The sequence below is a fragment of the Roseateles flavus genome (assembly GCF_039872765.1).
GTDB classification, from domain to species: Bacteria; Pseudomonadota; Gammaproteobacteria; order Burkholderiales; family Burkholderiaceae_C; genus Roseateles_B; species Roseateles_B flavus.
On the sequence record NZ_JBDPZC010000013.1, the window covers coordinates 1 to 54,074 of the forward strand.

General features: G+C 70.7%; 56 protein-coding genes (1 of these 56 running past the window's edge). 28 read left to right on the forward strand and 28 right to left on the reverse strand.

The features are described 5' to 3' along the window. The 6 genes from ABDJ40_RS21150 to ABDJ40_RS21175 all read left to right on the forward strand — a co-directional run. On the forward strand, nt 1-330 hold a 330-nt coding region (locus ABDJ40_RS21150), incomplete at its 5' end, for a hypothetical protein (RefSeq protein ID WP_347612633.1). A gap of 129 nt (nt 331-459) precedes the next feature. Beyond that, the gene (locus tag ABDJ40_RS21155; RefSeq protein WP_347612634.1) at nt 460-2,913 is read left to right on the forward strand and encodes a TonB-dependent receptor; all 2,454 of its coding nucleotides are present in this window, start codon (nt 460-462) and stop codon (nt 2,911-2,913) included. Further along, nucleotides 2,913-3,278, forward strand: coding sequence for a c-type cytochrome (locus ABDJ40_RS21160; protein ID WP_347612636.1), 366 nt, complete (start codon nt 2,913-2,915; stop codon nt 3,276-3,278). The genes ABDJ40_RS21155 and ABDJ40_RS21160 overlap by 1 nt, the downstream gene beginning before the upstream one ends. Continuing rightward, the gene (locus tag ABDJ40_RS21165) at nt 3,275-4,765 is read left to right on the forward strand and encodes a D-arabinono-1,4-lactone oxidase (RefSeq protein ID WP_347612638.1); all 1,491 of its coding nucleotides are present in this window, start codon (nt 3,275-3,277) and stop codon (nt 4,763-4,765) included. Before ABDJ40_RS21160 ends, ABDJ40_RS21165 begins: the two co-directional genes overlap by 4 nt. After that, nucleotides 4,758-6,053, forward strand: a complete 1,296-nt coding sequence (locus ABDJ40_RS21170; protein WP_347612639.1) for an alanine racemase — start codon at nt 4,758-4,760, stop codon at nt 6,051-6,053. Before ABDJ40_RS21165 ends, ABDJ40_RS21170 begins: the two co-directional genes overlap by 8 nt. Nucleotides 6,054-6,222: 169 nt before the next feature. Beyond that, nucleotides 6,223-6,753 (forward strand): outer membrane beta-barrel protein, encoded by a 531-nt coding sequence (locus ABDJ40_RS21175; RefSeq protein ID WP_347612642.1) that lies wholly within the window; start codon nt 6,223-6,225, stop codon nt 6,751-6,753. A gap of 52 nt (nt 6,754-6,805) precedes the next feature. Here the strand turns inward: ABDJ40_RS21175 and ABDJ40_RS21180 are convergent, their stop codons facing one another. Next, complete coding sequence (locus ABDJ40_RS21180) at nt 6,806-7,240, reverse strand: universal stress protein (protein WP_347612643.1); 435 nt, start codon at nt 7,238-7,240, stop codon at nt 6,806-6,808. 131 nt (nt 7,241-7,371) lie between these two features. Further along, the gene (locus ABDJ40_RS21185) at nt 7,372-7,875 is read right to left on the reverse strand and encodes a 3'-5' exonuclease (RefSeq protein ID WP_347612646.1); all 504 of its coding nucleotides are present in this window, start codon (nt 7,873-7,875) and stop codon (nt 7,372-7,374) included. 170 nt (nt 7,876-8,045) lie between these two features. On the opposite strand from ABDJ40_RS21185, the gene ABDJ40_RS21190 reads away from it, so the two are divergent. Then, nucleotides 8,046-9,287 (forward strand): patatin-like phospholipase family protein, encoded by a 1,242-nt coding sequence (locus tag ABDJ40_RS21190; protein WP_347612647.1) that lies wholly within the window; start codon nt 8,046-8,048, stop codon nt 9,285-9,287. Between the two features lies 1 nt (nt 9,288). On the opposite strand, the gene ABDJ40_RS21195 is transcribed toward ABDJ40_RS21190, so the two are convergent. Further along, complete coding sequence (locus ABDJ40_RS21195; protein WP_269630328.1) at nt 9,289-9,861, reverse strand: EcsC family protein; 573 nt, start codon at nt 9,859-9,861, stop codon at nt 9,289-9,291. Nucleotides 9,862-10,044: 183 nt separating this feature from the next. Here ABDJ40_RS21195 and ABDJ40_RS21200 point away from each other — a divergent pair, with 183 nt between their 5' ends. The 6 genes from ABDJ40_RS21200 (at nt 10,045) to ABDJ40_RS21225 (ending at nt 18,224) form a co-directional block, all read left to right on the forward strand. After that, nucleotides 10,045-10,569: a hypothetical protein gene (locus ABDJ40_RS21200; RefSeq protein WP_347612650.1), complete on the forward strand. Its 525-nt coding sequence runs from the start codon at nt 10,045-10,047 to the stop codon at nt 10,567-10,569. A 10-nt stretch (nt 10,570-10,579) separates the two neighbouring features. Beyond that, a complete protein-coding gene (locus tag ABDJ40_RS21205) occupies nt 10,580-12,199 on the forward strand; it encodes a GMC family oxidoreductase N-terminal domain-containing protein (RefSeq protein ID WP_347612651.1) in 1,620 nt (539 codons plus the stop codon). A gap of 94 nt (nt 12,200-12,293) precedes the next feature. Beyond that, nucleotides 12,294-13,925 carry an FAD-binding oxidoreductase gene (locus tag ABDJ40_RS21210; RefSeq protein ID WP_347612653.1) on the forward strand — a complete coding sequence of 544 codons (1,632 nt, stop codon included), beginning with the start codon at nt 12,294-12,296 and terminating at the stop codon, nt 13,923-13,925. Next, a complete protein-coding gene (locus ABDJ40_RS21215) occupies nt 13,922-15,514 on the forward strand; it encodes a glycerol-3-phosphate dehydrogenase/oxidase (protein WP_347612654.1) in 1,593 nt (530 codons plus the stop codon). Before ABDJ40_RS21210 ends, ABDJ40_RS21215 begins: the two co-directional genes overlap by 4 nt. Continuing rightward, entirely contained in the window at nt 15,511-17,088 is a 1,578-nt protein-coding gene (locus ABDJ40_RS21220; protein WP_347612656.1) for an FGGY-family carbohydrate kinase, read from the forward strand. Before ABDJ40_RS21215 ends, ABDJ40_RS21220 begins: the two co-directional genes overlap by 4 nt. 47 nt (nt 17,089-17,135) lie before the next feature. Further along, nucleotides 17,136-18,224 carry an AraC family transcriptional regulator gene (locus ABDJ40_RS21225; RefSeq protein ID WP_347612659.1) on the forward strand — a complete coding sequence of 363 codons (1,089 nt, stop codon included), beginning with the start codon at nt 17,136-17,138 and terminating at the stop codon, nt 18,222-18,224. A 9-nt stretch (nt 18,225-18,233) separates the two neighbouring features. On the opposite strand, the gene ABDJ40_RS21230 is transcribed toward ABDJ40_RS21225, so the two are convergent. The 11 genes from ABDJ40_RS21230 to ABDJ40_RS21280 form a co-directional block, all read right to left on the reverse strand. Then, entirely contained in the window at nt 18,234-19,067 is an 834-nt protein-coding gene (locus ABDJ40_RS21230; RefSeq protein WP_347612661.1) for a DUF817 domain-containing protein, read from the reverse strand. Then, on the reverse strand, nt 19,057-19,536 hold the full coding sequence (locus ABDJ40_RS21235) for a hypothetical protein (protein WP_347612663.1): 480 nt from the start codon (nt 19,534-19,536) through the stop codon (nt 19,057-19,059). The genes ABDJ40_RS21230 and ABDJ40_RS21235 overlap by 11 nt, the downstream gene beginning before the upstream one ends. Before the next feature lie 172 nt (nt 19,537-19,708). Then, a complete protein-coding gene (locus tag ABDJ40_RS21240) occupies nt 19,709-19,936 on the reverse strand; it encodes a cysteine-rich CWC family protein (protein ID WP_347612664.1) in 228 nt (75 codons plus the stop codon). Beyond that, on the reverse strand, nt 19,933-20,340 hold the full coding sequence (locus ABDJ40_RS21245) for a GFA family protein (RefSeq protein WP_347612666.1): 408 nt from the start codon (nt 20,338-20,340) through the stop codon (nt 19,933-19,935). The genes ABDJ40_RS21240 and ABDJ40_RS21245 overlap by 4 nt, the downstream gene beginning before the upstream one ends. A gap of 26 nt (nt 20,341-20,366) precedes the next feature. After that, nucleotides 20,367-20,873, reverse strand: coding sequence for a hypothetical protein (locus ABDJ40_RS21250; protein WP_347612667.1), 507 nt, complete (start codon nt 20,871-20,873; stop codon nt 20,367-20,369). Nucleotides 20,874-21,134: 261 nt separating this feature from the next. Beyond that, a complete protein-coding gene (locus ABDJ40_RS21255) occupies nt 21,135-21,671 on the reverse strand; it encodes a DUF924 family protein (RefSeq protein WP_347612668.1) in 537 nt (178 codons plus the stop codon). A 56-nt stretch (nt 21,672-21,727) separates the two neighbouring features. Beyond that, complete coding sequence (locus ABDJ40_RS21260; RefSeq protein ID WP_347612669.1) at nt 21,728-22,204, reverse strand: hypothetical protein; 477 nt, start codon at nt 22,202-22,204, stop codon at nt 21,728-21,730. 23 nt (nt 22,205-22,227) lie between these two features. Beyond that, nucleotides 22,228-22,560 carry a hypothetical protein gene (locus ABDJ40_RS21265; protein WP_347612671.1) on the reverse strand — a complete coding sequence of 111 codons (333 nt, stop codon included), beginning with the start codon at nt 22,558-22,560 and terminating at the stop codon, nt 22,228-22,230. Next, nucleotides 22,560-22,913 carry a heavy metal-binding domain-containing protein gene (locus ABDJ40_RS21270; protein WP_347612673.1) on the reverse strand — a complete coding sequence of 118 codons (354 nt, stop codon included), beginning with the start codon at nt 22,911-22,913 and terminating at the stop codon, nt 22,560-22,562. The genes ABDJ40_RS21265 and ABDJ40_RS21270 overlap by 1 nt, the downstream gene beginning before the upstream one ends. An 81-nt stretch (nt 22,914-22,994) precedes the next feature. Beyond that, nucleotides 22,995-23,375: a cupin domain-containing protein gene (locus ABDJ40_RS21275; protein ID WP_347612674.1), complete on the reverse strand. Its 381-nt coding sequence runs from the start codon at nt 23,373-23,375 to the stop codon at nt 22,995-22,997. Between the two features lie 17 nt (nt 23,376-23,392). Further along, nucleotides 23,393-23,938: a hypothetical protein gene (locus ABDJ40_RS21280; RefSeq protein ID WP_347612675.1), complete on the reverse strand. Its 546-nt coding sequence runs from the start codon at nt 23,936-23,938 to the stop codon at nt 23,393-23,395. 172 nt (nt 23,939-24,110) lie between these two features. Here ABDJ40_RS21280 and ABDJ40_RS21285 point away from each other — a divergent pair, with 172 nt between their 5' ends. The 4 genes from ABDJ40_RS21285 to ABDJ40_RS21300 all read left to right on the forward strand — a co-directional run bounded on the left by ABDJ40_RS21285 (nt 24,111) and on the right by ABDJ40_RS21300 (nt 27,547). Continuing rightward, entirely contained in the window at nt 24,111-25,082 is a 972-nt protein-coding gene (locus ABDJ40_RS21285; protein WP_347612677.1) for a hypothetical protein, read from the forward strand. Between the two features lie 275 nt (nt 25,083-25,357). Further along, nucleotides 25,358-26,152: an SDR family NAD(P)-dependent oxidoreductase gene (locus tag ABDJ40_RS21290; RefSeq protein ID WP_347612679.1), complete on the forward strand. Its 795-nt coding sequence runs from the start codon at nt 25,358-25,360 to the stop codon at nt 26,150-26,152. Nucleotides 26,153-26,219: 67 nt separating this feature from the next. Further along, on the forward strand, nt 26,220-26,858 hold the full coding sequence (locus ABDJ40_RS21295; RefSeq protein ID WP_347612681.1) for a Rossmann-fold NAD(P)-binding domain-containing protein: 639 nt from the start codon (nt 26,220-26,222) through the stop codon (nt 26,856-26,858). Beyond that, complete coding sequence (locus ABDJ40_RS21300; protein ID WP_347612682.1) at nt 26,855-27,547, forward strand: TetR/AcrR family transcriptional regulator; 693 nt, start codon at nt 26,855-26,857, stop codon at nt 27,545-27,547. Before ABDJ40_RS21295 ends, ABDJ40_RS21300 begins: the two co-directional genes overlap by 4 nt. Nucleotides 27,548-27,554: 7 nt before the next feature. On the opposite strand, the gene ABDJ40_RS21305 is transcribed toward ABDJ40_RS21300, so the two are convergent. The 3 genes from ABDJ40_RS21305 to ABDJ40_RS21315 form a co-directional block, all read right to left on the reverse strand. After that, nucleotides 27,555-28,055 carry an LURP-one-related/scramblase family protein gene (locus ABDJ40_RS21305; protein ID WP_347612685.1) on the reverse strand — a complete coding sequence of 167 codons (501 nt, stop codon included), beginning with the start codon at nt 28,053-28,055 and terminating at the stop codon, nt 27,555-27,557. A gap of 119 nt (nt 28,056-28,174) precedes the next feature. Continuing rightward, nucleotides 28,175-28,513, reverse strand: a complete 339-nt coding sequence (locus ABDJ40_RS21310; protein WP_347612830.1) for an alpha/beta hydrolase family protein — start codon at nt 28,511-28,513, stop codon at nt 28,175-28,177. A gap of 4 nt (nt 28,514-28,517) precedes the next feature. Next, on the reverse strand, nt 28,518-29,126 hold the full coding sequence (locus tag ABDJ40_RS21315) for an alpha/beta hydrolase fold domain-containing protein (RefSeq protein ID WP_347612688.1): 609 nt from the start codon (nt 29,124-29,126) through the stop codon (nt 28,518-28,520). 32 nt (nt 29,127-29,158) lie between these two features. On the opposite strand from ABDJ40_RS21315, the gene ABDJ40_RS21320 reads away from it, so the two are divergent. The 3 genes from ABDJ40_RS21320 (at nt 29,159) to ABDJ40_RS21330 (ending at nt 32,749) form a co-directional block, all read left to right on the forward strand. After that, nucleotides 29,159-29,938 carry a dimethylarginine dimethylaminohydrolase family protein gene (locus ABDJ40_RS21320; protein WP_347612690.1) on the forward strand — a complete coding sequence of 260 codons (780 nt, stop codon included), beginning with the start codon at nt 29,159-29,161 and terminating at the stop codon, nt 29,936-29,938. A 125-nt stretch (nt 29,939-30,063) separates the two neighbouring features. Then, a complete protein-coding gene (locus tag ABDJ40_RS21325; RefSeq protein WP_347612692.1) occupies nt 30,064-31,425 on the forward strand; it encodes a TAXI family TRAP transporter solute-binding subunit in 1,362 nt (453 codons plus the stop codon). Nucleotides 31,426-31,615: 190 nt separating this feature from the next. Next, on the forward strand, nt 31,616-32,749 hold the full coding sequence (locus tag ABDJ40_RS21330; RefSeq protein WP_347612695.1) for an ABC transporter substrate-binding protein: 1,134 nt from the start codon (nt 31,616-31,618) through the stop codon (nt 32,747-32,749). Between the two features lie 43 nt (nt 32,750-32,792). Here the strand turns inward: ABDJ40_RS21330 and ABDJ40_RS21335 are convergent, their stop codons facing one another. Next, nucleotides 32,793-33,146 carry a hypothetical protein gene (locus ABDJ40_RS21335; protein ID WP_347612697.1) on the reverse strand — a complete coding sequence of 118 codons (354 nt, stop codon included), beginning with the start codon at nt 33,144-33,146 and terminating at the stop codon, nt 32,793-32,795. A 309-nt stretch (nt 33,147-33,455) separates the two neighbouring features. Next, nucleotides 33,456-34,391 carry a fasciclin domain-containing protein gene (locus ABDJ40_RS21340; protein ID WP_347612698.1) on the reverse strand — a complete coding sequence of 312 codons (936 nt, stop codon included), beginning with the start codon at nt 34,389-34,391 and terminating at the stop codon, nt 33,456-33,458. Nucleotides 34,392-34,599: 208 nt separating this feature from the next. On the opposite strand from ABDJ40_RS21340, the gene ABDJ40_RS21345 reads away from it, so the two are divergent. Then, the gene (locus ABDJ40_RS21345) at nt 34,600-35,202 is read left to right on the forward strand and encodes a TetR/AcrR family transcriptional regulator (protein WP_347612701.1); all 603 of its coding nucleotides are present in this window, start codon (nt 34,600-34,602) and stop codon (nt 35,200-35,202) included. A 57-nt stretch (nt 35,203-35,259) separates the two neighbouring features. On the opposite strand, the gene ABDJ40_RS21350 is transcribed toward ABDJ40_RS21345, so the two are convergent. The 3 genes from ABDJ40_RS21350 to ABDJ40_RS21360 form a co-directional block, all read right to left on the reverse strand. After that, nucleotides 35,260-35,739 carry a DUF4124 domain-containing protein gene (locus tag ABDJ40_RS21350; RefSeq protein WP_347612702.1) on the reverse strand — a complete coding sequence of 160 codons (480 nt, stop codon included), beginning with the start codon at nt 35,737-35,739 and terminating at the stop codon, nt 35,260-35,262. A gap of 167 nt (nt 35,740-35,906) precedes the next feature. Then, nucleotides 35,907-36,755: a hypothetical protein gene (locus ABDJ40_RS21355; RefSeq protein ID WP_347612704.1), complete on the reverse strand. Its 849-nt coding sequence runs from the start codon at nt 36,753-36,755 to the stop codon at nt 35,907-35,909. A 197-nt stretch (nt 36,756-36,952) separates the two neighbouring features. Beyond that, a complete protein-coding gene (locus ABDJ40_RS21360; protein WP_347612706.1) occupies nt 36,953-39,310 on the reverse strand; it encodes an eCIS core domain-containing protein in 2,358 nt (785 codons plus the stop codon). 290 nt (nt 39,311-39,600) lie between these two features. Between ABDJ40_RS21360 and ABDJ40_RS21365 the strand changes: the two genes are divergently transcribed. Beyond that, nucleotides 39,601-40,155: a hypothetical protein gene (locus tag ABDJ40_RS21365; protein ID WP_347612708.1), complete on the forward strand. Its 555-nt coding sequence runs from the start codon at nt 39,601-39,603 to the stop codon at nt 40,153-40,155. Nucleotides 40,156-40,311: 156 nt separating this feature from the next. On the opposite strand, the gene ABDJ40_RS21370 is transcribed toward ABDJ40_RS21365, so the two are convergent. Both ABDJ40_RS21370 and ABDJ40_RS21375 read right to left on the reverse strand, forming a co-directional pair. Continuing rightward, nucleotides 40,312-41,244, reverse strand: a complete 933-nt coding sequence (locus ABDJ40_RS21370) for a diacylglycerol kinase catalytic domain-containing protein (RefSeq protein ID WP_347612709.1) — start codon at nt 41,242-41,244, stop codon at nt 40,312-40,314. After that, nucleotides 41,228-42,280, reverse strand: coding sequence for an SPFH domain-containing protein (locus ABDJ40_RS21375; RefSeq protein WP_347612710.1), 1,053 nt, complete (start codon nt 42,278-42,280; stop codon nt 41,228-41,230). The genes ABDJ40_RS21370 and ABDJ40_RS21375 overlap by 17 nt, the downstream gene beginning before the upstream one ends. A gap of 94 nt (nt 42,281-42,374) precedes the next feature. Here ABDJ40_RS21375 and ABDJ40_RS21380 point away from each other — a divergent pair, with 94 nt between their 5' ends. Then, entirely contained in the window at nt 42,375-43,136 is a 762-nt protein-coding gene (locus ABDJ40_RS21380) for an NUDIX hydrolase (protein WP_347612711.1), read from the forward strand. Nucleotides 43,137-43,184: 48 nt separating this feature from the next. Then, nucleotides 43,185-43,718, forward strand: a complete 534-nt coding sequence (locus ABDJ40_RS21385; RefSeq protein WP_347612712.1) for an O-acetyl-ADP-ribose deacetylase — start codon at nt 43,185-43,187, stop codon at nt 43,716-43,718. Nucleotides 43,719-43,856: 138 nt separating this feature from the next. Here the strand turns inward: ABDJ40_RS21385 and ABDJ40_RS21390 are convergent, their stop codons facing one another. Both ABDJ40_RS21390 and ABDJ40_RS21395 read right to left on the reverse strand, forming a co-directional pair. Then, nucleotides 43,857-46,802, reverse strand: a complete 2,946-nt coding sequence (locus ABDJ40_RS21390; protein ID WP_347612714.1) for an adenosylcobalamin-dependent ribonucleoside-diphosphate reductase — start codon at nt 46,800-46,802, stop codon at nt 43,857-43,859. Nucleotides 46,803-47,208: 406 nt separating this feature from the next. After that, nucleotides 47,209-47,826, reverse strand: a complete 618-nt coding sequence (locus tag ABDJ40_RS21395; RefSeq protein WP_347612717.1) for a DUF1134 domain-containing protein — start codon at nt 47,824-47,826, stop codon at nt 47,209-47,211. 269 nt (nt 47,827-48,095) lie between these two features. Between ABDJ40_RS21395 and ABDJ40_RS21400 the strand changes: the two genes are divergently transcribed. The 3 genes from ABDJ40_RS21400 (at nt 48,096) to ABDJ40_RS21410 (ending at nt 49,430) form a co-directional block, all read left to right on the forward strand. Then, the gene (locus ABDJ40_RS21400; protein ID WP_269630372.1) at nt 48,096-48,530 is read left to right on the forward strand and encodes a hypothetical protein; all 435 of its coding nucleotides are present in this window, start codon (nt 48,096-48,098) and stop codon (nt 48,528-48,530) included. A gap of 73 nt (nt 48,531-48,603) precedes the next feature. Next, nucleotides 48,604-48,972, forward strand: coding sequence for a PilZ domain-containing protein (locus ABDJ40_RS21405; protein ID WP_347612719.1), 369 nt, complete (start codon nt 48,604-48,606; stop codon nt 48,970-48,972). A gap of 14 nt (nt 48,973-48,986) precedes the next feature. Beyond that, nucleotides 48,987-49,430, forward strand: a complete 444-nt coding sequence (locus tag ABDJ40_RS21410; RefSeq protein ID WP_347612720.1) for a GFA family protein — start codon at nt 48,987-48,989, stop codon at nt 49,428-49,430. Between the two features lie 9 nt (nt 49,431-49,439). Here ABDJ40_RS21410 and ABDJ40_RS21415 read toward each other — a convergent pair whose 3' ends face one another. Continuing rightward, nucleotides 49,440-50,288 (reverse strand): alpha/beta fold hydrolase, encoded by an 849-nt coding sequence (locus tag ABDJ40_RS21415; protein WP_347612722.1) that lies wholly within the window; start codon nt 50,286-50,288, stop codon nt 49,440-49,442. Between the two features lie 211 nt (nt 50,289-50,499). Between ABDJ40_RS21415 and ABDJ40_RS21420 the strand changes: the two genes are divergently transcribed. Beyond that, nucleotides 50,500-52,755, forward strand: coding sequence for a molybdopterin-dependent oxidoreductase (locus ABDJ40_RS21420; protein WP_347612723.1), 2,256 nt, complete (start codon nt 50,500-50,502; stop codon nt 52,753-52,755). Nucleotides 52,756-52,841: 86 nt separating this feature from the next. Here ABDJ40_RS21420 and ABDJ40_RS21425 read toward each other — a convergent pair whose 3' ends face one another. Continuing rightward, nucleotides 52,842-54,074: the 3' portion of a TonB-dependent receptor gene (locus ABDJ40_RS21425; RefSeq protein ID WP_347612724.1), read on the reverse strand. The gene runs 999 nt beyond the window's last position; 1,233 of the gene's 2,232 nt are visible here — the last part of the coding sequence; the start codon falls outside the window, past its right edge — the gene reads right to left on this strand; its stop codon occupies nt 52,842-52,844.

Sequence of the window (54,074 nt, forward strand, 5' to 3'; positions counted from 1 at the left end):
CGCCTGGTGCTCACCCAGGCCCAGCTGATGGCGCAAGGCCTGGGGCTCCGCGGCCACCTGGTGCAAGCGGGCAATGATGGCCAAGGCCTGGAGGCACGCATGCGGCGGCGTGACTCCCCCTCCGGTGGAATTCATATCCAGCAAATCCCTCGTTGTGACGGCTGCTCTGATCTGGCGGCGCCGTCTCTTTACTTGATGCGGGCGGCACGGGTGAGCCCCGTGCCGCAAAGCGCTGAATTGTTCCAGCCGCCATTCGCCCGCGCCTCCCACTTTGGGGGGTATCCGGATACAAAACTCAACAAAACCAGCGAAAAGTTGCCAGCCCTTTGATCGAAATCGAGACACCTCTCGACTTCGACGCCTGAACCCATGCGCAATTGCCCCAGAACGAAAGTCTTTGCTCGCCAAATATAGTCATAACTACATTCAAGAGCCACCCCGGCCACCAGGAGACTGCCCATGCCCACGATCCACCGGCGCCTGCAGCGGCGTCAGACCTTGCTGCCTCACGCCCTGTGCCTGGCCATCGGCGCGCTGGCGGCCCAGCAGGCGGGCGCGCAGGCCACCGAGCCGGCCGAGAGCGCGGACAAGGCCAAGCTGGAGGCGGTGGTGGTCTCCGGTCAGGGCCGGGTGCAGCAGTTGCAGAGCGTGCCCATCCCCATCCAGGTGCTGGGGGCCGAGCAGCTCAAGAAGAGCGGCGCGGCCAACCTGGGCGACATCGCCGCCACGGTGCCAGGTCTTGCCATGGACGCCACCCAGGCCACCCAGCCCAGCCTGAGCCTGCGCGGCATCGGCACGCTGGACTTCGGCATCGGCACCGATTCGCCGGTGGGGATGTATGTGGACGGCGTCTATGCCGGCAAGACCGGCGGCGCGCTGCTGAACTTCAACGACGTCAAGCGCATCGAGGTGCTCAAGGGGCCGCAGGGCACGCTCTTCGGCCGCAACAGCGCGGGCGGCGCCATCAGCATCGTGACGAACGAGCCCGAGTTCGAGCGCAAGGGCAGCGCCCTGCTGCGCCTGGGCGAGCGCGGCCAGCGCGATGTGCAGCTGCTGGTGAACGAGCCGCTCAACGCCGACCTCGCCCTGCGCGCCACCCTGGTCAGCCAGCGCAGCGACGGCTTCACGCAGGACGCCGGCACGGGCCAGCACTTTGGCGGTGACCACAGCTGGGGCCTGCGCGCCAGCCTGCTGTGGCAGGGCGAGTCCGCCCGCGCCGTGCTGAGCCTGGAGCAGGAGACGCTGAAGCAGAACGCGCGTCCGGCCATCGGGCTCGTCCCGCTGCAATCGGGCGTGCCGCCCTTCCCTGCCGACCCAACGAGCTATGCCAACCCGCTCAGCACGCCCTGGCGCAACGACGTCGCCGACCAGGTCGAATCGCGCAACTACCAGGGCGCCACCCTGCGCCTGAGCTGGCCCCTGGGCGGCTGGCTGGCGGGCGCGGAGCTGCAGTCGCTCACCGCCTGGCGCCACTTCAACAGCCGCAACCGCCAGGACAACGACGGCACGGCCAACCCCGCCCTCTACCTGGCCACCACCAACCGCGAGGGCAACACCAGCTGGCAGCAGGAGTTCCGCCTCAGCGGCAAGAACAGCCTCGTGGACTGGATGGCCGGCCTGAGCTTCTACCGCGAGCAGGCCCGCCAGGGCGCGGACGTAGACAGCAGCACCACCGCCCTGGACACCCTCTCCGGCAATGTTCTGGGCCTGCCCCTGTTCAGCACGGTCAACGGCCTGATCGACGCCGTGGGCATCCCCGGCCTGAACCTGCGCGAGCAGGCCTGGCACGAGCAGATGGACAACCGCGGTGCCTTCCGCGCCGTGGCCGTCTATGGCGACCTGATCTGGACGCTCGCCCCCGCCACCCGCCTCACCACGGGCCTGCGCCTGACGCAGGATCGCAAGACCTTCAGCTGGTCCAACCCGCTGCGCAGCGCCCCGGGGCTGGATGCGCAGCTGGCGGCGCTGGACGGCGCCGGCTTCTTCCCCGGCCTGGTCGCCGCCGGCGCCCTGAGCGAGGAACAGGCCGCGCAGCTGCAGGGCGCCATGGCCGGCAATGTGCTGATCGCCACCAGCGGTGCCAGCACCGCACCCGTGGAGCGCCGCCAGCGCTGGCATGACGCCAGCCCGCGCCTGGTGCTGGATCACCGCCTGAGCCCTGATCTGATGGTCTACGGATCCTGGAGCAAGGGCTACCAGGCCGGCGGCTTCAACAGCCTGCAGGTCAATTCGGTCTACGAGCCCGAGCATGTGCGCAATATCGAGCTGGGCGCCAAGGGCCGGTGGGCGGACGCGGGCCTGAGCTATGCGGCCTCGCTGTTCCAGTACCGCTTCGACAACCTCCAGACCCTGCAGCTGGTGCCCAACGCCGGCGGAGGCATTCCCGCCTACCAGGTCACGATCAGCGACCAGCAGGCCCGCGGCGCGGACCTGGACCTGCGCTGGCAGCCCGCCCGCAGCTGGCAGCTCTTCGCCACGGTGCAGTGGCTGGACCAGACCTACCGACAAGGCCAGAGCAGCCTGGGCCATGCGCTGGACGGCCAGCCCGCGGGCGCGCCCAAGGTCCAGGCCAGTGCCGGCTTTGAACACGGCTGGGCCATGACCGGCGGCCTCGCGAGCCTGCGCCTGCAGTGGAGCCATCAGAGCGCCACGCGCTGCAGCGAGGAGTCCTATGTGCAGGGCCTGTGCCTGCAGGGCAATGGCTGGCGCGTGGGCGGCAGCCGGCAGCGCCTGGACGGCCGCCTGGCCTGGGAATCGGCCGACGCCCGCTGGGGCCTGGCCCTGGTCGGCCGCAACCTGCTGGACCGGCGCGACATCCAGCGCGTCTGGTACGAGGCCACGCCGCTGGGCGCCGCCTACGCCACCCTCGCCCGGCCCCGCAGCCTGGCCCTGGAAGCGCGGGTGAGCTACTGATGGGCAAGACCTGGCCCCACGGCCTGGCGCTGCTGGCTGCGGTCCTGCTGTGCGCCTGCGGGCAAGCGCCGCAGCCGCCCGGCCCCGCTGACGTCGAGCGTGCCGAAAGGGCCCGCCCCGCCGACGCCCGCCTGGCCCAGCGCTATGAGCAGGCCTGCGTGCTGTGCCATGCGCGGCCCGACAGCGGCGCCCCGCTGAGCCACCATGCGCCCAGCTGGTCCGCCCGCCTGGAGCGCGGCCTGCCCGCGCTGGTACAAAGCGTGCAGGCCGGCAAGGGCGGCATGCCCGCCGGCGGACTCTGCGCCGACTGCAGCCCGCAGGACCTCGAATCCCTGACCCGTTTCATGAGTGGCCCGACGCCATGACTTCACGACGCGATTGCCTCAAGACCGCGGCCGCCCTGGGCGGCGGCCTGGCCCTGCCCGCGCTGGCACAGACGGAGGCGGCTTCCGCGGCCCCTGCAGCCAGCGCCGCTGCTGCGCCCCGCCCCCGTGCGCCCCAGCGCCCGGCCGTGCCGGCGGCCGGCACGGCGGCCGCCGCCGCGCCGGCCGTCCCGCCGCTGGGCGCCCAGCCTGCGCGCGCCTGGCAGAACTGGTCCGGCCTGCAGCGCTGCGAGGCGGCCTGGCTGCTGCCCACGTCCGAGGAGCAGCTGGCCGCCAGCCTGCCTGCGCTCCAGGGCCCGATTCGCTGCGTGGGCGCCGGCCACAGCTTCACCGCCCTGGTGCCCACGCCGGGCACGCTGATCTCCCTGGACCGCCTCAGCGGCATCGTCGAGGTGGACAAGGCCGCGATGACCGTGCGCGTGAAGGCCGGCACCCGGCTGGGCACGCTGGCCCGCGAGCTGGACGCGCAAGGCCTGGCCCTGCACAACCAGCCGGACATCGACGTGCAGACCCTGGCCGGCGCGCTGTCCACCGGCACCCATGGCACCGGCCTCACCCTGCCGGCCCTGCATGCCGAGGTCCAGGCCCTGCGCCTGCTCACGCCCCAGGGCGAGCTGAAGGAGGCCAGCCGGCTCAAGGAGCCCGAGCTCTTCGATGCCGCCCGCGTCTCGCTCGGCGCGCTGGGCGTGATCACCGAGTACACCCTGCGCGTGCGGCCCCGCTACATGCTGCGCCGCAAGGTCTGGCTGGAGCGCACCGAATCCCTGCTGGAGCGCGCGCCGACCCTGGCCCGCGAGAGCCGGCATTTCGAGCTCTATGTGCTGCCCTTCACCGGCTACGCGGCCGGCATCACCCACATCGAGGCGCCGCCAGGCGCGCCCGAGCGCCCGCACAGCGCCGACGAGAACGTGCTGGCCGACCTGCAGAAGCTGCGCGACTGGCTGGGCCGCTGGCCGCAGCTGCGGCGCTGGGCCGCCGCCAAGCTCATCGACCCGGCGCAGACCGAGCACGCGCTGGACTGGTCCCACAAGCTGCTGTCCACCGCGCGCCCCACGCGCTTCAACGAGACGGAGTACCACCTGCCGCGCGAGCAGGGCCTGCCCTGCCTGCGGGCCGTGGTGGCGCAGCTCGAGAAGCGCAACGAGGTCTTCTTCCCGCTGGAGTTCCGCTGGGTGCGGGCCGACCACGCCTGGCTGAGCCCCTTCTTCGAGCGCGACAGCTGCTCGGTGGCCGTGCATGCCAAGGCCGGCGAGGCCCATGACTACCTGCTTGGAGAGATCGGCCCGATCTTCCAGCGCCACGGCGGCCGCCCGCACTGGGGCAAGCTGCACACGCTGGGCGCGCGCGAGCTCGCCGCGCTGTATCCGCGCTTCAAGGACTTCCAGCAGCTGCGCGAGCAGCTGGACCCGCGCGGCCGACTGCTCAACAGCCATCTGCAGCAGATCTTCGCAGGAGCCCCCCGTGCCTGAGACGCCCCCGCCCCAACGCTGGAACCGCCGCCGCTGGCTGGGCGCCGGCGCCCTGCTGGCCGCCGGGAGCGCCTGGCTGGCCCGCCCTGCCGATCGCGGCGGCCCAGCCGAGCCCTACTTCCAGGGCCTGTCCCATGCCCTGCAGGCCGAGGGCCTGGCCCAGGCCCGGCTGGTGGTGGACCTGCCCCGGCTGCGCGCCAACCTCGCTCGCATCGGCGCCCATCAGCAGAAGACCGGCATGGCCCTGCGCGCCGTGCTGAAGTCCCTGCCCTGCCTGCCCCTGATGGATGAGGTCGCCAGCGCCTGGGGCAGCCGCAAGGTCATGGCCTTCAACGCTGCCCAGACCGCCGCCCTGCTGCAGGCCCGCCCGGACGCCCAGGTGCTGCTGGGCAAGCCCTTCCCCGTGGCCGCCGCCGCGCAGCTGCTGGACCAGCTGCCGCCGCCGCGCATCGCCGCCATCGAATGGCTGGTCGACACCGAGGCGCGACTGGCCCAATACCGCCAGCTCGCGCAGGACCGGGGTCAGGTCTTGCGCATCAACCTCGAGATCGACGTGGGCCTGCACCGCGGCGGCTTCGAGGACGAGGCCAGCCTGGGACGCGCCCTGGCAAGTTTCAAGTCCTCTCCCGGCCTGCAGTGGCGCGGCTTCATGGGCTATGACGCCCACGTGGCCGCCCTGCCGGACGTGGCGGGCATGCGCAGCACAGCCTGGGCGACGGCCCGCCAGCGCTACGAGCGCGCCTGGGCGCTGGCGCAGCAGCTGCTGGGCCCGCAGCGCAGGCAAGACCTGACCCTCAACACCGCAGGCTCGCCCACCTTCCGCCTGCATGACGGCCAGGGCGTGCCCAACGAGGTCTCGGTGGGCTCCGCCGCCGTGCTGCCCTCGGATTTCGACAGGCCCTTGCTGTCCGACCTGCAGCCCGCCCTCTTCATCGCCACGCCCGTGCTCAAGGCCTGGCCGCGCTTTCGCCTGCCCGAGGGCGCGACCTGGCTGAGCCGCACGGCCCAGGCCTGGGACCGCAACCAGGCACGCGGCTATGCCATCCACGGCGGCCACTGGCTGGCCGACCCGGTCTCCCCGCCCGGCCTGCAGGCCAGCGGGCTCTACGGCCCCAGCTCCAACCAGCAGGTGATGGTGGCCAGCGACTCGGTGGAGCTGCAGGCCGACCAGCTGGTCTTCTGGCGGCCCCGCCAGAGCGAGGCCCTGCTGCTGCAGTTCGGGGACCTGCTGGTCTTCGATGGCCAGCGCATCACCGGCGCCTGGCCCGTCCTGCCCGCCTCCGCCTGATCCCCCGATGGGGTGTGGCGCCGACGCCGATGACTTCAGTCATGCCTCTCCCGGGCATGCCTAGAATGCGCGCACTTTGCATTCGGCCCCGCCCCGGGGCGGCATGCCAAGACTTGCCGGCGGCACCGCCCGCCGGCAAGACAAGCATTCAACTCAAGAGGGAATACTCATGAAGAAACTGATGGCCCTGGCCATGGCCGCCGCATTCGCCGCTCCCGCCTTCGCGGGTGACTTCTACGCTGGCGCCGACATCGGCCGCGGCAAGATCGACGGCGGCAACGAAGTCATCGGCGGCACGTCCGTCACCATGTCCGACTGGAAGGACACGACCTATTCCATCTTCGGCGGCTACCAGCTCAACGAGACCCTCTCGTTCGAACTGGGCTATCGCAGCATGGGCAAGAACACGGTCTCCGTGGCCAGCAAGTCCGTTGAAGTGAAGGGCTCTGCCATTCAGGCTTCGATGCTGGCTTCGCTGCCCGTGGGCAATGACTTCAGCGTCTTCGGCCGTCTGGGCGTGAGCTCCTTCAAGGCCAAGGCCAGCTACAACGGCAACAGCGACAGCAGCAGCGAGTCCAAGGCCCTGGTGGGCTTCGGCGTCCGCTACGCCGTGAGCAAGGAAGCCAACATCCGCGCCGAATTCCAGAAGCTGGCCTCCGACGCCAGCGCCCTGACCGTGGGCGTGGACTTCAAGTTCTGATCGCCTGAATCAGCGTCGCTGATTTGAAAGCCGGGCCTGGTGCCCGGCTTTTTCATTTGACGATCAGCACCGCCACCGGCGACAGCGTCAGCACCTTCTGCGCCACGCTGCCCAGGATCACCGCATCGAGCCCGCGGCGGCCATGCGAGCCCATGATGATGAGGTCCGCCCCGCTGGCCCGCGCCTGCTCCACCACCGCCACCGCCGGGCCGTGCTCGCGCAGGATCAGGCTCTCGAAGGGCACGCCGGCCGCCTCGGCCTGCTGGCGGGCCAGGGCGATGCCCTCGTTCGCTGCCTGCTCCGCGGCCTCCAGGTAGTAGGCCAGGGCCTCGCCGCCGCCTTCCGGGAAGGCCACGAAGGGCACCGGGTCGATGACGCTGACGACCTGCAGGGTGGCGCCGTAGCGGCGCGCCATGTCCACGGCCACGCCGCAGGCCTTGAGGGCGGTGGAGGAACCGTCGGTCGGGAAGAGGATGCGCTGGAACATGGGGAGCTCCTGGGTCTGTGCAGAGGGTTCGGGGTGCCGGCGGCAGCTGGCACGTGTCAGGCCGAGCTTAGCCCTGCCGCGGCTCGCGCCCAAGCAGGCCAGGGCCGCATGCCCGCTTCGATTGATTCAGCTCAAGCCCGGCCCGGCTGCGGTGCCGAGCGCACGCGCTGCACGCACAGCTGCAGCAGACGGGCATCACTGCTGGCGCGGTGGCGATCAGGGCGCAGCTCCTCGCGCAGGGCGCGCAGGCTGTGGTCCCAGCCGCCCAGTTCCCGCTCGCTGAGCAGGGTGCGCACGTCCTCCAGGCGGAAGGCCGGGTTCAGCTCAGCCTCGTCAAAGAGCCGGGCAACCCAGGGGTAGTCATGGGCCCAGCCGTCGCAGTAGACGATCTGGCCGGCCAGGCGGCGGTTCAGTTCCGCGGCCACCCAGTCCACCGGCCGGCCATGGCGCTGCAGCAGCTCGCGGCTGATGCCGTGAAGGGTCTCGGCGGCAGGGTCCCAGTGCACCCAGCCGGGCGCGGGCCGGACCAGGGTGCAGAACAGGGCGCCGGCGGGCTCCACGAAACCGATCTCGATGGGATAGCTGCCACGGCCGAAGCCGGAGGCTTCCACGTCGAGCACGGTGGGCAGCTGCATGGGCGGGTGGGCAGGAGGGATGGGCGCAGTGTAGGCCGCCTGCCGGGCGCGCACAGCGTGTGGAGTCACCGGATCCGGGGGCGCTCGGGGCAAGCCAGGAGCCCCGGCTGTGGCGCGGCGGTGTCCAATGGCCTTTTCCCAGCAAGGGCTCAGGCAGGCCCGGCAAGACCATGCACGACTTTCCCCTGACCGGACTGGTCCTCAGCGGAGGCGGCGCCCGTGCGGCCTACCAGGTCGGCGTGCTGCAGACCCTCATGCGGCTGCGGCGCGAGACCCAGGGCGAGGGCAGCGGCCGCAGCAACCCCTTCGGCGTGATCGTGGGCACCTCGGCCGGTGCCATCAACGGCACGGCCCTGGCCTGCGGGGCGGACCAGTTCGACGGGGCGGTGGAGCGCCTGGCGCATGTCTGGCGCCACTTCCGCGCCGAGCAGGTCTACCGCAGCGATTCGCTGGGCGTGGCGGGCAGCGGCGCGCGCTGGCTGACCATGATGTCCTTCGGCTGGGCCCTGGCGCGGCTGCGGCCGCAGTCCCTGCTCAACAACGACCCGCTGCAGGACCTGCTGCGCGAGCTCGTGCCCATGGACCGCCTGCCTGCCATCCTGGGGCGGCGCCACCTGCATGCGCTGGCCGTCACCGCGTCCAGCTACAGCAGCGGGGAGCACGTGACCTTCTATCAGAGTGCACGGCCCATCGAGCCCTGGGTGCGATCGCAGCGTCTGGCCGTGCCGGCGCAGCTGAACCACCAGCACCTGCTGGCGAGCTCGGCCATCCCCTTCATCTTCCCGGCCAAGCAGCTGGGCAGCGAGACCGACCGCGGCTGGTTCGGCGACGGCTCCATGCGCCAGAGCGCGCCGCTGTCCCCCGCCATCCACCTGGGCGCCAAGCGCCTGCTGGTGATCGGCGCCGGGCGCATGCACGAGCCGCAGGGCCGCCGGACGCCCGACCAGGGTTATCCCAGCCTGGCCCAGATCGCGGGCCATGCGTTGTCCAGCATCTTCCTGGACGCGCTGGCGGTGGACATCGAACGCATGCAGCGCATCAACCGCACGCTCTCTCTGATGCCCGCCGAGAGCCGCAAGTACAGCCCCCTGCAGCCCATCGAATGCCTGGTGATCTCGCCCAGCCAGCGCCTGGACGACCTCGCCGCGAAGCATGTGGAGGACCTGCCCAAGCCCATCCGCCTGCTGCTGCGGGCCGTGGGCGTGCAGCAGGGCCAGGGACAGGGCGCGGCCCTGGCCAGCTACCTGCTCTTCGAGGCCCCCTACACCCAGGCCCTGATGGCCCTGGGGGAGCAGGACACGCTGGCCCAGAAGGAGCGCGTGCTGGCCTTCTTCGGCTGGGACCAGGCCCCGCAGCGCGCGGGGCAGACGCAGACGCAGACGCAGACCGCGGCGCTGGCCGCCGAGCGCTGAGTCAGTCCGGCAGCGAGGCGAACAGCGCCTGCGCGCTGCGCCCGACCTGGCGGGTGTCCCACCAGGCATAGGCCCCCACACCGGCCGCACCCGCCAGGGGCACCCAGCGCGCCACGGCGCTGCCCAGGCTGCGCTCGCCCAGCTTGACGCCGATGGCCTGCAGCACCCGCTGCAGCACCGCCTGGCCCGCACGCTCGCCGGCCCGCACGGCCAGGTCGCGCACGGCCTGCGCGGCGGTGTGGCGGAAGAGGCAATAGAGCATCTGGTCCCGGCCGAGTTCGGCGCTGTGTCCGTGCAGGGCGGCCACGTCGGCCACCAGCTGGGACTGGATGCGCCAGACGGCCAGCAGCTCGGGCAGGACCGTCAGCCAGCCCAGGGGCCCGGGCGGCAGGGCCAGGCCGGCCGCGGTGGCGGCGGCCTTGCGCGCCGCGGCCTCGGTCAGCGCGCGGGCCCGGGCCTCGCGCTCGGCCAGCGGGCGCTGCGCCTCGTCCGACGCGGGCTTGCGCGCCACCAGCTCCAGCAGGGCATCCGACCAGGCCCGGTGGGCCTCCGGCAGGGCAGGCAGGGTGTTCATGGGGCCATTGTGGCGTCTCCGGCCCAGGCCCGAGGCCTGGCGTGGATTTAGGCGGGAGACTCTATCTACGCGTGCACCCTCTTGGTGTGCCCGGCCTCTTGCGACTAGGCTGCGCCCAACTTGGACACACACGGCCCGTGCCGGCGCGCCAGACCGGTGCGCCGCGGGCCCTCGCCGACCGCCATGCAACGTCGAACCCTCATGAAGCTGGGCCTGGGCAGCGGACTCCTGCTGACCCTGGCCGGCCTCGGCCTGCGCGGCATCGAGCCCGGCCTCCAGACGCCGGCCGACGGCCCCGTCCGCCAGAGCCCCCGCAGCCGCGCGCTGATGGGCGCCATCGCCCTGGCCGTGCTGGACAGCGCCTGGCCTGCCGATGCCACGCAGCGCAGCCGAGCCCTGCAGGCCCATCTGGACCTGGTGGATGGCGCCATCGCCGGCTTCCCGCCGGCCATGCAGGCCGAGCTGGGTCAGCTGCTGACGGTGCTCAGCAGTGCCGCCGGCCGCCGTGGCCTGGCGGGCCTGGCCAGCGACTGGAGCGAGGCCGAGATCCCCGCCGTGCAGGCCGCCCTGCAGTCGATGCGCGACTCGAGCCTCAGTCTGCGCGAGCAGGCCTACCAGGCCCTGCGCGACCTGCACTGCGCCGTCTTCTTCAGTGCCCCGCAGCACTGGTCCCTGATGGGCTATCCCGGCCCGAAGTCCTTCGAATGAGGCCGCGCCCATGAGCATGTTCCAAGACCCCATCCGCGAGGGCCTGGCCCAGGGCTGGCGTGTGCTGGGCGGCGGCCACGCGCCCCTGCCCGCGCAGCTCGACTGCGACGTCGCCATCGTGGGCAGCGGTGCGGGCGCCGGCATCAGCGCCGAGCTGCTGGTCCAGGCCGGGCTGAAGGTCGTGATCATCGAGGCCGGCCCGCTGCGCTCCAGCAGCGACTTCAAGCAGCGCGAGGCCGATGCCTACACCACGCTCTACCAGGAAGGCGCCGCCCGCAAGACCGCCGACAAGGCCTTCAACATCCTGCAGGGTCGCTGCGTGGGCGGCTCCACCACGGTCAACTGGACCAGCAGCTTCCGCACCCCGGCCGACACCCTGGCCTTCTGGGGCCGCGAGTTCGGCCTCACGGACCTCGGCGAGGCCGCCATGGCGCCCTGGTTCGCCCGGGCCGAGGCCCGGCTCAACGTGCACGACTGGGAAGGCACCCCCAATGCCAACAACAGCGCCCTGGAGCGCGGCCTGCAGGTGCTGAAGCTGGAGGCCAAGCGCATCCCGCGCAATGTGAAGGGCTGCTGGAACCTGGGCTCCTGCGGCCTGGGCTGCCCCACCAACGCCAAGCAGTCCATGCTGCTGACGACGATTCCTGCGGCCCTGGCCGGCGGCGCCTCGCTGCTGGTGCAGACCCGCGCCGAGCGCCTGGAATGGTCGGGCGACACGGTGCAGGCCATCGTCTGCCGCCCCGTGGCGCTCAACGACGCCCCCGCCGGCCCCGAGCTGCGCGTGCGGGCCCGGCACTACCTCGTGGCCGGCGGCGCGATCAACTCGCCCGCCCTGCTGCTGCGCTCACAGGCGCCCGACCCCCACCAGCGCCTGGGTCGCCGCACCTTCCTGCATCCGGTGGTGATCTCGGCGGCGATGTTCGACGAACCCATCGAGGGCTGGGCCGGCGCGCCGCAGAGCGTCTACACCGACCACTACCTGCACACCGACCCCATCGACGGCCCCCTGGGCTTCAAGCTGGAGGTGCCGCCTCTGCACCCGGCCCTGATGGCCTCCACCCTGGTGGGCCTGGGCGAGGGCTATGTGCAGACGCTCAAGCAGTTCCCGCATGCCCAGGCGGTGCTGGCCCTGTTGCGCGACGGCTTCCATCCGGAGTCACCCGGCGGCCGCGTGCAGCTGCGCGGCGACGGCAGCCCGGTGCTGGACTATCCCATCAACGAGACCCTGCTGGACGGCGCCCGCCGCGCCCTGCTGGCGATGGCCGAGCTGCAGTTCGCGGCCGGCGCCCGCACCGTGATGCCCCTGCACGAGCAGGGCCGCTTCGTGAAGAGCTGGGCCGAGGCCCGGGCGCAGATCCAGGCCCTGCCCCTGGGCGCGCAGCAGCTGCGCCTGGTCAGCGCCCACGTCATGGGCGGCTGCGGCATGGCGGCCGACGCCTCGCGCGGCGTGGTGCGCCCGGACGGCCGGCACTGGCAGCTGCGCAATCTCTCGGTGCATGACGGCTCCCTCTTCCCGACCAGCATCGGCGCGAATCCGCAGCTGTCCATCTACGGCCTGGCCACGCGCTTGACGGTGGGCCTGGCCCGCGAGCTGGGCGGCCGGGACCTGAGCCTCCCAGGCGCCGCCTGACGCCAAATCACAAGCCCCGCGTCGCCAAAGACCAAGCCAGACGGCGCGCCGCTCCTTAAGCTTCAAGCCCATCTGATCATGAGGGGAAGACGCGATGCGACGCTGGAACGGCTGGGGCGAAGAATCCATCCACGCGACCATTGACGAGGGCGCCCGGGGCTTTCTGGAGGAGGCCCTGGGGTCGGGCACGCTGCCGCAGGACGCGAGTCTCGCGGCGGCGCTGGCACGGCTGCCGGCCTCGCGCCTGAGCGCCGCACAGCTGCACGGCGCCCCCGTGCCCCTGAGCATCGAGGCCGAGGACCGCCTGCGCGCCAGCTTCGGCCAGAGCCTGGGCGACTGGCTGCGCCTGCGCTTCGGCCAGATCGGCCCGGTCTGCGACGCCGTGGCCTCGCCGGACGCCGTCGAGCAGGTCCGCCCGCTGCTGGACTGGGCCCGCCAGCAGGGGCTGGTGGTGATCCCCGTGGGCGGCGCCACCAGCGTCGTTGGCCACCTCACGCCGCCGGCCGGCGAACGGCCCGTGCTGATGCTGTCGATGCAGCGTCTGCGCCGCCTGCTGAGCCTGGATGCATCCTCGCAGCTGGCCCGCTTCGAGGCCGGCGTGCTCGGCCCGGACCTGGAGGCGCAGCTGCGCGCCGAGGGCTGGATGCTGGGGCACTATCCGCAGAGCTTCGAGTACGCCTCCCTGGGCGGCTGGATCGCCACCCGCTCCTCGGGCCAGCAATCGGCCCGCTACGGTCGCATCGAGGCGCTCTTTGCCGGCGGCCGCGTGGAGCTGCCAACGTCCACGCTGGACATCCCCACCCTGCCCGCCACCGCCGCCGGCCCGGACCTGCGTGAATGGGTGCTGGGCTCGGAAGGCCGCCTGGGCGTGATCACCGAGGCCAGCGTGCGCATCAGCCGCGTGCCCGAGCGCGAGGACTTCGTCGCCTGGTTCCTGCCCAGCTGGGAGCGCGGCCAGGCCGCCGTTCAAGCCCTGGCGCAGGCCCGACTGGGCCTCTCGATGATGCGCCTGGCCAATGCCACCGAGACCCTCACCACGCTGAAGCTGGCCGGCCACGCCGGCGCCATCGCCTGGCTGGAGCGCTACCTTGCGCTGCGCGGCTGCGCCGAGGGCAAGGTCCTGCTGATGCTGGGATTCACCGGCGGGGCCGCGCAGGTGCGCGCCATGCAGGCGCTGGCGAAGCCGCTGCTGCGCGCGCAGGGCGGCGTCTCCACCGGCACCCTGCTGGGCCGCAAGTGGGCCGCCAAGCGCTTCCGCGGTGTCTACCTGCGCAATGCGCTGTGGGAGGCCGGCTATGCGGTCGACACCATGGAGACGGCCTGCGACTGGCCGCGCGTCACGCCCATGATGCAGGCCATGGAGCATGCCGGCCGCAGCGCGCTGGCGGGCCATGGCGAGCGCTGCCATGCCTACACGCATCTCTCGCACGTCTACCCGCAGGGCTCCAGCGTCTACAGCACCTTCGTCTTTCGCATCGGGCCGGACTTCGACGGCGCCTGGGCGCGCTGGCAATCGCTCAAGGCGGCGGTCAGCGAGGCCATCGTGCGCGAGGGCGGCACCATCAGCCATCAACACGGCGTGGGCAAGGACCACGCGCCCTACCTCGGCGCCGAGAAGGGCGCGACGGGCCTGCGCCTGATCGACGGCCTGATCCGAGAGGCGGATCCGGGCGGCCTGCTGGACTCCGGCAATCTGCGGCCCTCGACGGCCCGCGCCCAGCCATGAAGCGCGCCGACAGCTGGGCCGCGCTGCGCCTGCACGAGACCGAGCCGCTGGACCTGCTGGTCATCGGCGGCGGCATCGCCGGGGCCGGCGTGGCGCTGGAGGCCGCGCGCTGCGGCGCCCGCGTGGCCCTGGTCGAGGCGCGGGACTTCGCGGGCGGCACCTCGTCCAAGTCGTCCAAGCTCGTGCACGGCGGCCTGCGCTACCTGGCTCAGGGGCAGGTCGGCCTGACCCGCGAATCCGTGCGCGAACGCAAGGCCCTGCTGCGCGACATGCCGGGCCTGGTGACGCCCCTGCGCTTCCTGCTGCCGGTGCGCCGCGGGGATCGCAAGGGCCGGCGCATCCTGGGCCTGGGTCTCGCGATGTACGACTTCTTCGCCGGCCGCCGCACGCGCCAGTGGCACGCGCCCGCCGCGGTGCTGGCGCAGGCGCCGCATCTGCAGGAGCAGGACCTCGCGGGCGGCTGGTCCTACCTCGACGCGCAGACCGATGACGCCCGCCTCGTGCTGCGCGTGCTCGCCGAGGCCCGGCTGCACGGCGCGCTGACGCTCAACCACGTGGCCGCCGAGAGCCTCATCGAGGCCGAGGGCCGCGTGCAGGGCGCCTGCCTGCGCGATGCGGCCAGCGGCGAGACCCGCGTGGTGCAGGCCCGCGTGGTCGTCAACGCCACCGGCGCCTGGGCCGATCGCCTGCGCCAGAACCTGGGCGAGGGCCCCAAGCTGCGCCCCCTGCGCGGCAGCCACCTCGTCTTCGAGGCCTGGCGCCTGCCCGTGGCCCAGGCCCTGGCCTTCTTCCATCCCAGGGATGGCCGGCCCGTGTTCGCCCTGCCCTGGGAGGGGCGCACCCTGCTGGGCACCACGGACCTGGACCACCGGGACCCGCTGGACCGCGAGCCCGGCATCAGCGCCGCGGAATTCGACTACCTGATGCAGGCGGTGCGTGCCGCCTTCCCCAGCCTCGACCTGGGCCTGGAAGACGTGGTCTCGACCTTCTCCGGCGTGCGGCCGGTGCTGGACTCCGGGGACCGGCGTGACCCGTCCAAGGAGGCGCGCGAGCACCTGATCCTTGCCGAGCGCGGCCTGCTGACCGTCAGCGGCGGCAAGCTCACCACCTTCCGCGCCAGCGCCATCCAGGCGCTGCGCCGCGTACAGGGCCGGGTGCCCGCCCTGCAGCGCCTGCGCCCCGATGCGCCCCTGCTGCGCACGCCCGGCATCGCCAGCCTGCAGGCCGCGCGTGCGCTGCCGCCGGCCCTGCGCGAGCGCCTGCTGGCCCGCTATGGCGACGCCACCGCCACCCTGCTGACCGAGGCCCGGCCGGGCGAGCTGCAGGACATCCCGCATGCCCAGTGCTGCCTGGCCGAGCTGCGCTACGCCTGCCGCCACGAGGCCGTGCTGCATCTGGACGACCTGCTGCTGCGCCGCAGCCGCATCGGTCTGCTGCTGCGTGACGGCGGCGCGGCCCTGCTGCACACGCTGAGGCCCCTGGTGCAGGAGACACTGGGCTGGAACGACGAGCGCTGGGACGACGAGTGCCACCGCTACCGCGACCGCGTGTTGCGCTGCTACGGCATTCCCACAGAATGGCGCCCATGACTGCCGAGACTACCCCCGTCCGCCCGGATGAACTGATCCTCAGCCTGGACTGCGGCACGCAGAGTGTGCGCGCCCTGCTCTTCGACCTGCAGGGCCGGCTGCTGGCCAAGTGCCAGCAGTCGCTGGACGATTACGTGAGCCTGCAGGAAGGCTGGCTGGAGCACGACGCCGAGGCCTTCTGGCAGGCCGCGTCCGGTGTCTGCCGCGGCCTGTGGCAGACGCACCCACAGCTGAAGGCCGCGGTGAAGGGCCTGGTGGTCACCACGCAGCGGGGCAGCCTGGTGCCGGTGGATGCCGGGGGTCAGGCCTTGCGCCCCTTCATCATCTGGCTGGACCAGCGCCGCGCCAGCCGCGCGCGCCCCATGGCGCCGTGGTGGCGCCTGGCCTTCAAGGCCGCGCGGGTCGATGGCACCATCGACTACTTCAGCCGCGAGGCCGAGATCAACTGGATCGCCGAGCACGAGCCCGAAGTCGCGCGCCGCACGCACAAGCTGCTGCTGCTCTCGGGCTGGTTCCACTACAAGCTGACCGGCCGCTTCGCCGACTCCGTGGCCTGCCAGGTGGGCTATCTGCCCTTCGACTTCAAGCGCCAGGACTGGGCGGCCGGCTGGGACTGGAAATGGCAGGCCCTGGCCACCACACCCGAGCAGATGCCCGAGCTGCTGCCGGTGGGCTCCACCATCGGCGGCCTGACGCGCGAGGCCGCCGCCGCCTGCGGCCTGCCCGAGGGCCTGCCGGTGATCGCCGGCGCCGCGGACAAGGCCTGCGAGATCGTCGGTGCCGGCGCCATCACGCCGGACATCGGCGCGCTGAGCTATGGCACCACGGCCACCATCGACATCACGACGCCGCGCTATGTCGAGGCCCTGCCCTTCATCCCGCCCTACCCGGCCCTGCTGCCGGGCCAGTACAACACCGAGGTGCAGATCTTCCGCGGCTACTGGATGGTCAGCTGGTTCAAGGAGCAGTTCGGCCACCCCGAGTGCGTGGCGGCCGGCGAGCAGGGCGTGATGCCCGAGGTGCTCTTCGACCAGCTGGTGCGCGCCGTGCCGCCCGGCAGCGAGGGCCTGATGCTGCAGCCTTACTGGACGCCGGGCATCCGCCACCCGGGGCCGGATGCGCGCGGGGCGGTGATCGGCTTCTCCGATGTGCACACCCGCGCCCACCTCTACCGCGCCATCCTCGAGGGCCTGGCCTATGCGCTGCGCGAGGGTGCCGAGCGCATCCAGCGTCGCGGCAAGACCGCCATCACCAGCCTGCGGGTCTCGGGTGGGGGCTCGCAGTCCGACGCCGCGCTGCAGCTGACGGCCGACATCTTCAACCTCCCCACCTCGCGCCCGCACACCTACGAGACCTCGGGCCTCGGGGCCGCCATCGCCGGCGCCGTGGGCCTGGGCCTGCACCGCGACCACGCCAGCGCCGTCGCCGCCATGACGCGCCTGGGGCAGACCTTCGAGCCCGTGCCCGCGCACGCCGAGCGCTACGAGGCGCTCTACCAGCGCGTCTACAAGCGCATGTACGAGCCGCTGCGGCCCTTGTACGCCGAGCTGCAGGACATCCTCCACCCGCGCTGAAGCCGGACCGGGCGAAGGGCCGCCGCGCTTGCGGCACACTTCGGCCCATGCCCGACCATCCGGCCCTCGCCTCCGCGGAGTCCCACCCGCTGCAACGCCTGCCTGGCGCCGCCCACGCCCGCGTGGTGGGGGCCTACGCACGCACCGCGGTGGAGACGGCCCAGTCGCTGGGCGTGAACCTGACCGCCCTCGCCCAGGCCTGCGACTGGCCGGCCCTCGCGACCCAACCCCTGCAGCTGCCCGAGGCGCTGCCCGTGGACCGCTACATCGCCTTCCTGCACGAGGCCGCGCGCCAGCTGGGCCACCGCCGCTTCGGCCTGGAGGTGGGGCGGCGCATGCAGCTCTCGACCTTTGCCAGCTACGGCCTGGTGCTGTGCGCCTGCCCGGACGTGCGCGCCGCCCTGCTGCAGACCCAGCGCTTCGAGGGCCTGGCCCATGACCTGGGCCGCAGCGAGCTGAGCGTGGAGGGCGACACGGCCGTCTACCGCTGGCACAGCCCCTGGCTGGACCGCCCCGGCGCTGACCAGCTCGTGGAGAGCGTCATGATGGGCATCTACAGCTTCGGCCACTGGCTGGTGGGCCGCCAGCTGCCCCTGAGCCAGCTGCGCTTCGCCCATGTGCCTGCCGAGGCGGACACGGCCGCGTGGTACGGCCAGCTGCTGGGCGTGCCGGTCGAGTTCGGCGCCGCGGTCACCGAGGCCCGCTTCCCCGCCGCCCTGCTGGACCTGCCGCTGGCCAATGCCGATGCCAGCATGTTCCCCGCCCTCACCCAGGCCGCCGAGGCGCGGCTCTCGGCCCGCCTGCGCGAGACCCAGGAGCCCGCCCTGGTCCAGGCCCTGCGCCAGGACATCGCCGCCCAGCTGATGCAGGGTCGCGCCACCCTGGCCTTGCTGGCCGAGAGCCGCCAGCTCTCCGCGCGCAGCCTGCAGCGGCGCCTGGCGGAATCGGGCCACAGCTTCAGCCAGCTGCTGGACGAGGTCCGCAAGGAGCTGGCCCAGCGCTACCTGCGCCAGCCCGAGCTCTCTCTGACCGACGTCGCCTTCCTGCTGGGCTTCAGCGAGCAGAGCAATTTCAACCACGCCTTCAAGCTGTGGTTCGGCGCCTCGCCCGCGGCCTGGCGGGCGCAGCAGCGCTGAAGCGCCGGCTCACTCCCGCGACGTTCGCAGCCAGCCGGGGGCCGGGTCCCCGGGCACGTGGATGCGCACCTTGATGTGCTTGAGCTGGGCCACCAGGGTGAAGCTCATCAGGACCAGCAGGCTCCAGGCGCTCCACTTGCTCACATGCACCGTGGCCCAGGCGCCCAGCTGGTTGGGGTAGCGCCACAGGCCCAGGAAAGTGCCCAGGTTCTCGGCCAGCCAGATGAAGAAGCCGATCAGCACGAGCGCCAGCGGCAGCGGCATGCGCAGGTCGCGCTGCCAGGGGCGGAAGACCACGGTCGAGCGCGCATAGAGGCCCAGCGCGCCGGCCGCAAGGTACCAGCGCCAGTCACCGATGAAGTGCTGGGTGAAGAAGTTCAGGTACAGCGCGCCCGCCATCGTGCCGGCCATCCAGTAGGGCGGGTGGTGCAGGATGCGCAGGTCGAAGAGCCGCCAGGCCTGGATGAGGTAGCTGCCCACCGCGGCATACATGAAGCCGGAGAACAGGGGCACGCCGAAGAGCTTGGTGTAGGCCGCTTCCGGATAGCTCCAGGACCCGATGGCCGAGGAGGTCTTGAACAGCTCCAGCGCCAGGCCCAGCAGGTGGAAGGCCGCGATGGCCTTGATCTCGTCCAGCGTCTCCAGGCCCAGGCGCCACAGGATCCATTGCAGGCCCAGGGCGATGAGCAGCAGCAGGTCGTAGCGCGGCATGCCCAGCACGCCGCCACGGGGCACCAGGAAGACGGCGAGGAAGAAGAGCCCGGCGAAGACACAGGCCTGGGCTTCCTTGCGGGTGAAGTGCCAGAGCTCCAGGACCGGCACGCGCCAGCCTTCAGCGCTCATCCGTGCGTGACTCCAGGCCCTTGATCTTCACCCCCAGGAGGGAGCGCACCAGCTTGAGCTCGTCCTGCGCCTGGATGTGCATCTCCGGCAGGTTGGGCGCGGTCAGGGTGATGTTGGCGGTGTAGCGCAGCTTCGCCTCGGTCCAGGGGAAGCCGCCGCGCTGGACGGAGAAATCGGCAAACTCGGTGTGCACCGAAGCGCCCAGCAGCACGTAGGCGGCCGACGCGTGGCGGTAGTAGTCGCAGAGCTCCGCCTTGCCGCCCTCGACTTCCCAATGGCCCTTGCGCTGCTCCGCCCACAGCGTGACCTCGACGTCGTCGGTGTAGGCATCACAGGCGGTGGAGTCACCGGCATAGATCTGCATCTGGTGACGCATGACCCAGGGAATCAGCCGGGACTGCGCAAACAGCTGCTGGCCATGCACGAACCAGGCCGCGAGCAGGAACAGCGGCCAAAACAGTTTCTTCAAGGGGACCCTCCTCAGGCAATCCGGGGCATGTGCTGTGGATGGCGAGGCCTGCCCATGCCATGGCGGCCACGCTGCGGCCGGCATGGTAGCGGGTCTGTCGCCCGATGGGCTGGGCAGCGCTCCCCAGCAGGCAGGCGGGGGGTCTCAAGCCTCAAGCCTCAAGCCTCAGGCCTCAGGACTCAGGCAAGGGCAGCGGCGCCAGCCCCTGCGCGCAGCGCGGGCACAGGCAGGCCTGCATGCGCAGCTCGGGCGGCACGCGTGCCAGGGCCTCAGGGCTGATGGGCGCGGTGCGGCACCAGCAGTCGCCTTCGAAGCTGCCCGTGCGGGCCGGCGTGCACTCGTTGCTGCCGCCGCACAGGGGGCAGCGGGCGTTGGGCAGGGGCATCGGGGCTGAGCTCATAGCGGGATCCATCGTGTGGCGCGGCGGCGCAGGCGCTCGTCCAGGGCCTCGCCGTCGAAGCTCACCTCCGCGCGCTGCAGCAGGGCGGGGTCGACACCATCAAAGGCGTTGACGCTGACCACGGCATAGCGGCGCCCCTCGATCTCGCTGACCACCCAGGGCGCGACGCCGCAGCGCGTGCAGAGGTGGAAGTCCGCCGTGCGGGTCTCGAAGGCATAGAGGGTCAGGTCTTGCGGGTGTTGGACCTGCAGGTCCAGCTGCGCGCCCGGATGGGCCGTCCACACCCCGCCGTGCTTGCGGCAGAAGCTGCAGCCGCAGGCGCGCGCGGGGATGGGCAGGGCCTCGTCGGGCCACTTCAGGCGAAAGCGCAGGTTCTGGCAATGGCAGCTGCCGTGGATCAGCATGGCGAGGGCACTCCTGCAGTCGGGCGTCAGGGCTTGGACGGGGAGGACATCGGCAGCGGCGTGCGCCGCGGCTGGGGCCGGCCCGGGCATTGGTCGAAGCCGACCTCGGCCTCGTACTGGGCCTCCAGACGGTCGGCCTCGGCGGCCTCCGCCGGATCCAGGGGACGATAGTAGCGCCCGTAGGCCCAGCCGTAGCCCCAGCGGAAGCCGGTGGGCCACAGGGCGCTGCCACCCATGCGCACGCCTTGGAACATCGTCGCGGCACGGGCAGGGTCGTCCGTGCGCTCATGCACGCAGGCGCGCAGGGCCTCGTCGGCCTTCAGGCGTTCGGCCTCGGTGCCGCCGCGCCAGTAGGCCCGGTCATGGGCCACGCAGCAGGCGCACCAGTCCTTGCCCGTGCTCGCGGAGCGGTCGGGGTAGAGGCTGCAGCCGTCGGTGGTGAAGGGGCGCAGGGTGTTCGGCGAGGCGCAGCCGGCCAGGAGGGCCGCCAGCAGCAGCAGCAGCAGCAGCAGCAGTGCAGAAGCGGGGCGCACAGAGGTCACATGTCGAGGAGAGGCCATCATTCTTGTCTGAGCTTCATGGCGACCATGCGGCGGACGGCCGCGCGGGGTGCCGATCATTGGAGTGGCTCATGCCCGGCTCCTGCGCCCATCAACAACCTTCATCATCAGCGCCATAACCTTGCACAACGAAGCCATGAAGCGCGGGCCGCAGACCCGGCCAGCCGTCCGCACAGCCCCAGCCTATCCGGCCCGGCAAGGCGAATGCCGCCGTGAAGGTCTGCAAGGGCCGCATCAGAAGCTGGACCCCGGCTGCTGCAGGAAGGCCAGCTCCTCTGGCGTCGATGGGCGCCCGAGGATGGCATTGCGATGCGGGTAGCGGCCGAAGCGGTCGATGATGGCCTTGTGGCGCCGCTCGAAGTCGAGATTGCTTTCGGGCGCCCATTGCTCGAAGAGGCGCTCGGCGGTCTCATGGATCCGGCGCGACTCGCTGTGCATGAAGGGCATCAGCAGGAAGTTGCGCTCGTCCGGCGACAGCGCATGAAGCGCGCCCGCAGCCACCGCCTCCTGCGACAGCGCCAGGGCCAGCGGGTCCTGGGCGAAGGCGCGCGGCGTGCCGCGGAAGACGTTGCGCGAGAACTGGTCCAGCACGATCACCTCGGCGAGGCGCCCCTGCGCCGTGCTGCGCCAGTCCTGCAGCTCCGCCTGCGCGGCCCGCTCCAGCAGAGGCAGGAAGCGCTCGCGCAGCTGCGCATCGAAGGCGGGGTCGACGGCCCACCACTGGCGGGGTTCGATCTCGTGGAACCAGAAATCCAGAATCTGCTGTGGCATGTGAGTTCCTGTGAGAGGCGCGACGGTTGGGGCACGGCCCTGCGGCGGTCCGGCCGTCAGTGGCGGGTGTCGAGCAAGGCCAGCAGGACACTCACCCCGCTCGCCAAGGCGGTGAGGGCCAGCAGCACGGCGACAGCAATCAGGACCGGCTCCACCCACCCCCTGCGCGGATAGCCCCGCCCGAAACGTGCCAGCACGCGGGTGGTCTGCGCCTTGCCCGAACCGTAGTACCAGGCCACCAGCAGCGTCACGCTGGTCAGATTGCACAGCAGCTCCATGCCTCGGTTCCCCACCGCGAACAGGCTCACCAGCATCAGCAGGCCTATCGCCACGGCCATGCCCACGGCCCACTGGCGGGACTGCGCGGCCCGGGCGTGCTCGCCCATCGCCTCCCAGTTCTTCATGTGCAGGAGGGCACCGAAGACGGGGCTGAAGAACAGGCTCCAGGCGGCCGCGGCGTTGGGGTTCCAGAGCCTGGGCGGGCGGGCGGGCGTGGGCGCGGCGCCTTGCTGGGTCGATGGTGTTGCATCCATTTGCTTCTCCCTCTTGCTTGTCTTCAGGGGGCCGGCGGGGCCGCCTCGGTGGAGGGGCTGCGTCGGCGCAGCCGCTGCCAGCCCACGCCTGCCAGCATGGCCAGGGGCAGCACGATGGGCGCCAGGAACCAGACGGCCAGCACGGCGCAATAGAAGCCGGCCTCGAAGCCTGGCCTGGCGGAGCCGTGCAGGAAGGTGAAGCCGAACAGGAAGCCGTAGACGAAGGGCAGCAGCAGGACCAGCACGACGCCGGCGGCCAGGCCGCCCATCGCTGCACGGCGGTAGCGCGAATGCCAGAGCCGCCAGCCCAGCCAGGCCAGGCCCGCAAGCAGGAGCGCCATCAGCAGGAGATACATCAGCCGCCGGCCCCCGATGGTGTGGGCACCATGCGCTCGGCCACCACCGCGGTGCCGCAGGCCGTGACCATCAGCAGACCGCCTTGCGGCCCCACGGTCTCGTGGTCCAGCTTCACGCCGACGACGGCATTGCCGCCCAGTTCCATGGCCTGGGTCTGCATCTGCCGCAGGGCCTGGCTGCGGGCCTGCGCGAGCTTGCGCTCGTAGCCTCCCGCGCGGCCGCCGTAGCGGTCCCGGAAATCGGCCACCATGTCCTCGAACAGGTTCGTACCCAGCACCACCTCGCCGGTGACGATGCCCAGGTAGCGGGTAATGACGGCGCCATCAATGCCCGTCGTGGTGGTGGTGATCATGCCCTGCCCTCTCCTGGCCGCTGTCTGCAGCAGCCGTCTCTTGTATGGACTGCATGGTAGCGGAAGGCCTTGCCCCGACGCTCAGGCGGGGCGATGCTCCGTGCCCTCGCCCCAGGTGATGAAGAGCAGGCGGCTGGGCGCGGCGACCTTGGCGGTATGCCAGCAGCCGCGCGGCACGATCACGGCGCCCCGCCCGCTGAGGCGCGTGCGCTGCAGCCCGCCGGCCTGCTCGATGAGCATCTCCACCTCGCCGTCCAGCAGGTAGACGAACTCATCGCCGCCGGGATGGCGCTCCCAGCTGGACCAGTCCTCGTTGCAGCAGAACTCGGAGACCAGCCAGGCCCGGCCCAGCGCGTCCAGCTCCTGCGGGAGCCGGGACCAGAAGGCCGCGCCACCGGGCATGGCCTCGATGGCGCCTCCGGCCTGCAGAAGTGCGTAGAGCTGTTCAGGATCGATGGACATGGGGGACGCTCCGGGGGTCAGGTCTTGCCTGATGGGTCTGCCGCGTCGCCAAGGCCCAGCGCCCGCTGGTGCAGGCGCCGCCAGGCCGAGGCACCGGCTTGCTCGATGAGGGTGGCGGTGGCCAGGGTGAGCCGCAGGGGCGGGGCCTTCGCGCAGGCGGCGAAGGCCGGCTCGTCGTTCCCCGCGGCGACCGGGTTGCGGGGATGGGCCAGTGTCAGGTGGGCCGGATGCACGCGCACCGACTCGTTGCGCAGCACCCAGCGGCGCAGGGCCTGGAAGCCGTCCGCGCCCGCCGTGCAGGGCCGCAGCAGGCCATGGCCCTGGAAGCGCTCGGCCGGGCCGAACACCAGGGCCAGGGCACCGAAGGGCCAGCAGTCCAGCCGCTCCTGCAGCTGCGGCCAGCCCAGCGCCTGGAGCTCGTCCTCACGGCACAGGGTGACATGGGCCGCGATCAGGCCGGCCTGGACTGGATCGAGCCGCGCGCGCAGCGCATCGAGCGCCGGCCCCTCGGGGGGCGGGACGAAGAGCGTCAGCTGGCGGCGCACACGGGGGGCATCATTCATGGAGATGGGGTGCTTGGCGATCGACGCAGGCGGCCCACGAAGCCGGCGGCAGCCTGTCGCGCTGGCGCGATACTGCCCGGACTCGCGGCCCGCGTCCACCAAACCCGGCCCCGCCCCGTTGAGGGCTGGGCATGCGGGCCGCCCCCATGAGCCCCAGCCCCGGAGAAAAACCATGAACTACAGAAGACAGCTGCTGCAGGCCAGCCTCGCCACCGCCCTGCTGGGCCCCTTCGCCCGCCCGGCCCGGGCCGACCGCGACGACGGCGACTACAGGATCCTGCAGGCCCGCTACGGCACGGACGATCGCAATGTGGACGTCACGCCCCGCCTGCGCGAACTGGCCCGCGAGGACCGCCGGGTGCGCATCACCAACGACCTCTTCGGTGTCGACCCCGCACCGGGCCATCGCAAGACCCTGCGCATCTTCGCCCAGGGCCCGGACGGCCGCACGCGGACCTTCGACTACGAGGAGTTCAGCCACGTCGACGGCAACCAGTTCATCGGCTGGGGCCGCGGCAACTGGGGGCAGGACAACTGGAATGGCGGCTGGAACGGCGACCGCCGCGATCCCGAGGTGCCCCGCCGCAACGGCGACGACGGCGACTACCAGATCCTCCAGGCCCGCTACGGCACCGCCGAGCGCAATATGGACGTCACGCAGCGGCTCAAGGAGCTGGCGCGCAGAGACGCCCGCGTGCGCATCACCAACGATCTCTTCGGCGCCGATCCCGCCCCCGGTCACCGCAAGACCCTGCGCATCTATGCCCACGGCCGCGGCGGCGACGACCGGACCTTCGAGTACGAGGAGTTCAGCCATATCGACGGCAATCAGTTCACCGGCTGGGCCGGTGGCAACTGGGGTGACAGCAACTGGCGCGGCGGCTGGCATGGCCGCGAGGAGCGCGGCAACCTGCGCATCCTGCGCGCCACCTACGGCGCCAGCGGTCGCGACTGGGACATCACCGACCGCCTGCGCAAGCTGGTCCGCAACAGCCAGAGCCTCGAGGTCTACGTGGACAACCAGCTGGGCGGGGGCGACCCCTACCCCGGCCAGCGCAAGATCCTCATCGTCAGCTACAGCTTCGGCAACGGCCCCGCGCAGGAAGTGCGCGTGGAGGAGCGCGACACGCTGCGCCTGCCCTGATCTGACCCTGTGAAGGCGGTCGCCAAGGGCTGCCTTCCTGTCGGCAGCCCCGCCTGGCCAGCGCCCCTTTGGCGGCGCTGCCCTTCCCTCCCGCAGGCCGCCAGCGTGCGCCCAGGCCTCCTCCTGCGGCGAGCCGGTGCCAGGCGGGCGTCTCCCGTGACGGCTTTCACGCGGACACCGGCCCGGCGCTGCCCCCCTTTGCTTGACAACTGACCGCCGGTCATTTCAAATTCATCCATCAACTGACCATTGGTCATTTACAGATGGAGCAAGCAATGAGCAAGAAGAGCGAGTGGTCCGGCCAATGGGCCCTGGTGACGGGCGCCTCCAGCGGCTTCGGCGTGGATTTCGCCACCCTGCTGGCCGAACAGGGCGTGAACCTGGTGCTGGCGGCGCGTCGCACCGAGCCCATGGAGGCCCTGGCCGCCGAATTGCGGGCCCGGCATGGCGTCGAGGTGGTGGTGGAAGGCGTGGACCTGGCCCAGCCGGGCGCCGGCAGCGCGCTGAAACGGCGCCTGGACGGGCATGGCCTCCCCATCGACATCCTGGTCAACAACGCCGGCTACGGTCTCTATGGCCCCTTGCTGGCTCAGCCCCTGGACCGCACCCTGGACATGCTGCAGCTCAACACGGCCAGCCTCACCGAGCTGACCCACGTCTTCGGCGCCGACATGGCGCGCCGCGGCCACGGCCACATCCTGCTGGTGGCCAGCATCGGCGGCTACCAGGCCACGCCCACCTATGCAGCCTATTCGGCCAGCAAGGCCTATGTGCTGCTCTTCGGTGAGGCGCTCAATGCCGAGCTGGCGCCCCAGGGCGTGAAGGTGAGCGTGCTCTCGCCCGGCATTACCGCCACGAACTTCCTGGCGGTATCCGGCCAGCGGCCGACGCTCTACCAGCGCCTGCTGATGATGAAGTCCCGCCCCGTGGCGGCCACCGGCCTGCGGGCGCTGAAGGCGGGCACGCCCAGCGTGGTGCCAGGCCTGGGCAACAAGCTGACGGTCTGGAGCGCCCGCCTGGTGCCGCGCCGCATGCAGACCTGGATGGCCCAGCGCCTGATGGCGAACTGAGGCCGAGCGCCCGGCTACCATCGGACCTCCCCCACCGTCCCGCCTCCCCTGCAGCAGCATCCCGGCCATGAGCACCCTCCTCCTCCTCGGCAGCACCGGCCTGGTCGGCCAGCAGCTGCTGGCCCTGGCCCTGGCCGATCCCGCCGTGCGCCAGGTCGTGGCACCCACGCGCCGGCCCCTGCCTGCGCAGGAGCGGCTGCTCAACCCGCAGGTCGATTTCGACCAGCTGCCCGCCGACGCCCCCTGGTGGCGGGCCGACGCCGTGCTCTGCGCCCTGGGCACCACCCTGCGCCTGGCCGGCTCGCCCGAGGCCTTCCGGCGCGTGGACCACGACTACGTCCTGGCCGCCTGCCGCCTGGCCCGCCGGGCCGGCACGCCGCGCTGCGGCTTCGTGTCCTCGCTGGGCGCCGATGCGCACAGCCGCGGCCTCTACCTGCGCGTCAAGGGCGAGACGGAACGCGACCTCCAGGCCCTGGGCTTCGAATCGCTCAGCTGCATCCGCCCCTCCTTGCTGGACGGCGGTCCGCGGCCGGACAAGCGCACCGGCGAGGCCCTCGCCCTGGCCCTCAGCCGCGGCCTCATGCCCCTGCTGCCGCGCCGCTGGCGGCCGGTCCGCACGGCGCGCGTGGCGCAGGCCCTCTATGCCGCCGTCCGTGAGGGCCGCCCCGGGCTGCACCTCATCCCCTCGGAGGCGCTGCAGCCATGAGCAAGACCCAGACTCCACCGCCGCCCGCCGCTCCGGCCCGCCTGCAGAAGGCGCGCGCCCTGGATGGCGAGGACAAGGCCGTCCGCCGCGCCGACATCCTGGCCGCCGCCCGCGCCCTGTTCATCACCGACAGCCGCCAGCTGCCCTCCGCCGCCCAGATCGCGCAGGCGGCGGGCCTGGCCAAGGGCACGGTCTACCTGTACTTCAAGACCAAGGAGGAGATCTTCGTCGCCCTCCTGGCCGAGGACTTCGCCGGCCTGCTGCAGGCCGTGCAGGAGGCCTTTGCCGCGCCAGCCTCGCCGGCCCTCGCCCTGGCGCATTTCGTCGACGGCTTCGTGGCCTACCTTGACGCGCGGCCCGAGCTGCTGCGCCTGGACGCCATGGCCTACAGCGTGCTGGAGCAGAACCTCAGCGACGCGCAGCTGCGCCAGTTCAAGATGGACCTGGTGCAGGGCCTGACCCGCGTGGGAGCCACCCTGGAGGCGGCGCTGCAGCTGCCCGCCGGGCGCGGCGTGAGCTTGCTGATGCGCAGCTACGCCCTCACCCGCGGCCTGTGGCAGACCCTGGACTACCCGCCTCAGCTGCGCTCGCTGCTCAGCGAACCGGTCTTCGCGCCCATCCGCCCCGACTTCCGCCAGGAGCTGCGGGCCGCGCTGGCAGAGTACTGGCGGGGCGCCCTGTCCACCTGAGCGCGGCTCAGTCGTCGTCGCCGGCCCGCGAGGAGGAGGCGTCGCGCCGGTCCAGCTGCAGCACCACCATGGCGATCACGACCAGGCGCTCATCGCCCGCCAGCACCTCGATGGTGTGCCGGTCGCGCAGCGTCAAGACCTGACCCTGCGCCCGGGCCAGCAGCCGGCCGTGCTGCGCGAGCTCGAAGCTGTAGTCGAAGAAGCTGCCCTTGAGCGCCGCGCCATCGGCCGGGCCGCCCAGCACACGGTACTGGCGCGTCCAGGACAGCAGCTTGCGCTGGATGAGGAAGGGCCCCAGCTCGCCGTCCACCTCCCAGGTCGGCCGCCAGCTGAGCAGCCGACGCCGCACCTGGGCGACCTCCCGACCGGCCGCCTCGATGCGCCAGGTCGGCGACCACAGGGCGAACTCGCCGCGGGCCTCGTAGGCAAGGCTCCCCGCTTCATCGGTGATGGCCATGCGGCCGCGCAGGGACAGCAAGGTGTTGGCAAGGCTGAGGGTGCGGGACATGGGCGGAGGGGCAGAAGCTGCGCAAGGGTCGAGCCGCGCATCTTCGCAGAGCGGCGAGCGAGCGGCGGCGGGGCTGCGGACAGGCCGGGCCCCCGGGGTCTCTTTGCCGACGCTCCCGTTCACCGGGTCAGATGGCGGCTCAGGAAGTCCCGCAGGCGCGCGCCCACGAGGTCGGCGGCGCTGCCGAAGTCGGCATGCCCGGCGTCCGGAATCACCCACAGCTCGGCGGGAACGCCCAGGCGCCGGGCCTCGACATGCAGTTGGCGGGACTGCGCCACCGGGACCACGGCATCGCGCTGCCCGTGCACGAGAAACAGGGGCGGCGCATCCGCCCGCAGCCAGCGCAGCGGGCTGAGCGCGGACTGCTGCGCCGCATCCGGGGCCCGCCCCAGCAGGGCTCGCAGCTTGTCGTGCTGCCCCTGGCTGACGGCCGACGGGGCCCCGGGCGGTTCCCGCAGCTCATCACCGCCCCCCGTGCAGGATCAGGGCCTGCACGGACTCGTCCTCCCCGGCCCAGGGCGCATCGGCGCTCGGGGGCGTTCGCGGCTGCAGCGCCACCAGCGCCGCCAGATGGGCCCCGGCCGAGCCGCCCAGCAGGGCGAGACGATGGCCGCGACCGCTCCACTGCGCCGCATGGTGGCGCATCCAGCGCAGGGCGCAGCGGATGTCCTCGCCCTGGGCGGGCCAGTGCGCCTGCGGGGCCAGCCGGTAGTCCAGGCTGGCCGCCACCAGGCCCCAGCGGGCCAGGCTGCGGATCAGCGGCGCATAGTCCTGGCGGGAGCCGGCCACCCAGCCGCCGCCGTGCACCAGCAGAATCATGGGGCGCCCGCCCGGCGGGGCTGGCGTCCCGGGCAAGGCCAGGTCCAGGTGCAGGGGTTCGACGCCCGCCCGGGGGCAGTACTCGAGCCGCTCCTGGACCCGGGGCTCCGGCGTGGCCGCGTCCGCCTGGGCCGGGCGCCCGGCCCCCAAGCAGCGCCCCCAGCAGCGCCACGGCGCCCAGGGTGCCGCACCAGGACCCAAACGGGCCGGACCATCGCTGTGGCATGCGGATTGAATACGATGCACGCCCACGCCCCCTCACCCTCGGGGGCAGGAGCCAGCCCATGACAATGCTCATCACCCGTGAGCCAGCCCAGGATCTGCAGGGCTACGAAACCACCTTCGTCGCCGCCCAGTCCATCCACATCGACGCCGCCGCCCGCCAGCACCAGGCCTATCGCGACACGCTGGCCAGCAGCGGCATCGACGTGATCGCCCTGCCCGCCCAGCCCGGCCTGCCGGACAGCCTCTTCGTCGAGGATGTGGTGCTCGCCCTGCCGGAGTGCGTGGTCCTGACCCGCCCCGGCGCCGCCTCGCGCCAGGCCGAGGTCGCGCTCTTCGCGGCCGACCTGGCCCACCACGGCCTGTTCGACGGGCGCCCCGTCCACGTGCTGCAGGCGCCTGCCACCCTGGAGGGCGGCGACGTGCTGCGCCTGGGGCGCACGCTCTATGTCGGCCTGTCCTCGCGGACCAACGCCGCGGGCGTCGCCCAGCTGCGGGACTGGCTCGCCCCGCTGGACTACACCGTGCAGGCCGTGCCGGTGATGGGCTGCCTGCATCTCAAGACCGGCGTCACGGCCCTGGACGAGCGCACCGTGCTGGCCCAGCCGGACTGGGTGGACCTGTCCGCCATGCCCGGCCTGACGGTGCTGCACGCCGAGCCCGGCGAGCCCTGGGCAGCCAATGTGCTGAAGATCGGCCCGCGGCTGTTCATGAATGCGGCCAGCCCGCGCACAGCCGAGACCCTGCGCGCCCGCGGTCATGCCGTGCAGTCGATCGACATCGGCGAGTTCATGAAGATGGAGGCCGGCCTCACCTGCATGCACGTGCTCTGGCGGGACTGAGTGACTGGCGGGCGAGGCGGCGGGAGGGTCGCGCGGCCCTCGGCGAAGTCCCGGGAGGCGTCACCTCCGGCAGGCCCGGTGCAGACACCTACACTGCGCGCTCCCGAATCCGAGCCTCCCTGTCCATGCCCGCGGTGCCCCCCTCTGCCGATGCCTCTTCCGCCCTGACACCGCCGTCCTTCTGGCGGCGCGCGGGCCGCCGCACGGCCCTGCTGCTGGCGGTGGTGGCAGCGGTCGCGGGCCTGCTGGTCTGGGCCATCCCTTCCCCGCCGACGCAGCTCACCATCGCCACGGGTTTCAAGGGGGGCGCCTACGAGCACTTCGGCCAGCGCTATGCCCAGGCCCTCGCCGCCTCCAAGGTGCGGGCCACGCTGCGTCCGACGCAGGGCACGCTGGAGAACCTGGCCCTGCTGAGCCGCGCCGACCACCCCGTGCAGGCGGCCTTCGTGCAGGGCGGCGTCGGCGATGCCGCGGCCTATCCGGGCCTGGTCTCGCTGGGCCGCGTCAACCGCCAGGTGCTGTGGATCTTTCAGCGCCCCGGCCTGCAGCTGCAGCGACTGCAGGACCTCGCCGGCCTGCGCCTGGCCCTGGGGCCCTCGGGCAGCGGCACCCGCATGCTGGCCGAACGGCTGCTGTCGCTGTACGACCTCGACGACCAGCGCACGCGCCTGCTTCCCCTGGCCGGTGACGAGGCGGCGCAGGCCCTGGTCGACGGTCGCGTGGACGTGGTCTTCATGGCTTTCGCGGCCGACGCGCCGGTGGTCCAGCGCCTGCTGCACCGGCCCGACATCGCACTGATGAGCGTGCCCCAGGCCGAGGCCATCAGCCGCCGCCTGCCCTTCCTGGAGCGCGTGACCCTGCCGCAGGGCGTGGTCGACCTGGCGCGCTCGCTGCCGAAGCAGGACATCGAGCTGCTGTCCACCAGCAACGCCGTGCTGGTGCACGAGGACCTGCATGAGGACCTGGTCCAGGAGCTGGTGGAGGTGCTGCGCCGCGAGCACGGGCAGCCCAGCTGGCTGGACCGTCCCGGCGAGTTCCCCAAGGCCAGCGACCCCGAGTACCCGATGTCTGGCGCTGCGCTGCGCTACTACCGCCAGGGCCCCAGCCTGCTGCAACGCCTGCTGCCCTACTGGCTCACCGCCCATGCCGAGCGCCTGCTGGCCCTGCTGGCCGCCAGCGCGGCCTTGCTGCCCCTGCTGAGCCAGGGGCCTCGCCTGTATCGCTGGTACCTGCGCGAGCGCATGCGGGGCCTCTACAAGCGCCTGCGCGGCCTGGAGGCGCAGCTGGACGCCCTGCCCGGCCCCGCGGCGCAGCAGACCCTGCGCCAGGAGCTGGACGCCCTGCACCGGGCCGTGCGCCTGCTGCAGGTGCCCATCCGCCACTCCGACCTGTTCTTCGAGCTGCTGCACGGCATCCAGCTGGTGCGCCGGCGGCTTGACGAGCTGGGCGTGGCGGCGCATCCTGCCGCCGCAAGTAACAGTAGGTGACGGTGGCCCATTCAGCGGATTCCATCGCAGTTTTCGCTGGCAATCACCCGGGAGGGCTGCTGCATGTCCTCAGCGGGCCAGGGGCGAGCTAGGATGCCCGGCGAGTGCCGCGGCAGCGCCGCCGCGCCCCTACAGATCACCGCCACGCCAGCCCTTCGCGCCCGGCGCGGCGCCCCGACGGAGACGACTCATGACACTGACCCGCCGCCCCCGGCTTCAAGCCCTTGCATCGACCTTCCTGCTGGCCACGGCCCTGGCCTGCGCGCCCGTCCGCGCCGACATCGTGGTCGGGCAGACCATCGGCGTCACCGGCCAGGCGGCTGCCACGGTCAAGGAGGCGCTCAACGGCGCCCAGCTGTGGATCGAGCACATCAACGCCCAGGGCGGCATCAAGGGCGAGAAGATCCAGCTGCTGACGCTGGACGACGAGTTCGACGTGCAGAAGGCTGCAGCCAACGCGCGCGTGCTCATCGAGCAGAAGAAGGCCGTGGTGCTGTTCATGAACCGCGGCACGCCGCACACCGAGGCCATCCTGCCCCTGCTGCAGCAGCATGGCATCGCGCTGGTCGCCCCCTCCACCGGCGCCATGCTGCTGCACAACCCGGTGCAGCGCTACGTCTTCAATGTGCGCGCGCCCTATCAGCGCGAGGCCGAGAAGGCCATCGAACATCTGCACTCCACGGGCATCACCCGCATTGCGGTGGTCCATGTGGACGACTCCTTCGGGCGCGATGCCATGGAAGGCGCCTCCAAGGGTTTTGCCAAGACCCGGCTGCAGCCGGTGGCCGTGCTCAAGGCCGATCGCGAGAAGCCGGCCTTTGACAGCCTGGTGCCCGCGCTGGTGAAGGCCGAGACCCAGGCGGTGCTGTGGGTGGGCTCCAGCCAGGTGGTGGCCGGCGGCGTCAAGGCCCTGCGCGCGGCCGGTTCCAGCGCGCAGGTGGTCACGCTGTCCAACAACGCCTCGGCCGGCTTCGTGAAGCAGCTGGGCGACGCGAGCCGGGGCGTCATCGTGAGCCAGGTCTTCCCGGGGGAGCGCGCGGTCAAGTATCCGTTCGTGCAGGAAGCCCAGCGACTGGCCAGGGCCAAGGGCTACGACGAGCTCACGCCCGCCATGCTGGAGGGCTTTGCCGCCGCCAAGGTGCTGGCCGAGGCCCTGCGCCAGGCCGCGCCGCAGTTCACGCGAGAGAAGGTGCTGGCGGCCCTGGAAGGGCTGCGCAAGTTCGACCTGGGCGGCCTGGAGATCAGCTACGGCCCGGGCGACCACAGCGGGCTGGACTTCGCGGACCTGGCCATCATCGGGGCGGACGGGCGCTTCGTGCGCTGAGGCCGCGGCCCAGGCGTGATCAGGGGCACGGCAGCTGGGCTCACTAACGCCCAGGTGACGCCGCCGTGCGCCCTCTCTTGCCCACGGCCACCACCTGCCCGAAGGCCCCCACGGTGGTGAGATCCCGGTCGTGCCGCGTCCAGGACAGCAGCCCGACGCTGTGATAGCTCACCGGCAGATCCACCAGCTCCTGTGCGCCGAAGCCCGCCGCCACCGGATGCTGCGCGTCGATGGCCTGGCGCAGGGCCTCGCGGTGGCGCGCCTCGTCCGGATTGAGCAGCAGGGCAAGCGGCAGCAACAGAGCGGGCAGGCCCCAGTTCCACAGCTTGCGCCATGGCGGCCGCCTGCCGCCAGAGCCGCCGGAGCCGGGCGCTGCGCTGCTGTCCGGAGGGGCCATCGGGGCGCTCCGCTCCAACTCGTCAGGCATGGGGCTGGGCCCGGCAGGGTCGGCACGCTGCCCGCTGCCGGCGGCACGCAGCACGGCAAGCGATGGCGATGGAGGGGAAGCAGGGAAGCGGGGTCATGACAGGGCCTCGGGCGCCAAGCATACGACCTCCAGCACAGGGCGGGCGCCAGGACAGCGCAGGATCGGCGCCTGGGCCCGCCAACCGGCGCATGCCATGCCCCGCGCGCCCACCGGTGTCAGCCGGGATGCGCGCGGGGCCGGACCAGCGCCTGGCAGCGCGGCCGCGGAGCGCTCGGCCCCTCAGGGCTTGGGCAGAATGACGGTGTCCAGCACGTGGATCACGCCATTGCTGGCCAGCACGTCGGTGGCGGTGATGCCGGCCTTGCGGCCGCGGCCGTCGGTGATGGCAAGGCTGCTGTCGATCGTGAAGGTCTGCCCCTGCACCGTGGAAATGGCTGCGCCAACGGGCACCTCGGCCTTCAGCACCCGGGTCGGCAGCACGTGATAGGTCAGCACCTGGGTCAGCAGCGCCTTGTTGGCCAGCAGTTGCTCCTTGCTCACGCCCAGCTCAGCCAGCAGCTTGGCAAAGGCGGCGTTCGTCGGAGCGAACACGGTGAAGGGGCCGCTGCCGTTCAGCGTGTCCACCAGGCCCGCCGCCACCACGGCCTCGACCAGGATGCTGAAGTCCGGCAGGGACTGCGCCGTGGCCACCAGGGTCTTGTTGGCCGGCAGCAGGACCTTGTCGACGACATGCACCACGCCGTTGGAGGCCATGACATCCGTGGCGACGATCTTGGCCTGGCGGTTGCGTCCATCGGTCAGGACCAGGCCGCTGGCCGTGCTGTCGATCTTGAAGATGCCGCCCTGAAGGGTCGTGATGGCCTTGCCCACGGGCACGCTGGCCTTGGGCACCTGGGCGCCCAGCACGTGGTACTGCAGCACTGTGCGCAGGAGTGCCTTGTCGGCGAGCAGCTGCTGCTTCGTCATGCCCAGCTCGGCCAGCAGGGCCGTGAAGGCGTCGTCCGTCGGTGCGAACACCGTGAACGGGCCGGTCGCGGACAGCGTGCCGGCCAGGTCGGCCGCCACGACGGCCTCGGTGAGCACGCTGAAACGCGGATCGCTCTGGGCAACGCCCACCACCGTGGGCTCCGAATCGTCACTGCCACTGCCGCAGGCGCTGAGCAGGCCGGCAACGCACAGCGCGGCGAGCCACCGCCACCAACTGGTTTTACGCATCGTCTTCTCCTTGATCCTGAATGTCCGACGGGACGGAAGGTGCCGGTCAGCCCCCCCCGGACGGATCCGCCGAGGGGTGAAAGACTGGTCAGGCCGAAATTTGAACTGCTCAGTTCATTTTGTCAACACGTCAGTTCTTTCACGAACCAATTGGTTCATTTGCATACAGTCAAGTCTTCGCTGGCATCAGGGTCATAGAATCCGCGGCATGCAACGTCCACGGTTTCGCGATCAAGTGCTTCAGGCCCGGGAGGACGCCATCGTGGCCTCCGTCAACCGGCTGCTGGCCGAGAAAGGCTTCGAGGCCATGACAGTCGACGAGGTCGTGGCCGAGGTGGGCATCGCGAAGGCGAGCCTCTACAAGCACTTCACGTCAAAGGAAGACCTGGCAGCGGCGGCCATGGTGCGCGTGTTGGACCGGGCCCTCGAGGAATGCCGGCGTCTGCAGGCCCTGCCGCTGGACAGCAAAGCCCGGCTGAAGGCGCTCATGCAGTGGACCTATGGCGAGCAACTGGGCGGCCGCATGCCGGCCCTCCCCGCGCAGAACTCGAGCCTGCGAGCCGCCCTGATGGTCGACTCGGCCTACATGGACCGGCTGAACAGCCTGTCGGAGCTGCTGGGGGAATGGATCGTCGAGGCCCAGAAGTCGGGGCAGCTGGATGCCAGCCTGCCGCCCGAGCTGGTGCTCTACACCGTCTTTGCCCGCGCCTGCGACCCCGTCCTGCCCGTCATGCGCGCCACGGGCTCCTATACCGACGAGCAGATCGTCGACTGGCTGGTGCTGACCTGCCTGCGCGGACTCGGCGGCTGAGCCGTTTTCAGAGCGCCAGCAGAGGGTCAGGTCTTGAGGGGCTGGTGCGCCGGCCGCTCAGCGCAGCCGCGGCGCGCAGCTCAGGCCGGCGCGCAGACCCAGCTGCTCCAGGCCGGCGCGGTCGTTGCGCAGGGCCATGCTCTTGACCCGCTCGAAGTCGCTGAGCGAGTTGTCGGCCACGCATTCGCAGAAGTCGCGGAACTTGCCGGGCTGGCTGGCAGCCAGGCGGCGCAGGGTGGCGTCCCCCCGGGTGTTCACGCTGCTGGCACAGGCGGACACCAGGGCCTGGCGCATCTCGCCCGGCGTCACGGTGGGGGAGAAGTTCGCCGAACCGGTCAGGCTGGGCAGGGCCGATGAGGTCCAGCGCAGATCCAGCTCCGCGCTCTTGGTCGACTCCGGGCAGGGCTGGGACTGATAGGCCGTCTTGCCGCTGCTGTCGGTGCATTTGAACACCTGGGCGGAGGCTGGCACGGCAGCGGCCAGCAGGCAGACCAGAGCCAGGTGACGTGGGCGCGGGAGCAGGAAGTGGAGCAGCATGGATGACACCCAAGACGCCCGGTCATGCCGTGACCAGCTGCGTTTCTGGATGCTGGATTGTGCCGCTGCCGCCGCGAGCCGTGCACCGGCGACGGGCTGCTGATGGGGGGACGCGACACTCGCGTCGGCCGCCGGCCCCCTCGTCCGGCCCCGCCCGCGCAGCGCCCTTACTTCAGGCTCAGCACCTCGCCAAAACGATCGGCGGCCTCGGTGCCCGCCAGGCGCAGGGATTCGAGCGACGGCAGGCGCAGTCGCGGCAAGACCTCGGCCAGGCCGTCGGCAGGCAGGCCCGTATGACTGAGGTCCAGCCGCTTCAGCCTGGGGAAGGCCTCGGCGGTGAGCAGGACGTCGAGCGCCTGGGCCGTGAACGGATTGCTGGAGAGGTCCAGCGCCTCGACCACGCGGGCCAGGGGACAGGCCGCCAGCGCCACCAGATCAGCGGCGGCCAGATCGGCCGAGTTCAGCTGCAGTGACTTCAGCGCCACCAGGCCGGCGCCGCCCAAGGCCTCGCTCACGCCGCCGGCGAGGCGGATGCCGGACAGCTCGAGCGACTCCAGCCGGCCCAGCGACTCGCTGCGCGTGAGCGGGGCCAGGCCTTGCGCAAAGGTCTCGACCCTGTGCAGGCGCAGGCCGCGCAGGCCAGCGATGTAGGGGTGCTCGCACAGGGCGCGAACGGTGAATCCGTGCAGGTCTTCCATGCGGTGCAGGACCAGCATCCCCACGAGGGCCAGTGCCACGCCCCGGTCACGCGCCAGCACGGCGGCATTGTGGTCCAGCCGGCGGATGCGCCAGTCCCACTGCCCCAGCGGTGCGGCGGCACGAGCCACAACGGGCTCGATGGACTCGCCCGTGGGCCAGTGGAAAAGCAGCTCCAGCCAGGCGCCCCAGGCCGCCCTGGAGGCAGGCACCGCGAGCAGCCGCTCCAGAAGGGTCCTGCGGTCCTCGGGGGACCAGCGCTTCAGGGCTGCCGCGTCGGCAAAGCCTGCCAGGTATTCGGAGTGCGACAAGACGTCCATGGTGCACGAAACCTCCAGATTGCCAGTCAAGCCTGGGGCAGCGGGCCTGCGCCCTCTCCACCCACCGGGGATGACTTGCGGCCCGTCGAGGGCTGCCTGCCATTGTGGGACCTGCCGGCCAGGCACTGCCGGGGGCAGGGAGATGCGCAGCGGCGGCCGCCCTCTCGCTGGAAGCAGGCCGGCTCCCGGGCGCCCGGTCATTTGTCCTCGACCTTCTTGGTCCGGCGCTTCTTATCCTTGACCTCTGTGTCTTTCACGACCTTCTTTTCCTTCGCGGCGTCCTTCCGGACCCGCTTCTCGGCGCTCTTCAGCGGGCGCTCGCCACTCCCCCGCCCCTCGGCCTTGCGCTCCTTGCCAGGGCTGCGCTTGCGTTCCTTTTCGCCGGACGCCTTGCGCTTCCCCTCCCGGGCCTTCTTCTCTTTCCCCCCCTCGGGCGGGCCTTCCTTGCCGCCTCCGATCAGCTGTCTCGCCGCTTCGTCCTCCTTCTCGAAGTGGGTCAATGCGGCTTCGAGCACGATCAGGTCGCGGTCGGCATAGTGCCGCTGGTGCGCGGCAGGCTCGACGCCCTCGGCCGCGGCTTCCTTGAGGGTGCCCGCGTCGGTGAGGTAGCCCTCGTCGCGCAGAAGGCCGCCCAGCTTGTTCGACAGGACCTTGTTCCTGCTTCGCAACCACCAGATCCTGTCCTGGACCTTCTGGAGACGGTCGCCGAGCCCGACCTTTCGACGGGCCTCGGTGACGTCGCCGTGACTGCCGATATCGACGTCGGACACATTGGTAGCGCGGATGAAGACCTCGAAGGGGTCCGACTTGTCCACCCCCGCAATCTCGCCTTCGCCGGAGGCCTTGGCCCCTTGCTCATCGGGCAGCAGGCCCGCCATGGCGTTGTTCACGGCAGCCTCGAAGGAGCGAAGCGGGGGGATCTTCTCGCTCTTCACGCTGCCGCGGTCGACCGCCGCCCCAGCGCTGATGGCATACACGGCCAGAGGCGGCGCGTCGAGGTTGGCGTCGATGTCGAACTTCTCGGGCATGAAGCGGATGTACTGCTTCGGCGCGCTCTTGTAGCCCTTGGCCAGGCTGCCGATGTAGTCGAGGTCCCCCAGCATCCTGGGGTTCATGTAGCTCAGCCCCTCGTTGCGCTTGCCCGTCATCCATGTCTCGATCTGGGGCCTGTAGGTGCTCCACAAACTGCCCAGACGCTCGTTGACGGCCTGGACCGAGGCCCACCAGCGATCGCGCCAGATCGCCTCGCCCTGCTCGCTGCGAGCCCCCTGGACGTGCCCCTGCGCCAGGGCGGCGAGCGCGCCGCCACCGCTCGGGGCCGAGTGCTTGAGCATTTCGTCGCTCAGAGCCTCCACCTTCTCGGTCACTCCCCTGAGCTGGCCGAAGTACACGTCCTGCAAGGCGCTGACCTCGTCGGCCACATCGAAGCTCCGCACCTGCTTCTTGTAGGCCAGCGAATGGGTCTTCACCTCGCCGGCATAGTTCAGCAGCCGGTCGTCGTAGTGGTGCTCGGCATTGAACTGCGCGAAGCCCGGCCAGTCCCGCTCCAGCGCCAGCTTGATGTTGTGCGCCTCGTGGAAGGCCTTGCGGAAGGGCTGGTAGAGCGGCGGGTCCTCCGGCCGCGCCGAGCCCTCGCGCCTGGACGGACGCCAGATCCCGACGTCCTTGCTGATGTCCGCCCTGCCCTTCTTGCCGTCCTTGTCCGTCGTCTCGCTGAGGTCGATGCCCATGCGTTGCGCATCGTCCTCGCCCTCCACGAACTCCCGCAGCTTGTTGGGGTCGAGGCGATGAAGGCGGTTGCGGTCGCCGAAGGCCTCCATGTCGATCACGCGCCGGTTCTTGCGCGTCCCGTCGCGACCGTAGTAGCCGAACTCCTTGCTGTTGACGTCGTCCCGCCCGAGCTGGGCCGGCATCGTGCCGCCGCTGCCTGGGGTGCTCGTCGTGCTCGTCGTGCTCGTCGTGGTCGACGCCGTCGCCGCCTTGCGCTGCGCCGGTCCGGCGGCCGCCTTGGCCCCCATCACGTCAGCCTCCCGCTCGAGACCGGCGTTGTCGTTGACCGCCGTGCCGGCTACCTGCGTGGTGGCCTTCACCCGTCCCTGGCGCTGCTGCACCAGATGCCAGGCCTCGTGCGGCAGGTGCCGCTCCTGCCCGGGTCCCAGGTGGATGTCCTTGCCCTGCGCATAGGCCGACGCGTTGAGCTGGGCTGGCTTGCTCGAGGCCCGATGCACGCGGACGCCGGACATGTCCAGGCCGGACAGCGACTCGATGCCCGCCTTGAGCGAGTCCGGCAGGCCCGTGCGATTGACGTCCGGCGCGGCCTGGGCCGGCGCCGCCTCGCTGCCATCGGCCTGGCGCTGTGCGGGCACCTGGGGCGTTGCATAGCCCTGCACGACGCGCCGCTGCGCCTGCATCTGCGGCGACTGCGCGATGGAGGCCTGCAGCTGGGCGAGCCGTCCATCTGCGACGGCGGCATCGGGCCTCGCGGCGTCGCGCTCGCCGGCCGTGGCGGCGGGCTGGCCGCGCCGATGCCGACCTGGCGTTTGGGGAATCTTCATCTCGCGTCTCCCGAGGTCGGCATCCAGCCGCCACCAAGCGCGAGCGTATCGACATCGCCTGCCCGCAACCATCAGCAGAATGCTGAGAAACGCCTGGGAGCCCGGCCCCGCGAACGGCCCGGCTCCGCTGAAGCCTGCGCACAGGGGGCCGGCGCCGGCTTCACGGGGGCAAGGCGCCTGGCCCGACATCGCGGGTCCGGCCGCACAGCGTTGCTACACTGCAGGGCGGACGGCCTCCTGGACCGGCGCTTGCGCTCCTGCCGGACCCGCGCCCCCCTCATCAGAACCCTGTGAACCGCAGCAGCCAAACAGCCGTCATCCTTGCCGCATGCACGGCAAGCCTCGCCGCCTTTGCCGCAAGGCCGACGTCCCTCAAGCAGCTGTTCGTCCTGGTCGCATTCATCCTGCTGGCCGTGATCTTCTTCAGGGGCAGCTGGCAAGCGTTCAGGTCGTGGAAGGCCCGCCGTGTTGCCGCGCTTGTCGTCCCCCTCTTGGCAGTCTGCGCCATCCCTGCCGGCATCGGACTGGGCCGGGCATGGCGGGCCTGGGCGTTTTCACTGGATCAGCCGAAGTACTCACAAGCCGCCCAGTGGGCCGTGTCGAAGGCGAATGGCGGCAGCGCCGCGCTCCTGCAACTGCCCACGGAATTCCAGGATCTCGCGCATGCCATTCATGTGCAGGACGACGCCCTGTGCGGCACCGTCGCGGACTTCGTGTGGGGCAGCGGCTTTCCCGTCAGACACATCATTCGCCGCTCTGTGCCGGCTTCATCGCCAGCCAGTTGCCGCTCTCCGCACGGCCAGGCTCACCCGATTGGCGAGCACTGGTACGAGTACGTCCACTGAATAGGCCCCACGTCCATGAAGCGCCGGCAGCAGCCACTCGGCGCTCATCCGCCCCGCCATCGGCACCGGACCTCCATCAGTGCAAAGCCCCGCAGGTTCAGCCCTTGCCAGCGTGCAGGCACGGCGGCATCGGGATGGGCTGCGGCCAGCGTGAACTCAGACCACCAGCTTTCCTTGCGCCTGCGCCACGCTGACCGTCACCTCCACACCTGCCGTGAAGCGGAGGAAGTCGGCCTCCATGCCATCCGAGAAGATGACGCCGTGCTCCGGCATTCTGGACCGCAGCGTCAGCGGCGCCGTCTTCGTGACCTGACCGTAGACCATCGTGGTCTGTGTGCGCTGCGTCGGGAAAGGCTCGCGCACGGCAAAGGTGAGGTGATCGGTGTCCCAGCGCATGGGCGTGTAGGCGCCCGCCCCCTGCACCCCTGCAGCTGAGGCCAGGGCCATGCAGCCGGTCATCACGCTCTTGAGCCAGGCCGTGGAGCCCAACCCCGTCGACACGATGACGCCCGACGACGACTGCTGCTCCTGACGGTCTCCCTGCGCGATGTCGTAGAGCGCCGAGGTGTGGCTGCGCGGCCCGATGAACAGGTCGTTGACGGCCCTCAGCGTCTGCCCATCGGAGAGGCGGGCTTCAGCCATGGTGATGGTCTTGGTCGGGCGCCGCTCGCGCGAGACATCGCGCAGCAGGGCGTCGAGATGCACGGGCTCGAAGGGCAGCAGCACGCCGTCCCAGCGCGAGGGCTCGGGATTCACACCGATCAGCGGCTGCCCCTCCAGGTACTTCATCGTGTTGGCCACCAGGCCGTCCGGACCCAGGGCGATCACGATGTCGTCCGGCGCAAAGAGGAAGTTGGGCAGCAGCGCACGATCCAGCACCTGGTGCCGCCCCCAGTCCCGCAGGACGGTGCTGACCTGCTGCAGGCTCTGTGCATAGGCCAGGTTCTCCTGCACGTAGTCGGTGAAGTCCGCGCCCAGGTGCTCGATGTAGAAGCGGGCCTGCTGCAGCGTGTGGTACTTGGCGACCAGCTCTTCGAGCCGGGTCTTGCGGGTCACCAGCACCACCTTGCGGTCAGCGGGCGCGTTCACGCGGGCCCCCTTGCGGCTCCATGGTCGTGTGCCCCAGCAAGGCCTGCAGCAGCTCGGGCGCCATGTTGAACTGGCCGATGCGCTCGGCGTTCTCGGCGATGCCGCCGAAGGCCTGCGCGATCAGCTGGGCCGGCTGCATGCCCACCGCGGCCAGCGCCTGCACGACGCGCGTGTCGGCCTGGCTCAGCGCGCTCATCACGCTGGCGACGCGATGCGCTTCGGCCTCGGCCAGCGTGCGGCTGTTGGCGGCCTGACCGGAGACAAAGGCCTTGCGGCTTTCTTCCAGCTCGATGTCTGCCGTCATCTGCTCGGCGCGCAGGCCGTTGTCCTTGCGCATGAGCGCGGCCTTGGCCTCCAGCTTGGTCTCGCTGATCTCACGGCGCTTGTGCTCGACGGCGATCTCGGTGTCCAGCTCGTTCTGGCGGATGGCGCGTTCCTTCTCGACGGCAGACATGCGCCGCGTGTAGACGGCATCGTCGGCCGCCCGCAGATTGGACTCGCGCGCCTCGGCCTCCAGCGCACGGGCGATGTCGGGCGTGGGCTTCACGCTGAGGATGGACACGCCCAGGATCTCCAGCCCCAGCGCCTGGATCTCGGGCTGCACGCCCAGCTCACGCTGCGCGGTGCGTGCGATCAGCGCCGAGGAACGCAGCGCCTGCTTCAGATCCAGCGCCTGCACGGCCTGCTGCACGATGACCTCGGCCTGCTGCGCCACGCGGTCCGCCAGTCGGGCCGGGTCTTCGGACGCGTAGGTCTTGCCATCGGGCCGCAGCGAGAAGTCCATCAAGGCCGCGGTGCGCTGCGGCTCGCTGATGCGGTAGGTCACCTGCCCCTGCACCGTGACGCTCTGGAAGTCCGAGGTCACCAGGTCCAGCATGAAGGGGCGGTCATGGCTTGCGACCGGCACGGCCACCAGCGTCGTCGTCGGCGCGTAGTAGTAGAAGGACAGACCCGCGCCCTGGCGTGCCAGCTTGCCGCCGCGGAACTGCATCAGGTGCGTGGTGGGTTGGGACTTGATGAAGCGAATGCCGAACATGAGGAAGCTCCTTTTCCTATAAGTTGCTCAGTACATCTTGTATAAGGTGTACAGTACAACCTGAATTCCGGAGCGTCAAGAGGCCAAGGCAGAAATGACACGCAAGATTCCAGGCAGCCCCGCCATCAAGTCAGCAGGCGCTACAGCCGCCAATGACTTCCCTCGGCCCTACACCACGGTGGACGTGGTGATCTTCACCGTGCTGAACGACGCCCTGCAGGTGCTGCTGGTGCAGCGCCCCTCGGACGCCACCGACCCTTTCCCCGGGCACTGGGCCTTGCCCGGCGGCTTCGTCAACGTGAGCCTCGACGACAGCCTGCTGGCCTGTGCGCGCCGCAAGCTGCTGGAGAAGACCGGCGTGGCCTCGCCCTATCTGGAGCAGCTGGGCAGCTGGGGTGGCGCCTCACGCGACCCTCGCGGCTGGTCCGCCACGCATGCCTACTTCGCGCTCATCCCGGCGCAAGACCTGGCCCTCGCCAAAGGGGCCAATGCGGCGGACGTCGCCTGGTTCAAGGTGGACGAGGTGCTGCGCGCGCCTGAGCTGGCCTTTGACCATGGCGAGATCCTGCAGGCGGCGGTGGAGCGCTTGCGCAGCAAGGTCGAGTACACCTCGCTGCCCGCCTTCCTGCTGCCGGAGCCCTTCACCCTGCCGCAGCTGCAGCGAACGTATGAGGTCGTGCTCGGCCGCCCGGTCGACAAGAGTGGCTTTCGCACGCGCATGCTGGCCGCGGACTTCCTGGAAGAGGTGGGGCACATCGAGAGCGAGTCCAACCGGCCGCCGATGGGCTATCGGCTGAAGGACCGGTCCGCGCCGGTCATCTTCCCGCGCACCTTCAGCCCGCGCCAGGGGAGCTGAGCCCGGCATGCGTCTCATGCCTGACCTCAAGTCCTCAAGGAGTTGCTCATGAGTTCGCTGCGAGCCCTTCGCGCCGACATCACCACCCTAGCCGTGGATGCCATCGTCAACGCGGCCAACTCATCGCTGCTAGGTGGGGGTGGTGTCGACGGCGCCATCCATCGTGCCGCAGGACCGAAGCTGCTGGAGGCCTGCCGGGCGCTGGCCGGCTGCAAGACGGGGCAGGCCAAGATCACGCCCGGATTCAGGCTGCCGGCGTCGTACGTGATCCACACGGTGGGCCCGGTCTGGCAAGGGGGTCACCAAGGAGAGGCGGCCTTGCTCGAGCGTTGCTACCTCAGCTGCCTGCACATCGCCCGTGAGAAGCGCTTGCGTTCGCTGGCCTTCCCGAGCCTCAGCACGGGAGCCTATGGCTACCCCATCCACCAGGCAGCCCAGATTGCCGTGGCCTGCGTTCGGCAGTGCTTGAGCGTCAAGGATGGGCCGCTGGACATTACCTTCTGCTGCTTCTCTGCGGCGGATCTGGCGATCTACGAAGCGCTGCTCGGCACCGCACCCCAGGCCGTGAGCGGCCCGCACTGAGTACGGCACCAGGGTATGGCGCTTGAGCACGGCGCCTGAGCACGGGCCCGGACGAATCGCCCAGGAAATGCCAGGCCGGGCGGGCGCCGGGACTCCTAAGAAGAAAGCCCCGGAGGCCGGGGCTTTCAGGGCGGGTTGTCAGCCGCACTGCCCCACATACCCGCAGGCCGTGCAGAAATCGCAGCCGTCCTTGTGGATCATGGTGGCATTGCCGCATTCCGGACAGGGCTTGCCGGCCATGGCGGGGATGGTGGCGCCGCCGCCGCTGAGCTTGGGGGCAGGCGCCTGCAGCAGGCCCATCTCGACCAGGGGCATGCCATGCTCGTCCAGGATGCCCAGCATGGCGTAGCGGTGGATCACCAGGCGAGCCACATAGGCCACGGTGGAGGGCCAGATCTGCTGGCGACGCTCACCGCTGAGGGTAGGCACCGGCGCCATGAAGTGGCCCAGGGGCTCACCCACATTGAGCAGCTTGCGCAGCTTCATGCCGATCCAGGCCGGATCCATCACGCGCATGTCCAGGGACAGCAGGCGCGCCATGCCGTCCAGGGCCTTGGGATAGTTGCCCGAGAAGCCCATGGCGCAGGGGCGGGTGATGTGGCCGCCGTCTGGCGTGGGCAGGGTCACCTCCTTCAGCGTGAGGGTGAACTGCTCGCCGGTGGCGGGGTTCTCGACGTCCACGGCCCAGGCCAGGGTGCCCATCGTGCTGGTGCGGGGTTCCTCGCGGCTGAACATGGCATCCAGCACGGGCGTGGGGCCGCCTTCCTGCAGGGCCCCCAGCTGCTCGCAGCGCCAGCGGATCACGGCCGCGGTGGCAGCGACCACGCCGGGGAAGAGGCGGCGCTCGCCGCCCGGCGGCACGGGCATCTCGAAGGAGCGCTCCTCGGCCACGGTGGCCAGCGCGTCCAGCTTGAGACGCAGCCAGGCCGCGTCATTGGTGCGCAGGTCCATGGACAGGGTCTTGGCCACGGCAGACAAGCCGCGCGGCTGCTCGGCGCCGTTGACCCACACCTCGAAGGGCAGGTTCTTGCCGAAGAGGCCGGCATCCGGGCCTTCGGCGGGCAGCTCGCCCACGAAGAGCGCGAAGTCGCCATGCGGGTGGCGGATCATGTAGCTCCAGGCCGGGTTGCCGTTGGGCAGCTCGGGCCGGCTGGGCCAGCGCAGCGAGGCCAGCACGGCATTGGGCAGGCGTTCCAGGCGCAGGCGGCGATTGGTGCCGTCCTCCTCGGACACCGGCTTGAGCGGCTCCGGCGTGGCCGTGGGCTCCACGCTCAGCACGGAACCGAGCACGCTGTTGGGGCGGTAGGTGGCCAGGCCCTTGAGCCCGCTCTTCCAGGCCTGGGTGTAGAGGTCCTGGAAGTCGGCATAGGGATAGTCGGCCGGCACGTTCACCGTCTTGGAGATAGCCGTGTCCACATAGGGCGCCACCGCGGCGACCATGGAGGCATGGTCCGAGGCGGAGAGCTCCAGCGCGGTCACGAAGGCGTCAGACAGCGGCGCGTCCTTGCCGAAGAGGTGCCGGTACAGGCGCCAGGCGTGGTCCTCGACGGCGTATTCCTTGAAGCTGCCATCGGGCATGCGCTTCTTGCGGGTGTAGCTCCAGCTGAAGGCGGGCTCGATGCCGTTGGAGGCGTTGTCCGCGAAGGCCAGGCTGATGGTGCCGGTGGGCGCGATCGACAGCAGGTGCGAATTGCGCAGACCCTGGGCACGGATCTTGTCCTTCAGGCCCTGCGGCAGGCGCGAGGCGAAGTTGCCGCCGGAGAGGTACAGGTCGGCGTTGAACAGCGGGAAGGCACCGCGCTCCAAGGCCAGGTCGGCGCTGGCATCGTAGGCAGCATTGCGCATGACCTCGCTGATGCGGCGGGCCATCTCGCGGGCGGCCTCGGTGTCATAGCGCAGATTCAGCATGACGAGGGTGTCACCCAGGCCCGTGAAGCCCAGGCCCACACGGCGCTTGTTGCTGGCCTCGTGGGCCTGCGCGGGCAGGGGCCAGGGGGTCACGTCCAGCACGTTGTCCAGCATGCGCGTGGCCGTGCGGCAGACCTCGGCAAAACCTTCCTCGTCGAAGCGGGCATCGGGGCCGAAGGCGTCCTGCACGAAGAGCGTGAGGTTCACCGAGCCCAGGCAGCAGCAGCCATAGGGCGGCAGGGGCTGCTCGGCGCAGGGGTTGGTGGCGTCGATGCGCTCGCAGTAGTAGAGGTTGTTGTCGTTGTTGATGCGGTCCAGGAAGAGCACGCCCGGCTCGGCGTGGTCATAAGTGGACTGCATGACCTGGTCCCACAGCTCGCGGGCGCGCAGCTTGCGGTAGACCCACAGGCCGTCACCGCGCTGGTAGGCACCGGCCTTCTTGAGCTTCTTGCCGGGCTCGGCCTTGTGGGTGAGCTCCACCTCGGCGTCAGCTTCCACAGCCTCCATGAAGGCGTCAGTCACGCCGATGGAGATGTTGAAGTTGCGCAGGTCGCCCTGGTCCTTGGCGTGAATGAACTCCTCGATGTCTGGATGGTCGCATCGCAGCACGCCCATCTGGGCGCCACGGCGGGCGCCGGCGGATTCCACGGTCTCGCAGCTGCGGTCGAACACGCGCATGTAGCTCACCGGACCGGAGGCACTGCTCTGGGTGGAGCCCACCCAGGCGCCCTTGGGGCGGATGCGGGAGAAGTCATAGCCCACGCCACCGCCGCGACGCATGGTCTCGGCGGCTTCGGTCAGCGCGGTGTAGATGCCGGGCACACCGTCATCGGCCAGGGCGATGGAATCGCCCACCGGCTGCACGAAGCAATTGATCAGCGTGGCGCTGAGCTCGGTGCCGGCGGCGGAATTGATGCGGCCGGCCGGCACAAAGCCTCGGCGCTGGGCTTCGAGGAACTTGGCTTCCCACTGGGCGCGGGCCTCGGGTGCCTCTGCCTGGGCCAGGGCACGGGCCACGCGGGCGCGGAGTTCGTCCAGGGTCTGCTCGTCGCCCTTGGCGTATTTCTCCAGCAGCACCTCGGCGCTGATGTCCTGGGCGGGCAGCGACGCCGCGGCAGCCAGGGGCACGAGGGAGGTGGTGGGCAAGTCGAGGGAGGCCTGGTTGGGCGGGGGCATGGAATCTCTCCGGATTTCTGATCGGTGATCGTTCGAATATGGCAGCGAATGCTCGTCGCAGGGGCTGCCGCGGGTTTTGACCCTGATCACTGAGCATGCATCCGGGCACCGCCCCGGGCAAGCCCCCAAAAATGCTTGTGAGTGGCCACTCGCGCTGGGTGCATTGTCCACCCGGAGCTCATCGAAAACCCCGAGAGCCCGGGGCTTGACGGACACCCCCGCAGGGGTGAGGGCTGCAGGGGCAGGCACAGAGGTTGATATACCGGCCCACCATACCCGGCATGCAGCCGCTCCAGGCCTGCAAAGGCGGCGGCCGCGCATGCGCAGCATCGCCCGAAAGCACGGGGGATCCCCTGAAAACAGCCGAAAGCGCCCGGCCGCAGATCGGCGGCGGTTCGCTCTCGACTCAGAAGGGGTTGTAGGACTTCTCGCGCCGGTAGTGGATGTAGCCCACGCTGGCCCCGGTGCGCAGGCCCACCCCCAGGCGGATGGGGGCCAGGGTGACCCCGTTGAGCCGCTGGTAGTTGATGCCGGCGCCGCCGATGTAGTACAGACTGCCTTCGACGCCGGGGAAGCGCTGGAAGATGGCCGCGGTATTGGGCAGGTGGTAGCACAGCGTGAAGACCTTGGATGCATTCGCGCCGAAGTCGAAGCCGATGGACGGCCCGGCCCAGTAGACACGGGCACCGCCGCCGCCCTTCATGATCAGCTGGCCGTCGCCGTAGCGCAGACCCACGGTCACCGCGGCCCCGGCTTCCTCGCCCTTGATGTAGGCATTGGGCCGCCCCTGCTCCTTGAAGGCCTTCTCGATGACCTTGGCCAGGCCCTCGGTGGTGCTGCCAAAGAACTCGGTGGCGGCCGTCAGGATGGAATCCTCGTCATAGGTGTCTTCCTTCTTGTCGGCGGCCAGGGCCAGGCCCGGCAGCAGCAGGCCGGCCCCCAGCGTGCCCAAGCCCTGCAGGGCCTCGCGACGCGCCGGGTCTGGCAAGGTTTGCAGGGATGCGGGGTGTCGGTTTCCGCTCATCTAGGCCTCCTCGGCAAATTGGATTGCGCAACAATAGCGCAGACTTTGGCGCCGGGAAAACCACCAGCCGTGCCACACACAAACCGTGACAAAGCACCAGCCCCGGCACTCGCGGCCGGGCAAGGGGCAGACCTACACTGCCGGGCACAAAAGTACAGGAGAGAGGGCACAAGATGTCCGGAGGGATACTGCTTGCCGAGCGACCGTCAGCCACGCGAAGTGCTGCACCGTCGCCCATCCCATTTGCCACCCCACCGCGCGCACGCACCATGAACGCTGACATGCCCAAGCTGGCCCTGGCGCTTGAATATGCAGACATCGCGGCCGGCCTCTACATCGACGGCGGCAGCGACCACGCGGCGCGCCTGCTGGCGGGTGCGGCGGAGAAGCTGCTGGGTGACCTGGGGCGTCTGGTGATGTCCATGCCGGCCAAGGAGGAGGTCCAGCACCTGCTCACCGAGGTGGCGCTGAGCCACGAGGCCCCGGTGGAGCTGCCGCGCAGCCACCTCAGCTCGCGCAACCGCCAGCCCTCGCTGGACCGCGTGAGCGAGCTGGGGGCCCTGCTGGACAGCGAGGCTCGCCAGGAGACCAGCGCCCTGCTGCGCGCCTGCTGGTACACCCTGGAATCCCTGGGCCTTGAGGCGGTCGCCCCCGACCGACTCGAGGAAGCCATTGAAATGAGCACGATCTACGCGCCGGATTGAGCCGGGCTCAAGGCGCACGGGCCCAGGCCCCTGCTAGCATGGTCTGATTGAAGTGCCACGGTCGGAGACCGCCATGAACAAGCCCCAGGAACGCCGCCATTTCGCCCGTGTCAGCTTCGACGCGCCGGCCGAGCTGGTCACCGTCGACGCCCGGCTCAGCGTGGGCGTGCTGGACCTCTCGCTCAAGGGCGCGCTGCTGAAGCTCTCGGGCACCGACCTCGTCGGCATGGGCGAGCCCTGCCTCCTGTGCGTGCGCCTGGACGGCGGCGACCAGCGCATCGTGATGGGTGCCGAGGTCGCCCACCTCGAAGGCGACCGGGCCGGCCTCATCCTTCGCAGCATCGACATCGAGAGCGTCACCCATCTGCGCCGCCTCATCGAGGTCAACCTGGGCGAGGCCCATCTGCTGGAGCGCGAGCTCAAGGCCCTGCTGGCCACCTGAGCGCGCGGCAGGCCATGGCCGCCACGCTCCACGGTTCCTGCCTGTGCCGGGGCGTGCGCTTCGCGCTGGACAGCCCGCCCCTCTTCATCAACCTCTGCCATTGCAGCCTGTGCCGCAAGCTCAGCGGCAGTGCCTTCGGCAGCTTTCTACATGCCGATGGCCTGGGCTTTCGCTGGCTGGAGGGTCAGGCCCTGGTGCGCAGCTACGAGTCCTCGCCCGGCAACTGGCGCGCCTTCTGCACGCGCTGCGGCAGCCTGATGCCCGTGCTGGAGGACGAGGGCCGCCACGCCATCGTGCCGGCAGGCAGCCTCGACGACGACCCGGGGCTCAGGCCGCTCGTACACATCCACTGCGCTTCCAAGGCCCCCTGGTACGCGCTGCCCGAGGACGGCCTGCCCCGCTTCGAGGCCTTTCCGCCTCCGGACTTCTGGCCTGCCACCCCAGGCGCGGAGGGCTGAGCGCCGCGCTCACTCCAGGATGAAGCGCCGCAGCCGCTCGAAGGCGGCGGCGGGTTCATCGCGCCACACCCCATGGCCACAGGCCGGGAAGCGGGCCAGCTGCATGCAACGCGAAGGCAGGGCCTCCGCGATCTCCAGCGCATCCTGCAGCGGACAGACCGGGTCTTCCTCGCCGGCCACCACGAGCACGGGGCAGCGGGCACGGCTCAGGCCGGGCAGCAGCTGCATGTCCTGCATCTCGCCGCGGATGAAGTGCAGCAGGATGTCCAGCTTCAGCAGCGTGCGCTGCGCGGCCATGGGGTCGGTCTGCGGGGTCGCGGTGTAGAGGTCACGGCAGGCCTCCCAGTAGGCCGCAAAGGTCAGCGGCGTGGGCTCGGTCCAGAGACCGCGCACCTTGTCGCGCACGCCCTCGCCCCCGCGGCGCACAAAGCCCTCGACCTTGCGGTCCAGGCCCATGTGGTGCGAGGTGCTGGACAGGATCACCTTGCCCGGATGCTCCGGATGACGCTCGATGTAGCGCTGGGCCACGAAGCCGCCGAAACTCTGACCCAGCACGATGGGCTTGACGATGCCCAGGGCCTCGCAGAGCCGGACGACGTCGTCGGCCCAGGTGTCCAGGGTCCATTCGCTGCTGGGGCGGGGGTCGCTGCGGCCATGGCCGCGGTGGTCGTAGTAGACGATCTGCGCCACATCGGCCAGGGCACTGAAGGCCGGCTTGAAGGCACTGTGGTCAAAGCCGGGCCCGCCATGCAACAGGATCAGCGTGGGCTTCTCCCGCATCCAGGCGCCATCGGGCACCAGGCCTTCTCCCTCGATATCCACGAACAGATGGACACCGGGCTCAATCTCGATTCTCATGCTTCTCCTACTTCTCCGGGGGCGGGAGTCTATGCAAGTTCGACGACATCCGGCGCCCTCTGCACCGCACTTACATCTGCTTGCACTCCCAACCCCAGCCTCTCATGGTTGATCCTGAGCCGCTGCTGTCGCCTGGATGACGCTCGCGCGGCCTTCGCTGACCACAATGCGTCCAGGCCCCATCCGGATGACTGCCCCAGAGGAAACCCCGATGAACACGCGTGAAACGAACGCACCGCGCGGACACTACCGCATCTGCCCGCTGTGCGAAGCCTGCTGCGGTTTACAGGTGCAGACGGCCGGCGGCCGTGTCACAGGCATCCGCGGCGCCCAGGACGACCCGTTCAGCGAGGGATTCCTGTGCCCCAAGGGCATCTCGCTGAAAGACCTCCACGAGGACCCCGACCGCCTGCGCCAGCCACTGCTCAAGCGCAATGGCCGCCACGAGCCCGTCAGCTGGGAGCAGGCCTTCGAGGAGATCGAGCGCCGCCTGCGCCCGCTGATCGAGGCCCATGGACCGGACGCCGTGGCCCTCAGCTTCGGCAACCCGGCCGCGCACAAGGTGGGCCTGCTGGCCTACACGCCGCGCCTGGCCCGGGCCCTGGGCACGCGCAATGTCTTCTCGGCCTCCACCCTGGACCAGATGCCCAAGCAGCTGTCCAGCGCGCTGATGTACGGCCACTGGCTCAGCATCCCCGTGCCGGACCTGCCGCGCACGGACCTGCTGGTGGTGCTGGGCGCCAACCCCATGGTCAGCAACGGCAGCCTCTGGACGGTGCCGGACTTCCGCGGCAAGGCCCGGGCCCTGCGCGAGCGTGGCGGCCGGCTGATCGTCATCGACCCTCGGCGCACCGAAACCGCGGCGGCGGCGGACGAGCACCTCTTCATCCGCCCCGGCAGCGACGTCTGGCTGTTGCTGGGCCTGGTCCACACCCTGTTCGACGAAGGCCTGGTGCGCAGCAGCCCGCTGGACGCCTGGGTGCAGGGACTTGAGGAGATCCGCTCGGCGGTCACCGCCTACCCGCCTGAGTCAACAGCCCTGCACTGCGGCATCCCGGCGCCCGAGCAGCGCCGGATCGCCCGACTGCTGGCCACCACGCCGCGGGCCTCGCTCTATGCGCGCATCGGCAGCTGCACGCAGCGCCACGGCACGCTCAACAGCTGGCTGGTCGACGTCGTCAACATCCTGTGCGGTCAGCTGGACCAGCCCGGCGGCGCCATGTTCCCCAAGGCCGCGGCCTTCGCCGTCAACACCCAGGGGCGGCCGGGCAGCGGGCGCGGCGTGAGCCTGGGCCGGCGCAAGAGCCGGGTCAGCGGTGCGCCGGAGGTCTTCGGTGAGCTGCCCATGGTCTGCCTGGCCGAAGAGATCGAGACCCCGGGCGAAGGCCAGGTGCGGGCCCTGATCACGGTGGCCAGCAACCCGGTGCTTTCGGCGCCCAACGGCCCTCGCCTCGCGCAAGCGCTGGACGGCCTCGACTTCATGCTCAGCCTGGACATCTACCTCAACGAGACCACGCGCCACGCCGACCTCATCCTGCCCGCCCCCTCGCCCCTGGAGGACCTGCACTACGACATCGCCTTCGGCCAGCTCTCCTGGCGCAACCATGCGCGCTACAGCGCCCCGGTCTTCGAGCGCCCGGCCGACATGCCCGAGGAATGGGAGACCCTGACCCGGCTCGCCGCCCTGGCCGCTGGCGCGGACTGGCGCCAGCCCGTGGACCAGCTCGACACCGCGGCCCTGCGCCAGGAGCTGCGCCATCAGCTCAAGGACAGCGAGGGCACGCAGAGCGAGGCGCTGCTCGCTGCCCTCGCGCCGCGGGTGGGGCCGCAGCGCCTGATCGACCTGGCCCTGCGCAGCGGCCCTTATGGCGACCAGTTCGGCCGCAAGCCGGACGGGCTCACGCTGGACCGCGTGCAGGCCGCGCCCCATGGCATCGACCTCGGCGAGCTGCAGCCCCGGGTGCCCGAGCTGCTGCGCACGCCCTCGGGTTGCATCGAGCTGGCTCCGGCGCCCTTCATGGCGGCGCTCGGCGCACTGGCCGGCGACGCGCCTCCCTCCTGCGGGCCGGACGAGCTCCTGCTGATCGGCCGGCGCGACACGCGCTCGGGCAACAGCTGGATGCACAACCTGCCCGTACTGGCCAAGGGGCCTGACCGCAGCGCGCTGATCGTCCACCCGGACGATGCCCACCAGCGCGGCCTGCGCGATGGCGACCGCGCCCTGCTGCGCAATGCGGCGGGCACCAGCCTGGAGGTGCTGCTGCAATGCTCGGACGAGATGATGCCCGGCGTGGCCAGCCTGCCGCACGGCTGGGGCCATGACCTGCCGGGCACCCGCTTGAGCGTGGCCCAGCTGCGCCCGGGCGCCAACCTCAATGCCCTGCTGGATGAGCGGCTGCGAGATCCACAGTCCGGCAACGCCGTGCTCTCGGGTCAACCCGTGACCCTGAGCGCCCTGCCTGCCTGAGCAAAAAGAGACCGGCCACTCCGCAGGGAGTGCCGGTCGCAAGGCCGGCGTTCGGAGGCATGCGCCGGGGAGGAGAAGATCAGTCCTCAGAACTTGTAGCTGACCCCCACGCTCAGGGTCCGCGGTGCGCCGTAGAAGCCGGTCAGCACGCCCAGGGCGGCGATGTTGTAGCCATCGGTGCGGTAGGCCTTGTTGGTGAGGTTGCTGCCCTGCAGGGAGAAGCTCAGGTGCTCGTCGCGCTCCCAGATCAGGCCAGCGTTGAGCAGAGCGTAGGCGTCCTGGGCGATGGCTTCGCTGAGGTCCGTCGTCGGATAGACCTTGGTGCGGTAGCTCACCCCCACCCGCGAGCGCAGCGTGCCGCGGCCCAACGCCGTGCGGTTCTCCAGATTGAAGGCGGCCTGGAACTTGGGCGCGTTGGTGAACTTCTTCTGGTCCGCCACGTTCACGCCCTTGTCCAGGTACTCGTCGTAGCGCGCATGCAGGGCGGAGACGTTGCCGCTGAAGGTCCAGCTGCTGTTGGGGCGCCAGACGAATTCCAGCTCGGCACCGTCCACGGTGGCACGGCCGGCGTTGGTGAAGTCACCGAAGAATCCGGGCGTGCCATTGGCCTGGGTGTAGGAGGTGAACACCGAGAGCTGCACGTTCTTGTACTTGTTGTGGAAGACGGCGGTGTTGAGCTCCAGACGCCCGCCGTCCAGCACCATCTTGGCGCCACCCTCGATGGAATCGAGCACCTCGTCCTCGAAGGGCTTGCTGGAGATGGGCACCGCCGCGGTGTTGGCGCGGATGTTGAAGCCGCCTGACTTGAAGCCGCGCGAGGCGCTGGCGTACAGCGAGGTGGCGCTGGAAAGCTTGTAGTCCAGCGAGACCTTGGGCGAGGTGTTGCTGACCTCGCGGGTCTTGTCGAAGTCGGCCAGCGTGGCGATGGGCTTGCTGAAGGTGGCATCGCTGAAGGCCTGGTTCAGCACCACGGCGCGCTTGCTCTCCTTGGTGTAGCGCAGGCCGGCGCTGAGACTGAAGCCCTGCGCCAGGCGCCAGCTCCAGTCGGCATAGGCCGCCTTGCCGCGCGTGTGGACCGTGCCGTTGGTCGTGCCGAAGGAGAGGTTGAAGAAGTTGTTGGAGACCTTGCCGCCCGCCTCGCCATTGAAGAAGTAGACACCCATCACGCCCGAGGAGCCGGCGCCATCGAAGGCCAGCTGGGCCTCGGCGCTGCTCTGGGTGTCCTGGTAGAGGGCCAGCACGTCCGCGATCTTGTTGGGCAGGCCGTCGAAGTCGATGCCCGTGCTGGTGTCGTTGCTGCGGTGGGCGGCGATGAACTT

Coding starts and splice junctions, on each gene's coding strand:
- ABDJ40_RS21155 (WP_347612634.1), top strand. CDS start 460: ATGCCCACGATCCACCGGCGCCTGCAGCGGCGTCAGACCTTGCTGCCT.
- ABDJ40_RS21160 (WP_347612636.1), top strand. CDS start 2,913: ATGGGCAAGACCTGGCCCCACGGCCTGGCGCTGCTGGCTGCGGTCCTG.
- ABDJ40_RS21165 (WP_347612638.1), top strand. CDS start 3,275: ATGACTTCACGACGCGATTGCCTCAAGACCGCGGCCGCCCTGGGCGGC.
- ABDJ40_RS21175 (WP_347612642.1), top strand. CDS start 6,223: ATGAAGAAACTGATGGCCCTGGCCATGGCCGCCGCATTCGCCGCTCCC.
- ABDJ40_RS21180 (WP_347612643.1), bottom strand. CDS start 7,240: ATGTTCCAGCGCATCCTCTTCCCGACCGACGGTTCCTCCACCGCCCTC.
- ABDJ40_RS21185 (WP_347612646.1), bottom strand. CDS start 7,875: ATGCAGCTGCCCACCGTGCTCGACGTGGAAGCCTCCGGCTTCGGCCGT.
- ABDJ40_RS21190 (WP_347612647.1), top strand. CDS start 8,046: ATGCACGACTTTCCCCTGACCGGACTGGTCCTCAGCGGAGGCGGCGCC.
- ABDJ40_RS21195 (WP_269630328.1), bottom strand. CDS start 9,861: ATGAACACCCTGCCTGCCCTGCCGGAGGCCCACCGGGCCTGGTCGGAT.
- ABDJ40_RS21200 (WP_347612650.1), top strand. CDS start 10,045: ATGCAACGTCGAACCCTCATGAAGCTGGGCCTGGGCAGCGGACTCCTG.
- ABDJ40_RS21205 (WP_347612651.1), top strand. CDS start 10,580: ATGAGCATGTTCCAAGACCCCATCCGCGAGGGCCTGGCCCAGGGCTGG.
- ABDJ40_RS21210 (WP_347612653.1), top strand. CDS start 12,294: ATGCGACGCTGGAACGGCTGGGGCGAAGAATCCATCCACGCGACCATT.
- ABDJ40_RS21215 (WP_347612654.1), top strand. CDS start 13,922: ATGAAGCGCGCCGACAGCTGGGCCGCGCTGCGCCTGCACGAGACCGAG.
- ABDJ40_RS21220 (WP_347612656.1), top strand. CDS start 15,511: ATGACTGCCGAGACTACCCCCGTCCGCCCGGATGAACTGATCCTCAGC.
- ABDJ40_RS21225 (WP_347612659.1), top strand. CDS start 17,136: ATGCCCGACCATCCGGCCCTCGCCTCCGCGGAGTCCCACCCGCTGCAA.
- ABDJ40_RS21230 (WP_347612661.1), bottom strand. CDS start 19,067: ATGAGCGCTGAAGGCTGGCGCGTGCCGGTCCTGGAGCTCTGGCACTTC.
- ABDJ40_RS21240 (WP_347612664.1), bottom strand. CDS start 19,936: ATGAGCTCAGCCCCGATGCCCCTGCCCAACGCCCGCTGCCCCCTGTGC.
- ABDJ40_RS21245 (WP_347612666.1), bottom strand. CDS start 20,340: ATGCTGATCCACGGCAGCTGCCATTGCCAGAACCTGCGCTTTCGCCTG.
- ABDJ40_RS21255 (WP_347612668.1), bottom strand. CDS start 21,671: ATGCCACAGCAGATTCTGGATTTCTGGTTCCACGAGATCGAACCCCGC.
- ABDJ40_RS21260 (WP_347612669.1), bottom strand. CDS start 22,204: ATGGATGCAACACCATCGACCCAGCAAGGCGCCGCGCCCACGCCCGCC.
- ABDJ40_RS21265 (WP_347612671.1), bottom strand. CDS start 22,560: ATGTATCTCCTGCTGATGGCGCTCCTGCTTGCGGGCCTGGCCTGGCTG.
- ABDJ40_RS21270 (WP_347612673.1), bottom strand. CDS start 22,913: ATGATCACCACCACCACGACGGGCATTGATGGCGCCGTCATTACCCGC.
- ABDJ40_RS21275 (WP_347612674.1), bottom strand. CDS start 23,375: ATGTCCATCGATCCTGAACAGCTCTACGCACTTCTGCAGGCCGGAGGC.
- ABDJ40_RS21280 (WP_347612675.1), bottom strand. CDS start 23,938: ATGAATGATGCCCCCCGTGTGCGCCGCCAGCTGACGCTCTTCGTCCCG.
- ABDJ40_RS21285 (WP_347612677.1), top strand. CDS start 24,111: ATGAACTACAGAAGACAGCTGCTGCAGGCCAGCCTCGCCACCGCCCTG.
- ABDJ40_RS21290 (WP_347612679.1), top strand. CDS start 25,358: ATGAGCAAGAAGAGCGAGTGGTCCGGCCAATGGGCCCTGGTGACGGGC.
- ABDJ40_RS21295 (WP_347612681.1), top strand. CDS start 26,220: ATGAGCACCCTCCTCCTCCTCGGCAGCACCGGCCTGGTCGGCCAGCAG.
- ABDJ40_RS21300 (WP_347612682.1), top strand. CDS start 26,855: ATGAGCAAGACCCAGACTCCACCGCCGCCCGCCGCTCCGGCCCGCCTG.
- ABDJ40_RS21305 (WP_347612685.1), bottom strand. CDS start 28,055: ATGTCCCGCACCCTCAGCCTTGCCAACACCTTGCTGTCCCTGCGCGGC.
- ABDJ40_RS21320 (WP_347612690.1), top strand. CDS start 29,159: ATGACAATGCTCATCACCCGTGAGCCAGCCCAGGATCTGCAGGGCTAC.
- ABDJ40_RS21325 (WP_347612692.1), top strand. CDS start 30,064: ATGCCCGCGGTGCCCCCCTCTGCCGATGCCTCTTCCGCCCTGACACCG.
- ABDJ40_RS21330 (WP_347612695.1), top strand. CDS start 31,616: ATGACACTGACCCGCCGCCCCCGGCTTCAAGCCCTTGCATCGACCTTC.
- ABDJ40_RS21335 (WP_347612697.1), bottom strand. CDS start 33,146: ATGGCCCCTCCGGACAGCAGCGCAGCGCCCGGCTCCGGCGGCTCTGGC.
- ABDJ40_RS21340 (WP_347612698.1), bottom strand. CDS start 34,391: ATGCGTAAAACCAGTTGGTGGCGGTGGCTCGCCGCGCTGTGCGTTGCC.
- ABDJ40_RS21345 (WP_347612701.1), top strand. CDS start 34,600: ATGCAACGTCCACGGTTTCGCGATCAAGTGCTTCAGGCCCGGGAGGAC.
- ABDJ40_RS21350 (WP_347612702.1), bottom strand. CDS start 35,739: ATGCTGCTCCACTTCCTGCTCCCGCGCCCACGTCACCTGGCTCTGGTC.
- ABDJ40_RS21355 (WP_347612704.1), bottom strand. CDS start 36,755: ATGGACGTCTTGTCGCACTCCGAATACCTGGCAGGCTTTGCCGACGCG.
- ABDJ40_RS21360 (WP_347612706.1), bottom strand. CDS start 39,310: ATGAAGATTCCCCAAACGCCAGGTCGGCATCGGCGCGGCCAGCCCGCC.
- ABDJ40_RS21375 (WP_347612710.1), bottom strand. CDS start 42,280: ATGTTCGGCATTCGCTTCATCAAGTCCCAACCCACCACGCACCTGATG.
- ABDJ40_RS21380 (WP_347612711.1), top strand. CDS start 42,375: ATGACACGCAAGATTCCAGGCAGCCCCGCCATCAAGTCAGCAGGCGCT.
- ABDJ40_RS21385 (WP_347612712.1), top strand. CDS start 43,185: ATGAGTTCGCTGCGAGCCCTTCGCGCCGACATCACCACCCTAGCCGTG.
- ABDJ40_RS21390 (WP_347612714.1), bottom strand. CDS start 46,802: ATGCCCCCGCCCAACCAGGCCTCCCTCGACTTGCCCACCACCTCCCTC.
- ABDJ40_RS21395 (WP_347612717.1), bottom strand. CDS start 47,826: ATGAGCGGAAACCGACACCCCGCATCCCTGCAAACCTTGCCAGACCCG.
- ABDJ40_RS21400 (WP_269630372.1), top strand. CDS start 48,096: ATGAACGCTGACATGCCCAAGCTGGCCCTGGCGCTTGAATATGCAGAC.
- ABDJ40_RS21405 (WP_347612719.1), top strand. CDS start 48,604: ATGAACAAGCCCCAGGAACGCCGCCATTTCGCCCGTGTCAGCTTCGAC.
- ABDJ40_RS21410 (WP_347612720.1), top strand. CDS start 48,987: ATGGCCGCCACGCTCCACGGTTCCTGCCTGTGCCGGGGCGTGCGCTTC.
- ABDJ40_RS21415 (WP_347612722.1), bottom strand. CDS start 50,288: ATGAGAATCGAGATTGAGCCCGGTGTCCATCTGTTCGTGGATATCGAG.
- ABDJ40_RS21420 (WP_347612723.1), top strand. CDS start 50,500: ATGAACACGCGTGAAACGAACGCACCGCGCGGACACTACCGCATCTGC.